The sequence below is a fragment of the Bacteroides timonensis genome, assembly GCF_000513195.1.
Taxonomy (GTDB): domain Bacteria; phylum Bacteroidota; class Bacteroidia; order Bacteroidales; family Bacteroidaceae; genus Bacteroides; species Bacteroides timonensis.
This window is the reverse complement of record NZ_CBVI010000120.1, coordinates 1-57,671: the sequence shown is the minus strand read 5'-3', so window position 1 is coordinate 57,671 and position 57,671 is coordinate 1. Positions and strand designations below refer to the sequence as shown.

The 57,671-nt window shown below is 41.3% G+C and carries 51 protein-coding genes; 31 read left to right on the top strand and 20 right to left on the bottom strand.

Translation table 11 applies throughout. The features are described 5' to 3' along the window. Positions 1-6: 6 nt before the first annotated feature. The 6 genes from BN161_RS22150 to BN161_RS22125 all read left to right on the top strand — a co-directional run bounded on the left by BN161_RS22150 (position 7) and on the right by BN161_RS22125 (position 5,835). Complete coding sequence (locus BN161_RS22150) at positions 7-288, top strand: helix-turn-helix domain-containing protein (RefSeq protein WP_044270322.1); 282 nt, start codon at positions 7-9, stop codon at positions 286-288. A 4-nt stretch (positions 289-292) separates the two neighbouring features. After that, a complete protein-coding gene (locus BN161_RS22145) occupies positions 293-1,141 on the top strand; it encodes a DUF6371 domain-containing protein (RefSeq protein ID WP_044270321.1) in 849 nt (282 codons plus the stop codon). Positions 1,142-1,306: 165 nt separating this feature from the next. Then, positions 1,307-2,359, top strand: coding sequence for a hypothetical protein (locus BN161_RS22140; protein ID WP_044270320.1), 1,053 nt, complete (start codon positions 1,307-1,309; stop codon positions 2,357-2,359). Positions 2,360-2,562: 203 nt separating this feature from the next. After that, entirely contained in the window at positions 2,563-3,906 is a 1,344-nt protein-coding gene (locus BN161_RS22135) for a tyrosine-type recombinase/integrase (protein ID WP_044270319.1), read from the top strand. A 17-nt stretch (positions 3,907-3,923) separates the two neighbouring features. Continuing rightward, positions 3,924-4,928 (top strand): hypothetical protein, encoded by a 1,005-nt coding sequence (locus BN161_RS22130; protein ID WP_044270318.1) that lies wholly within the window; start codon positions 3,924-3,926, stop codon positions 4,926-4,928. A gap of 1 nt (position 4,929) precedes the next feature. After that, complete coding sequence (locus BN161_RS22125) at positions 4,930-5,835, top strand: helix-turn-helix transcriptional regulator (protein ID WP_044270316.1); 906 nt, start codon at positions 4,930-4,932, stop codon at positions 5,833-5,835. Positions 5,836-5,975: 140 nt separating this feature from the next. Here BN161_RS22125 and BN161_RS22120 read toward each other — a convergent pair whose 3' ends face one another. Further along, complete coding sequence (locus tag BN161_RS22120; RefSeq protein WP_008620337.1) at positions 5,976-6,209, bottom strand: helix-turn-helix transcriptional regulator; 234 nt, start codon at positions 6,207-6,209, stop codon at positions 5,976-5,978. An 88-nt stretch (positions 6,210-6,297) separates the two neighbouring features. Here BN161_RS22120 and BN161_RS22115 point away from each other — a divergent pair, with 88 nt between their 5' ends. From BN161_RS22115 to BN161_RS22090, 6 genes are all read left to right on the top strand, one after another. Next, complete coding sequence (locus BN161_RS22115; RefSeq protein WP_044270314.1) at positions 6,298-6,939, top strand: DUF1643 domain-containing protein; 642 nt, start codon at positions 6,298-6,300, stop codon at positions 6,937-6,939. Positions 6,940-6,943: 4 nt separating this feature from the next. After that, positions 6,944-8,215 carry a hypothetical protein gene (locus BN161_RS22110; RefSeq protein WP_044270313.1) on the top strand — a complete coding sequence of 424 codons (1,272 nt, stop codon included), beginning with the start codon at positions 6,944-6,946 and terminating at the stop codon, positions 8,213-8,215. A 3-nt stretch (positions 8,216-8,218) separates the two neighbouring features. Further along, on the top strand, positions 8,219-8,626 hold the full coding sequence (locus BN161_RS22105; protein ID WP_044270311.1) for a pyrophosphohydrolase domain-containing protein: 408 nt from the start codon (positions 8,219-8,221) through the stop codon (positions 8,624-8,626). A gap of 132 nt (positions 8,627-8,758) precedes the next feature. Beyond that, a complete protein-coding gene (locus tag BN161_RS22100) occupies positions 8,759-9,613 on the top strand; it encodes a DnaB-like helicase C-terminal domain-containing protein (protein ID WP_044270309.1) in 855 nt (284 codons plus the stop codon). 118 nt (positions 9,614-9,731) lie between these two features. Then, complete coding sequence (locus BN161_RS22095) at positions 9,732-10,061, top strand: hypothetical protein (RefSeq protein WP_044270307.1); 330 nt, start codon at positions 9,732-9,734, stop codon at positions 10,059-10,061. Then, complete coding sequence (locus tag BN161_RS22090; protein ID WP_044270305.1) at positions 10,058-10,639, top strand: hypothetical protein; 582 nt, start codon at positions 10,058-10,060, stop codon at positions 10,637-10,639. The genes BN161_RS22095 and BN161_RS22090 overlap by 4 nt, the downstream gene beginning before the upstream one ends. Here the strand turns inward: BN161_RS22090 and BN161_RS22085 are convergent. Continuing rightward, positions 10,634-10,954 (bottom strand): HU family DNA-binding protein, encoded by a 321-nt coding sequence (locus BN161_RS22085; protein WP_044270303.1) that lies wholly within the window; start codon positions 10,952-10,954, stop codon positions 10,634-10,636. The genes BN161_RS22090 and BN161_RS22085 overlap by 6 nt on opposite strands. Before the next feature lie 372 nt (positions 10,955-11,326). On the opposite strand from BN161_RS22085, the gene BN161_RS22080 reads away from it, so the two are divergent. Together BN161_RS22080 and BN161_RS22075 are read left to right on the top strand one after the other, a co-directional pair. After that, the gene (locus BN161_RS22080; RefSeq protein ID WP_167332565.1) at positions 11,327-12,691 is read left to right on the top strand and encodes a hypothetical protein; all 1,365 of its coding nucleotides are present in this window, start codon (positions 11,327-11,329) and stop codon (positions 12,689-12,691) included. A gap of 325 nt (positions 12,692-13,016) precedes the next feature. Beyond that, on the top strand, positions 13,017-13,748 hold the full coding sequence (locus BN161_RS22075; RefSeq protein ID WP_044270298.1) for a DUF5036 family protein: 732 nt from the start codon (positions 13,017-13,019) through the stop codon (positions 13,746-13,748). 118 nt (positions 13,749-13,866) lie between these two features. Here the strand turns inward: BN161_RS22075 and BN161_RS22070 are convergent, their stop codons facing one another. The 6 genes from BN161_RS22070 to BN161_RS30700 form a co-directional block, all read right to left on the bottom strand. Further along, the gene (locus tag BN161_RS22070) at positions 13,867-14,187 is read right to left on the bottom strand and encodes a hypothetical protein (RefSeq protein WP_007218240.1); all 321 of its coding nucleotides are present in this window, start codon (positions 14,185-14,187) and stop codon (positions 13,867-13,869) included. A gap of 155 nt (positions 14,188-14,342) precedes the next feature. Continuing rightward, positions 14,343-15,188 carry an alpha/beta hydrolase gene (locus BN161_RS22065; RefSeq protein WP_044270294.1) on the bottom strand — a complete coding sequence of 282 codons (846 nt, stop codon included), beginning with the start codon at positions 15,186-15,188 and terminating at the stop codon, positions 14,343-14,345. 442 nt (positions 15,189-15,630) lie between these two features. After that, complete coding sequence (locus BN161_RS22060; RefSeq protein ID WP_044270292.1) at positions 15,631-17,064, bottom strand: DUF3868 domain-containing protein; 1,434 nt, start codon at positions 17,062-17,064, stop codon at positions 15,631-15,633. A gap of 7 nt (positions 17,065-17,071) precedes the next feature. Continuing rightward, positions 17,072-17,617, bottom strand: coding sequence for a DUF3575 domain-containing protein (locus BN161_RS22055; RefSeq protein ID WP_394332311.1), 546 nt, complete (start codon positions 17,615-17,617; stop codon positions 17,072-17,074). A 413-nt stretch (positions 17,618-18,030) separates the two neighbouring features. Then, positions 18,031-18,270 (bottom strand): hypothetical protein, encoded by a 240-nt coding sequence (locus BN161_RS30705; RefSeq protein ID WP_244436593.1) that lies wholly within the window; start codon positions 18,268-18,270, stop codon positions 18,031-18,033. 52 nt (positions 18,271-18,322) lie between these two features. After that, complete coding sequence (locus BN161_RS30700) at positions 18,323-18,769, bottom strand: hypothetical protein (RefSeq protein WP_244436592.1); 447 nt, start codon at positions 18,767-18,769, stop codon at positions 18,323-18,325. 966 nt (positions 18,770-19,735) lie between these two features. On the opposite strand from BN161_RS30700, the gene BN161_RS22045 reads away from it, so the two are divergent. The 5 genes from BN161_RS22045 (at position 19,736) to BN161_RS22025 (ending at position 24,221) form a co-directional block, all read left to right on the top strand. Beyond that, entirely contained in the window at positions 19,736-20,131 is a 396-nt protein-coding gene (locus BN161_RS22045; RefSeq protein ID WP_044270291.1) for a hypothetical protein, read from the top strand. Position 20,132: 1 nt separating this feature from the next. Continuing rightward, entirely contained in the window at positions 20,133-21,425 is a 1,293-nt protein-coding gene (locus tag BN161_RS22040) for a DUF3440 domain-containing protein (RefSeq protein ID WP_044270289.1), read from the top strand. Next, complete coding sequence (locus BN161_RS22035) at positions 21,422-21,955, top strand: IbrB-like domain-containing protein (protein WP_044270288.1); 534 nt, start codon at positions 21,422-21,424, stop codon at positions 21,953-21,955. Before BN161_RS22040 ends, BN161_RS22035 begins: the two co-directional genes overlap by 4 nt. 163 nt (positions 21,956-22,118) lie before the next feature. Then, positions 22,119-23,057 (top strand): UDP-glucuronic acid decarboxylase family protein, encoded by a 939-nt coding sequence (locus BN161_RS22030; protein ID WP_044270286.1) that lies wholly within the window; start codon positions 22,119-22,121, stop codon positions 23,055-23,057. 36 nt (positions 23,058-23,093) lie between these two features. After that, on the top strand, positions 23,094-24,221 hold the full coding sequence (locus BN161_RS22025; RefSeq protein ID WP_044270284.1) for an ATP-binding response regulator: 1,128 nt from the start codon (positions 23,094-23,096) through the stop codon (positions 24,219-24,221). Between the two features lie 104 nt (positions 24,222-24,325). On the opposite strand, the gene BN161_RS22020 is transcribed toward BN161_RS22025, so the two are convergent. From BN161_RS22020 to uvrB, 8 genes are all read right to left on the bottom strand, one after another. Beyond that, the gene (locus BN161_RS22020) at positions 24,326-27,223 is read right to left on the bottom strand and encodes a PD-(D/E)XK nuclease family protein (RefSeq protein WP_044270281.1); all 2,898 of its coding nucleotides are present in this window, start codon (positions 27,221-27,223) and stop codon (positions 24,326-24,328) included. 22 nt (positions 27,224-27,245) lie between these two features. After that, entirely contained in the window at positions 27,246-28,166 is a 921-nt protein-coding gene (locus tag BN161_RS22015) for a TonB family protein (RefSeq protein ID WP_044270279.1), read from the bottom strand. A 29-nt stretch (positions 28,167-28,195) separates the two neighbouring features. Then, positions 28,196-28,903 carry an energy transducer TonB gene (locus BN161_RS22010; protein WP_044270277.1) on the bottom strand — a complete coding sequence of 236 codons (708 nt, stop codon included), beginning with the start codon at positions 28,901-28,903 and terminating at the stop codon, positions 28,196-28,198. 6 nt (positions 28,904-28,909) lie between these two features. Beyond that, on the bottom strand, positions 28,910-32,161 hold the full coding sequence (locus tag BN161_RS22005; protein ID WP_044270275.1) for a UvrD-helicase domain-containing protein: 3,252 nt from the start codon (positions 32,159-32,161) through the stop codon (positions 28,910-28,912). A gap of 530 nt (positions 32,162-32,691) precedes the next feature. After that, the gene (locus tag BN161_RS22000; RefSeq protein ID WP_044270338.1) at positions 32,692-34,899 is read right to left on the bottom strand and encodes an alpha-galactosidase; all 2,208 of its coding nucleotides are present in this window, start codon (positions 34,897-34,899) and stop codon (positions 32,692-32,694) included. Positions 34,900-35,071: 172 nt separating this feature from the next. After that, positions 35,072-35,209: a 5' nucleotidase, NT5C type gene (locus tag BN161_RS21995; protein WP_244436591.1), complete on the bottom strand. Its 138-nt coding sequence runs from the start codon at positions 35,207-35,209 to the stop codon at positions 35,072-35,074. Positions 35,210-35,450: 241 nt separating this feature from the next. Continuing rightward, positions 35,451-36,827: a rhamnogalacturonan acetylesterase gene (locus BN161_RS21990; protein ID WP_052356392.1), complete on the bottom strand. Its 1,377-nt coding sequence runs from the start codon at positions 36,825-36,827 to the stop codon at positions 35,451-35,453. A 325-nt stretch (positions 36,828-37,152) separates the two neighbouring features. Further along, positions 37,153-39,204 carry an excinuclease ABC subunit UvrB gene (gene uvrB / locus BN161_RS21985; RefSeq protein WP_044270273.1) on the bottom strand — a complete coding sequence of 684 codons (2,052 nt, stop codon included), beginning with the start codon at positions 39,202-39,204 and terminating at the stop codon, positions 37,153-37,155. 115 nt (positions 39,205-39,319) lie between these two features. Here uvrB and BN161_RS21980 point away from each other — a divergent pair, with 115 nt between their 5' ends. The 5 genes from BN161_RS21980 (at position 39,320) to BN161_RS21960 (ending at position 43,010) form a co-directional block, all read left to right on the top strand. Then, on the top strand, positions 39,320-40,618 hold the full coding sequence (locus tag BN161_RS21980; RefSeq protein ID WP_044270272.1) for a phenylacetate--CoA ligase family protein: 1,299 nt from the start codon (positions 39,320-39,322) through the stop codon (positions 40,616-40,618). A gap of 96 nt (positions 40,619-40,714) precedes the next feature. Further along, a complete protein-coding gene (locus BN161_RS21975; RefSeq protein ID WP_044270270.1) occupies positions 40,715-41,140 on the top strand; it encodes an amino acid-binding protein in 426 nt (141 codons plus the stop codon). Between the two features lie 151 nt (positions 41,141-41,291). Beyond that, positions 41,292-42,107 (top strand): outer membrane protein assembly factor BamD, encoded by an 816-nt coding sequence (locus BN161_RS21970; protein ID WP_007213881.1) that lies wholly within the window; start codon positions 41,292-41,294, stop codon positions 42,105-42,107. A 22-nt stretch (positions 42,108-42,129) separates the two neighbouring features. Further along, positions 42,130-42,465, top strand: coding sequence for a DNA-directed RNA polymerase subunit omega (locus BN161_RS21965; protein WP_007213882.1), 336 nt, complete (start codon positions 42,130-42,132; stop codon positions 42,463-42,465). Positions 42,466-42,542: 77 nt separating this feature from the next. Then, positions 42,543-43,010: a DUF4293 domain-containing protein gene (locus BN161_RS21960; protein ID WP_044270268.1), complete on the top strand. Its 468-nt coding sequence runs from the start codon at positions 42,543-42,545 to the stop codon at positions 43,008-43,010. Between the two features lie 119 nt (positions 43,011-43,129). On the opposite strand, the gene BN161_RS21955 is transcribed toward BN161_RS21960, so the two are convergent. Beyond that, positions 43,130-43,813, bottom strand: a complete 684-nt coding sequence (locus BN161_RS21955) for a porin family protein (protein WP_044270335.1) — start codon at positions 43,811-43,813, stop codon at positions 43,130-43,132. 26 nt (positions 43,814-43,839) lie between these two features. Beyond that, the gene (locus BN161_RS21950) at positions 43,840-45,618 is read right to left on the bottom strand and encodes a LysM peptidoglycan-binding domain-containing protein (RefSeq protein ID WP_044270266.1); all 1,779 of its coding nucleotides are present in this window, start codon (positions 45,616-45,618) and stop codon (positions 43,840-43,842) included. A 56-nt stretch (positions 45,619-45,674) separates the two neighbouring features. On the opposite strand from BN161_RS21950, the gene BN161_RS21945 reads away from it, so the two are divergent. The 4 genes from BN161_RS21945 (at position 45,675) to BN161_RS21930 (ending at position 51,476) form a co-directional block, all read left to right on the top strand. Beyond that, a complete protein-coding gene (locus BN161_RS21945) occupies positions 45,675-46,508 on the top strand; it encodes a gliding motility-associated C-terminal domain-containing protein (RefSeq protein WP_081743772.1) in 834 nt (277 codons plus the stop codon). Next, a complete protein-coding gene (gene uvrA, locus BN161_RS21940; protein ID WP_044270264.1) occupies positions 46,509-49,337 on the top strand; it encodes an excinuclease ABC subunit UvrA in 2,829 nt (942 codons plus the stop codon). It abuts the gene before it with no gap. 3 nt (positions 49,338-49,340) lie between these two features. Further along, positions 49,341-49,820 (top strand): Cys-tRNA(Pro) deacylase, encoded by a 480-nt coding sequence (gene ybaK, locus BN161_RS21935; RefSeq protein WP_044270263.1) that lies wholly within the window; start codon positions 49,341-49,343, stop codon positions 49,818-49,820. A 93-nt stretch (positions 49,821-49,913) separates the two neighbouring features. Then, positions 49,914-51,476, top strand: a complete 1,563-nt coding sequence (locus tag BN161_RS21930; RefSeq protein ID WP_044270261.1) for a peptide MFS transporter — start codon at positions 49,914-49,916, stop codon at positions 51,474-51,476. 81 nt (positions 51,477-51,557) lie between these two features. Here BN161_RS21930 and BN161_RS21925 read toward each other — a convergent pair whose 3' ends face one another. Next, on the bottom strand, positions 51,558-52,058 hold the full coding sequence (locus tag BN161_RS21925; protein ID WP_044270259.1) for a GNAT family N-acetyltransferase: 501 nt from the start codon (positions 52,056-52,058) through the stop codon (positions 51,558-51,560). 246 nt (positions 52,059-52,304) lie between these two features. Between BN161_RS21925 and BN161_RS21920 the strand changes: the two genes are divergently transcribed. Continuing rightward, positions 52,305-52,631: a PadR family transcriptional regulator gene (locus BN161_RS21920; RefSeq protein ID WP_044270256.1), complete on the top strand. Its 327-nt coding sequence runs from the start codon at positions 52,305-52,307 to the stop codon at positions 52,629-52,631. A 52-nt stretch (positions 52,632-52,683) separates the two neighbouring features. Next, positions 52,684-53,805 (top strand): PspC domain-containing protein, encoded by a 1,122-nt coding sequence (locus BN161_RS21915; RefSeq protein WP_044270253.1) that lies wholly within the window; start codon positions 52,684-52,686, stop codon positions 53,803-53,805. Between the two features lie 57 nt (positions 53,806-53,862). Here the strand turns inward: BN161_RS21915 and BN161_RS21910 are convergent, their stop codons facing one another. Continuing rightward, on the bottom strand, positions 53,863-54,657 hold the full coding sequence (locus BN161_RS21910; RefSeq protein WP_167332564.1) for a DUF4238 domain-containing protein: 795 nt from the start codon (positions 54,655-54,657) through the stop codon (positions 53,863-53,865). A 643-nt stretch (positions 54,658-55,300) separates the two neighbouring features. On the opposite strand from BN161_RS21910, the gene BN161_RS28280 reads away from it, so the two are divergent. Continuing rightward, positions 55,301-57,463, top strand: a complete 2,163-nt coding sequence (locus BN161_RS28280; RefSeq protein WP_052356391.1) for a helix-turn-helix domain-containing protein — start codon at positions 55,301-55,303, stop codon at positions 57,461-57,463. Positions 57,464-57,671 lie beyond the last annotated feature (208 nt).

Here is a 57,671-nt window from a genome sequence, read left to right as displayed (position 1 = left end):
TTTAATATGTTAAAAGAAACATATTTAATTAAAGAAATGGAGCTGCAAGACCTGATAAGGCTGTTGCAGGAAATCCGAGTGGAAATCTCTTCCTTGAAAGGAGAGGTAAAGAAAAAAGCCTCTGAACGCTACTTTACAGTTGCAGAGACTTGTGAACTTCTCAAGGTATCTCGTTCAACACTGTATCGGATGACAGTCAATAACGATTTGCCTGCAAAACGAGTCTATCGCCGATTATTATTTGCGGAAAAAGACATTAACCAATTATTAATCACTAAAAACGAATAAAAATATGAAAAAAAAACAGATGCGGGTTATGGACTTCATAACCAGAGAGCGAGTATATCGCTTTCCAAACGAGTGCGGTAAAAGTACGTTGGCAAAATTCCTGCATTCTTATTTTCCTGAAAAGGTGGTTGATTCTCTTTTGGCTTCATTTGAAGTCAGAATTGATACGAGGTGCTGCTATAAAGGTGATTATGCAGCAATCTTGGCATTCAAAAGCAAAAACGAAAAAATTCGTGATGTTAGGATGGCACTCTTTAACCCCGACACAGGAATGATTGTCCGTGACGGAGACGGGGATGCGCTTATCCAACATACCAAAAAACAGAACTCCCATGTGGAATACGAATCTGTTCCGTGTGGTGACAAGTATTATTCTCTTGCGTGTGAATTAATCGAGGGGTACGCCCTAACATTTCTACCCACTCTCTTTGGTATGCAGAGAATCAATGGGGCAAAACATATTGGCGTGGTAACATCTCCTGTTGATGCGTTGGTTATGTCAATCATAGATCCACATCGTACGTGGCTGGCTACCGGGCATGAGGGTAAGTTTGGTATTGCATTATATCATCCTAACGTGATACAGGATTTGCGTGAAACGGGTGTACGGGTTACGCTTTATCCTGAATTTGACGGAGAGGCAGAAGCCGAACAAATAAAGTTCCACTTGTTGCAAAACAGGATACCAGCCGATGTCTATCCACATCTTGATTATCTTAAGAATTGTGAGTTTGTGGGACATCGTAAGAGCATTGCCACCATTGCCTTAAAAATGATTGACATGCAGTTCTCTTACAGCGATATTATGCACGCTCTACGGTTGGTTGACGAACAGGATATATTTCATTATTAAGCACAGGAGCACGGGGCAATTAATATCAAGGTGGTTGCCCCGTGTCTATGAAACCTACCAAGTCGGTTCTTTGTATCCACCTTGATAACGTGATTAGCACAATAAAATATTAACCCGATTGCAAATGATGTTCTGATTATCTGCAATCTAAAAACAGAACAAAAAATGAGAAAAACAATTAATAGCAATAAACTGCAGTTTGATACAGTAAGATTCTGTACAAGTAGTGATAACATTTCATTGATTGAGGGTAAAGAGCATATTTTCAAGCATATACTTGATATGGAGACGGGAGAATTTTCAATTATAGAGTTTAACTCACAAGCCAATCACAACAATCGTGGGCTTGTGCCATTCTCCCTCTATATCCATGCCAACAGACAGTCTAAGAGAATGACCATAGAGTTCTCCTCTAAATTGCTGTTGGAAGATTATCCCCTACTTATATCAGAGGACACCTTTCCACAAGCATTACGGAACATAGAGAGGTTGGGTATCTGCAAACTTAATGTGGAAGCCATTATTGAGGATTGCTCTTTCAATAAACTCCATGCTACAAAAGATGTGGATATGGAACTCACAGAATCCATACTGAATACACTGAATCTATGCACAGGCGACTATCGCAGATATAACTGGAAGCGTTATATGGGGGAAAGTATCTGTTTCAAGAAAGATGTAAAGACAAGAGATTGTCAAGAGGAACTGAACATCTACAACAAAGAAATGGAAATCCTCACAGGCAAGAACAAACCATTTCTAAAAATGGTGAGCAACCCGACAGAAATTATGGCGCATTATGAAAAGAAGACAAGGTTTGAACTGAAAATGGAAACAAAAAGGATGATTATGAAAAAGCTGAAAATATCCGATACATCATACTACAATGTCATGCGTGGCAATCCGAATATCCTATTGGAACAGTTTGATTGCATATTTACTCCCTCTGCCAATAGCAAGGCTGCTGATACATCACTTATTAATGGTTTTACCGACTATACCTTGTTCTGTACACTCTGTTTTCATAAATTCAACTTAAAGACAATAGAGCAGGATATAAAAGACAGGAGACTGTATGGACCAAATTCACGATGTGCGTTGGGACGGGCAATGAACAAAGTAAAATCAATGGCTCATGCTTGGAAAAAACAGTCCACGAATGCCAATAGCATTATTGAGGAAATCAGGGAAAAACTGGAAAGCAAAAGCATGAACTAAGGCTAAAGATATGGTATTGGGAGTGTGTGGTAATTAACCAAATGATTGACACTCACTATAAATGAAAGCCTTGTTACAAAATATGACAAGCCGTCATATTATGCGATTCCAATCAGTACCAAATCACTTGAAAACAGTAAATGTACATGATATTGAGAGGAACGATTCTTGAAAGAAAAATGATAGAATAAAAAAGTATTGATATGTCTAAGAAAGATTTTTTCTATTGTAAAGATGTAATCAGATTCTCCTTGAAAAATGCCACGAAGCCGATTTCCACAATCAGGCTTCGGGTGAATCTGCATGGTGAAAGACTGACATTCTATCTGCCTGTCGAGTACAAGATACAACCCAGACATTGGGACAAGGAAATGGGGTGTGCCATAGAGGACAGCAAACGGAATCCCGACTTGAAAGGGAATATACGGCTGCAACTGATATTACGCAATATCAACAAAGAGATTGAGAAAACCACCAATGCCCTAATCAAGGTGTTGGAGGAAATGAAATTACACGAAATCTATCCTAGCGTGGATACAGTGCGGACAAAGTTGCGTGAAGAATTGAACCAAGCTACAAAGGAAAAGCGGATGTTTGCAGACTTCATCAGCTTCATGGAATATTACATTTCCCTCTGTAAAGACGGAACTATACTGAACAGCAAAGGGGGAAGACTGGCAGCAGGTACAATACAGAGCTATGCTTCAACTCTGAAAATCGTAAAGCAGTATTGCGCCAATAGGCGAGTAAAGTTGAGATTGGACGGTGTAACCGTGAACTTCTACAATGACTTTGTGAAATTTATGAATGAAGCCAGCCATTCCCGTGGAAAATACAAGCCGAATGCGATAGGAAAATTCGTCAAGAGCATAAAGGCTATGTTACGGTATGCCTACGAGAACAACTATACCGCCAATGACGACTTTAAGCGCAGAGAGTTCAAAGTGTATAAGGAAAATGTGGAAACGGTCTATCTGACGGAGAAAGAATTGGATAACCTCTACAACCTTGAACTCAACGAGGGAGAATCTTGTGTAAGGGACAGCTTTATTGTATCAAGCTATACAGGGTTGCGCTATTCTGATATAGCACGCTTACAGCAGAAACACTTGGACTTTGACAACAAACTGCTGACGATTGTAACCCAAAAGACCAATACGCTTGTGGTAATCCCCATGCACCCTAAAGTGGAAGCCATTTTCCGCAAGTATGGAAACCAACCGCCTGCCGTGCAGTCTAACCAAAGTACAAACAGAGTATTAAAAAAATTGTGCCGTAAGGCGGGAATCACTAACTTTGTCTCCGTGGTCGAGACATCGGGTGGAATCAAGCATGAGATTACCCATGAGAAGTGCGACATGGTAACCAGCCATACAGCCCGAAGAAGTTTTGCTACCAATGCTTATAGGGCAGGAATACCGAGCTTGTCTATCATGCAGATAACGGGACACAGCACGGAAACCAGTTTTATGAAGTATATCCGAATATCCAAGGAAGAGAATGCGATTGCGTTAAGCAGGCATACATTCTTTCAACCAAATGTATAATACAAAAAAGTAAAACAATGAACGATAAAGAATTGAAATACAGAAAGAGTATAGAGGAGTTTATCTTTGTTGCAGAATCCTCTACTGAAATAATATGCGATATTATTACAAACGAATTGTCCCTAAATGAGCATTATAAGGAAAAGACGGAGGTTAGGTTGAGGAATGCATTAGAGGTGTTCTTTAAGAATAATCGTATATATTATCCCGACAATAATATGTTTGAAGGGAAAATCGTGTTTAATCCTGAAATGATGCACGACTTGACTGCAAATGAGTTTACTTATAACGGGGTAACGTATAAGGAAGATTTCTCCGACTATGACGAGACACCAACCGATACGTATTGGTTGGCGCATGAACAGTATCTAAGGGAAAAGTATCATACAGACAGGTTTGACTACATGAAATCGGAAACAAACATAGTGGAACTATTCCAAGATGAGCAGTTTTTTAAGAAATTATACACCGAAATTAATGGAGAGGGCAAGAAGCGAAACAAAGACTTAGATTGTATAAAAATATCATCCTTAAAGAAATATACAATACAACTTGAAACGGTTGTTTCCCGTTTGGACTCCCTTTCCGATAAAATAAATGTAAAGTGTGCCTTTGATATTAAACGCTGGGAAGAGTGTGTCCGAGACTATTCTTATAATCTTTTGATACTGCTGTCCAAGGTTGGTTATCCTGACTTCAACACCATAGACGGAGTGTTTATATTGAAAACCTTACTTGATGCTGTTGGCATTGATATGTCAATGGATGATACAGATAAGTTTATTGCTGCGGTAATAGGCTGTCCGATAAGTACGGTAACCACCTATCGGAACAAGTTTAATGAATGGGGGCGTAAAGCTGATGAAGCACGATTAAGTAAGTTGCAAACCATACAGGGGTTATCCGAAGCGTTGCTTAATCCTGACGGTAAAAATGAACAAAACCAAGTAGTAAAGAAATTCTTATCTTCTATTGGAAAAACTGTAAGAGACGCAAAAGAAGCAAGCAAGAAAAAGAAATAGTATGCCTACAAAGAACACCATACGCAGACATTATCTGATAATCCGCAGAATATTGCGGAATGATTATCCGAGCAAACATATCCTGCTTGAATATATGAAGCAATATGACGTGGAAGTTGGAGAAAGGACTTTCCAAAGGGACTTGGCAGAGATACGCAGCAACTTCGACATTGAAATCATATATGATGAAAAGAAGAACGGCTACTTTGCACAGACTGACAGTACATTGGAATTAGACAAGTTGCTGTATTTTATAGGATTGGCGGAAAGCTCGGATATTGCCCTCTCTACCATGAGGGACAAAAACAGGCTGCTGCAATATCTTGCTGTCAGCCCCGATCCCCGTGCAAAAGGAGTGGAACATATCGGGTGGCTGTTGAGGGCTATCCAAAATCAGACGGTTGTCCGCTTTTCCCATTATAATTACCAGTCGGGAGAAACCAAAGACTATACCGTCTGTCCCTACTTGCTGAAAGAGTTTGAGGGTATGTGGTATTTGTTTGCCTTTGTGGATAAGTTGAAATCGTTCCGTACATTCGGGTTGGACAGAATACACAATCTTATAATAACAGACGATGTATTCCAACGAGAACCTGCATTGGAAGAAACTGCCAAACGCTTTGATGATGTGTATGGGCTTGTCTATGAACCCGACAACAATCCGACTGCCCCGATAGAAGAAGTCAGGTTGAAGGTCTCTCCTTCCATGTTGCCCTATCTCCATTCGTTGCCAATCCATTCCTCACAGATAATAGAGGATGATGTTATCACTCTGCATCTGATAATTAATCCCGAATTGGAGAACAGGATAATGAGTTATGGAGAACATATAGAGGTGTTGTCTCCGTTATCATTGAGGGAAAGTATAAAGAACAGAATACAAAAGATGTTATCCAATTATAAATGAATTATTGCCAGATTATTTGCATGAGCCGTTGCAGCAATGTAACGGTATTTTTTTGCCATTTTCTCGTCAGTGATGAAAGATATTAGACCACCGACTTAAACTGACGTACCCCTAATCTTACCTTTGCGGAAAAAACAGGCTTATATGTCAAAATTGATAGGAGGAAAGAAATCGGCAGGGGAACAATCGAAAAATTGTGCGATAAGGAAAACTTGGTGTACGCTGTACTTTATGTCAAATTTATCGCTCTCCACCTGTCCTATGAAACTGGGTGAACATTCCAATATCGCAGCCAGTCCACGCTGCGATATGCCAAGTTCCTTTCGTTTCTCCCGAACCTTATTAATGACGAATAAATCGACCTTTGACTTCATAAAACCCTGTTTTCGAAATTGTAAAGTTGAAAAAAAGATTTATCTTTGTGCTTAGTAATAATAAGCATACATAAAAAGACATAAGATTATGGGTAAGAAAATAGTAAAAGGCGGTTGGGTGTATGACTATGACATTTCAGCTGAATATCGTAGAAAATATGACTGTGAACTTACAGATGTTCGCTACGTGTTAGGGGAGCAATTCGATACGGATAAACGGAATGTATTGATTTGCATCGGTATTAATCCCAGCATGGCAATGCCAAACTTCCTTGACCCGACATTGAGGAGGGTGCAAGACTACGCAAAAAGAAGCGGTGAATATGGAGCATGGTATATGCTGAATGTCTATCCCCAAAGAGCGACCAATCCGAACAACATGGATACGGACGATACTTACAACATGGAGATTCATTTGCGCAATCTTGCAGCCATAGAAGAATTGTTGTCCACCATTGAACGGGCAGATGTGTGGTGCGCTTGGGGTGCGGTCATTAACGATGCAAAACGGACATACTTGTCTGATCTGTTATTCGGAAACGAAGATAAGAACATACAAGGTATAATCAGCCTGTTCAGTGGGAATTATCATTTCAAAGCATACGAAGCTACCACGAAAGGTTATCCTAAACACCCTCTTCTGATTGGGAAAGAAGCTAAGCTGAAAAGCTTAGATGATATAGGATTGAAAGAATTATCAGATAGAATTACTAATAATATTAAAAAATAGCATTATGAAATTGAAGTATTTATTGGCTGCTTGTACAGCCTTTTTTCTTGTATCTTGTAGTAATGATGATGAACTGCCACAACCGCCACAACACGGTGATATTGTGGGGCTGAATATCAAAGATGCAAAGTATATCTATACGAGTGGAACTAATACCCGTTCTTCTGCTGCCCAATATCGACAGATTAAGAAAGACGGTAGAGACATGGAATTATCGTGGATTGACAATAAGGGTGATACGGTTAGAATAAAAGATTTGTCTAAAATATGGGATATTAATGAAACGTATCTGATGATAAACACAGAAAGACCTATAAATTATAAACCCTCATTTGATGAGAATGGGAATATACTTCTTGATCCAATAATAGGTGGAGGACACTCTTACCTCATTAATAAAGAGACAGAAGCGATATATGATTTAGGTATAGGACTAAATGGAGAGAACGCTATAACAGATAAACAAGAAAATATCTATGCAACGCAATATTCTGGTCTTGCCTTGTATAAAATCCATACACAAGATGTTACAAATTTGAGATTGGAAATGTATGCACAGGCTTCAGTACCCCAAGCTCAATTTGTTGTGAATAATAAAGGAATGTGCTTCTACGATTATAGATACATCCGTCCGTCATATGGTATGCAACAATTTATCATTTCTAATTTTATCCCCCAAACAGAATACGGAAACGCTTTTGTTTCTCACGACAACGAGGATTTATATCTCACGGCTGTGAGTGGAGAATATGATTCTTACAAACTTGTAGTTAGCAAGTTGAGTGAGAAACAAGAACTCCAAAGTCAAATTATGGCAGAAACGGAATTTCTTGATTACTGGGGTATATCACAGCCCAACGATATACAAGTGAAATGGAACGAACGTAGGGCTACGATGCTGATAAATGTTTATGGACGCACATACGAATATATACTTGCAACAAGGACATTGACAGAAATTCCTGTTAATCTAAACGGATTCTTCACTAAGGATTATTCCATCTATGTTACAGCAAATGCTTTATATGCACGGAAATCTGTGGATAAATTGGATATTATAGCATTAGAGGACTACAGTATCAAGGAATTGGACTTGTCAAGCAAAGGAATTGATTTTCGTTCCATTTACACAATGGACGGTTGTGATTTATTGTATTTTGCAGGTTTTCAATATAGTACAAGCCAATCTGTTATCGGAACGATTGATATAGACGGTAACGTGGAAATTACGGAATCAACACCTAATCCTATCACTAACATAATACAAATAAATTAGGGTATGAAAAAGCAGCTCAAACAATTAGAAGAATTTCATCGGTCTTTTGGCTTGTATATAAATGAACATCCAACTTTGCGCATTCCCCAAGATTTGCATGAACTTCGTATGCGTGTGATGAAAGAAGAAGTTGATGAATATGCAGAAGAATACGCAATCACAGGAGATACAGAGGATGAACGGCTGCAAGCGGTAGCCAAAGAATTAGCCGATATAGCTTATACCTTGCTGGGAACAGTTGTCTCTCACGGATTGCAGGACGAGTTTGAACGTATATTCGATGCAGTACATGAAAGCAATATGAGCAAGTTGGACGAAAATGGAAAACCGATCTATCGTGAGGACGGTAAGATACTGAAATCAAGCCGTTACCATGAACCCGACTTGAGTTTCTTGAAGAATAAGAAATAATTTCTTTATACCAACCGCTATGATTATGAAAAATTATAGCGGTTGTTTTCGTAAATAAACAAAACCTACGTCAAAAAATGTCGCAGGTCAAGTAATAACTTTGCAATGTATTAATCATAAAAATTAGAAAATATGAAATGCTTTGGAAGAAATGGATTAGAGGGAACTAAAAAACCGAATATAAAATCGGGATTTCCAGAATTGGATAAAATAACAAATGGATGGAACAATGGCGACTTGATTGTTATTGCTGCTCGTCCTGCAATGGGAAAGACAGCCTTTGGAGTGTCTCTATTAAAAGAAATAGCAGTAAAGAACAGAATACCTACTGCTTTCTTTTCTCTTGAAATGTCAAGTAATCAAGCTATAAACAGATTCCGTATGGCATTAAGCAAAGTGGATGGAGCGAAAATAAAGGTTTACGACAATGGTTATACGGATACTTTAAACGAAGAAGAAAAACGCAGACTTAAAGATGCTGAAAAGCAAATGGATATTGCTCCTGTTTACCTTGATGACTCTCCCTCATTGTCCATACACGAATTATACCAAAAAGCAATCCGTTTGGTTAGTGATTTTCAAATAAAACTGATTATTGTTGATTATCTACAATTAATGAACGCAGGACTTCTATTCTCAGATAGAAATGAGGAAATAGCTTATATTATACGTAGATTAAAAGCATTGGCTAAAGACTTGAATATTCCGATTATAGCATTCAGTCAACTGAATCGTGGTGCAGAAGATTGTGATGGAATAGAGGGCAAACGTCCTAAACTAAGAGATTTACGTGGTAATACCATTGAGGAAGATGCAGATGTGATATGTTTTATTCATCGTCCAGAATATTATAGAATTTATAGTGATGAAAATGGTAATGACTTGCATGGTAAGACAGAAATAATTGTTGCCAAAAACAGAAATGGAAATACAGGAATTGCACGTTTAAAATTTAATGGAGAATGTTTTGATAATTTAGATGAATAAGCCATACTAACTCATATCCATAGAGCCATTATTCCAATTACGGAGCAGTGGCTCTTTTTCTGTTACCTACGTCTAATTCTGTCGTAACCACCAACCTACCTTTGTTGCAAAAAATCCCATGCAAAGGAAAATATTCAAATTCAAGATAATAAGCAAGGAGAGTAATTGCATCCTGTCGCTTGATTATACTAATCTGACTAACGAGATTATCCGTTCAATCACGAAAAATCTAATCAAGATAGAACCTAACGAGAAATGCAAATTGCTGTTTGTAGGGAAAGAAGATTGCAGGCTTACATTGGAAGATGTCTATAATCTGTCGAGCCTGTTCCAATCGGTTGTAGGTTCGGGTTTGGTATGGGATATTATAGGAGATTACCTATATACGGACGAGAGCCAAGACTTGGACGGTTACCTGCTTATTAACCTTGACCTTATCAATCAATGAGCAATACACTACCACTATTCCAACAATACACTCCATACGATACGGAGATTGTAAAGACCGCCACCCGATATGGCTTATACCTTATCGGTGGAACGGCAATAGACTTGCTGTGTAGGTATTACTCCATTCCGTTTTGGAGAAACAGATCTGATAATGACCTTGATTTTTGGACTTCATTTGCCAATAAGGAAAGGGACAGGTTCGTCAAACAGGTGGGTAGCAAATTCGGGATTGGCATAGAGGACAGTTCCGACTATATGGTTTCCTTAGAACTGGAGAAAGTCAAGATAGAGACTGACATACTGATAGATTATGATTGCGCCAATACAAAGTTTGCATCTTCTATAAATGGAATTTGTGTAATGTCTCCTATATACCTGTTTTCCTCTAAGTTTGACAGATACATTAATACCGCTAACATTCAGCGCAAGAAGACCGATTTTTATGATTTAAGGACATTGCTGTCTATAATCGAAAAGACAAACGGCTTTGATGAACTTGAAAGCCATTTGTCTAATCGGGATTATGACCAGAGAGCCGAAGATATGCTCAACGATATAATTACAAGTATGTTATAAGCTGATATTATTTTCGCCTTTCCTTTTTCTCCCTCTTTTCTTAACGTTTAAGAGGTGATTCAGATAGATACTGGGCTTAAAGTTTACAACCTTTTTAGCAGGAATATCAATCGGGGCGAAAGAAGTCGGATTCATCCCTTTCCTCGCAGCTTTCTGTTTGACGGAGAACGAACCGAAACCGATAAGGGTGATTCTGCCATTCCGTTTCATTTCATTGGCTATAATTTCAATAACAGCATTAAAGGCTTTTTGAGCTTCTGTTTTAGTCAGCCCTGTTTTCTCTGCAAGAGCATTACACAAATCTTTCTTGTTCATATTCTAATTCTATTGTTCGACAAGATTTTTTCAAGAATCGTTCCTTTGCATAAAAATATGACGAGCCGTCATATAGTGATTTGATAGAATATGACGTGTGTCTGCCTTGATATGACGAGTAGTCATATTGAAAACACGGGTCTCAATCTGGGTCTCAATTCTGTGGTATATTGTGATATACAATGAAACAGTAGGCAACAAACTTCCTTGCATCACAAGACAATCAATGTACCTGTATGTATCACTATGTGTCAGTAAGTATATATGTTACTGCCCCGTACGCACCGCAAAGGAGAATGATGAAAGTCGTTCTCTTTTTTTGTATTCTTTTCTTGGCTGAATTTATTTTAGACAACTTTTACATCTACTATTATGAGAAATTATATTCATCAACAAGGATTACAACGGCGTACTATTGACTCTAATCCTAGGTCTTTCAAACAGATGCCGTTGAATGAGGCTTTACAAATGCATTTTGGACGCCCCTCTGGTTTTCCCATTCAAAAGTATACTGAATTTAGCGATAAAGGAAAAGCTAAAAAGGCATTTGCAACTTTCGTAACAGAGAGACATTTTGAAGCAATAAATGAAAGAGCTGGATCAGGTAATTACGTCTTAGCCATTCGGGAAACAGGGCAAAACTCAATAGATAGAATTAATGAAGGAAAAGCATTACCAAAGCCTCATTCTGTTTTGGATAAAAGTATAAAATCAAAAGAAGATGAAACAGAATTAAAGAAAATGGGTATTTCATTAGAAAGTGTTAAAGGCTATGTTGGGTACAGAGGAGATAATGGGAAAAAGCCACTGAATGCATTAGTGACTAATATTGAAATAGGTAAAGAAGATGACGCAATAAAGAAGATTGCGGATGAAGAGTTCGAAATTGCAGAAGCAAGGGTAAGAACGGAGGAAAGTCGAGAAGAGACTATGGATGAATGTTGTGGTATGCAAAGAACTGATAGGTTGAGAGAAATAAATGACCTAAAGAAGAAATCATCTGATTTAAGTGATAACTACAAACAGCCCTTTAAAGATAGATCTTTGGAACCCTACAAAATAAATGTTTGTTCTGGGGATATAGAACATGTATGTATTCCCCTTAAATCTGTACCTGTTTATCAAGAATATGCTCCTGATACGTGGGAAAAGCTTCTTTATACTGGTGATTATGATATAAATGAAGTTTATGACAATGGTAGAAAGTTAATTACGGATGGAGAAGGACAGGCTAAAATGCTTAATATAATGAATGGGATAACTGATCCGAGTAAGCAGATTAAAACTAAAGAAGGAAGCGCTCTTTTGGAAAATGTCCCTCAAGATGCAATATTTCAGCATGGGGATCAAGCTACGTATCCTGAATATTTTGAGGCTGAAAAGAAAGAAGATAAAGATATAGCGGCTAAGGAGTTGTCTTCGGCTACTTCGACAATGTCGGAAGAGATGAAGCCGGGAGTTGATTTGAATTCTTCTAAATTTGCTAAAGTTTTAGCAGAAACTATAGCTAAAAAGGTAAAGCATAATACTGTAGAAAAAAGACGGCCTAATGCAAGTTTGTTAAAATCAGATCCAGGTAAATTAGCTTGGTTTGATAAGGGAAAAGGATGGTTGACGAGTAACGATTGGAATGATCACATTGACGTACGTAAATATTTAAAGCTTAATCCTCCTTCTAGGGATACGTGGAGGCGATTTTTTGGACATTATAGTTTAGAACAAACCTATTCAGTTTAGAGTGTTATCTTCGTGTTTTTCATATTGTCACAGTGATGAAATGAGAAATATGCAATGTTTGCGAACAAACGATATCTGCAAGAAGTTTGCTTGTGATTTAGTCAGCTAAAAGGAAAAAGTATTTGCTCTTGATAGGTTAGCGTGTTAATTATCATGTATATTTGCAATCCTATCTATTAAAGTAGTACTTTTACCGCAAAGCAAAAGACAAAATCCGCCTGTGATATTCAGATTCTAAAATCGGTTACTATTGGTGGTTTAGAGCACTTAACGGAAGTGCTGAATTAGACGAAACTTAAACTATATAATTAAATTTTAGTCAGTTATGAAAACAAAACAATTATTCGGAATACTACTATTCCTCTGTTCAATCGGCTTTGTAAGCTGTGGCGATGATGATGACAACAAAGACCCGGAAGGAAGCGTTACACTAAACATGATGAATGAAGGAAACGGGAAAACCTTGTTAGGAAAATCGGATGTATATATCAATAACTCAAATAATTTTAAAACCTCTACTTGTTATATTGCCGATATGGGAGAAGCTTCCGGTCTTGGAACACCCGTAAAACCTTCATTGGATAACCTTGCTAATGAAATGGCTGTCGTTCCCGGACATTTATATCATATCTATGATAGAGATGTTCTCCTGGATTTCCCTTCGGGAAAAAGAGCTGTAATAATTGAATCTGGTTATTATAAAGCCTATGTTATATCTCCCATAACAGTGGATGGCACTACAACGGGAGCGACACTGAAATTTGTGTTGGCATATCCGGAAAAAAATGGCTTACCCGAATATGAAACCGTTATAGGAAATGTGGATGATGTTGGAGATGAGATATATACATTACCGAAAGATGCAGAATTACGCTTTAGCGATTATTTGGATAGTGATAGCAATTCTTTTGATATACAATTCGTAAATGGGAAATTAAAGGTTAAATTGCTGGAAAGCATCAATCATATCTCCGGGCCTTATGGAGATTATGGGATATTTGTCCGTTCGGGAGATGCATATACTTATGTAATGTTTAAGGCGGGCCTGAAGAAATAAGATTATGCGTTTGGTGACGGATATTAGCCAATAGATATATATAGAAATAAAGCTCTGCAAATCAGTTTGCAGAGCTTTATTTCCATATCATTTAAAATGCTTGTTTCAGTGTTATGCCCTATATATTCTTTTTCCAGTGGATAAATGAATTTTTATCGACTTTATTTGTCCCTACCAATTGCAGGTTATAGGAATTCAGACCGGCGTAGCGGTATTCACCATAGTTAATGCCCCCCAATAAGTCTATATTCAGAAATGCGCGGACAAGCATTAATCCGCATTTCTCTATTTTTTCGACGATACATTTTCCTCCTAAAAGGTTCATTAGCAGATAAGCTGATACTTCGTAGGCACACCAGCCACATTCTTCCAGATACAGATTAATACAGCAATCATTAGATTGCTCTTTTGCAAATACTTCAGAAACTTCTTTTCTCATGATAATCAATTTTACTCGGTTTTAGGATTCGGGCAAAACTTATTCCCCCATTATTGAAACAAAAAAATCGGCGTTACGGTTTTTGGTAGTGGTTAAACAATTCGGATTATTAACAGTATAAAAGAGATCGTAACAAAGAGTACTCACTTGTGGAGTTAGTGCCGGAATAAAGACTTTATTCCATCAAATATTCCCGGAAGTGCAACGGTTCCGTGCATCTCTTTCGGAAACTTTTTATAAATAACATGCAAATGCTGATTTTCCATATCTGGGATGATATTTACTTTCAGACTGTCCGCTAATGAGAATTGATTCAGTTTCACATTGGGGCGTTGCTGGGTGGCAAACGCAACATATAACTGTTTGCCGGTGAAATCCTTTTTATGCGCTTCTCGTTTTGCCTGCTTCAGGTAGATCCCTTGATCCCACCATAAACTGGGATCTATTGCCATAAAGGTATCAAACGACTCAGGATAGTCGAGTAGGACCTGTAGGGTAAATAAACCTGCGTATGAATGTCCTACTAAGAAGTTACGGCCGTTGGCAGAAACTTTTTTTTCTATTTCCGGGCGCAGCTCTTCAGTTAAGAAACGATAGAAAGCCTTCATTCCTCCACCTTTTGGAGTGTCTCCGGGCTGAATACTGCCATCCCTTCGTGCAGCCGAACTGGTAGGGGTGAAATCTCTGGTACGGTCTGTATTCAAAACAGCGACTACAACACAAGGGGGTAATGAAGAAACCCTTGAAGAAGTAAAGAAACGGGTAAAACCTACTACGGAATGGAAAAATACATCTCCATCCAATAAGTAGAGAACTGGGTAGTCTTTTTCTTCTTCACCCGGTTGTTTTTTCGGTTCATAAATCCAGTACATCCTTTCTTCATTCAGTATGTTGGAGAATAAAGAATGGCGGGTTCCTATATTAATAGAGTCCTGTCCTTGTACCGGTAGAGCAGACGTCCAAGCTATCGTAATAAGCAATACTATATAAAGACTTTTCATTTTATCTGATTCTTGTTACAAAGTTGAAAGAAAATATTGGTTTTATCAATCCCTACTTGTGGGTATTTTGGGTAGGATTATTCGCCAAAGTTGGTCATAAATCCCTATCTCTTTCTTCTTTTGTTACACGCTTCTGCCATTACCCCAATTCTGGCTTTTCCTTTTTGACGAATAAATCGTTTGTAATCGGTTCTATATCAATCGTATAATAAGGCTACACCCTTTGTCCGGAATGGCTACACCCTTTTGTGCTTAGGGCTACACCATCCGGACCAAAGGGTGTAGCTATCCTGATGTTTGGCTAATGAGACAAAATCATAGCTTCTCTTTGAAGTAAACCGTGTGTGATTTACTTTTACATCGTAATTGAGTGAGATACATAAAAATAGAAAATCCCCGGAATTTTAATCAGTTCCGGGGATTCTCTATTCTATTCTCTCTGTTACTTCTTTATCACTTTTTCTATTTCTTCCAAATTATACCGGGCTGCTTCGTTGCCATTCCGGGCTGCTTTGGTAAATTCAACAATAGCTTGATCCTTATTGCCACTCAACAGGTAGTAGATGCCGTTATTATTTGCATATTCGGCTGTCTGTTTATTGGATTTATCCAGATACTTCCGGGCATCAGGCAAATCTTTTTTAGACAAGGCTACAGCGGCAGCATTCAAGTTGGCTACTTCATCATCAGGATACATACGTATAGCGATGTCGAAAACCTTGATAAAGTCGTCACCACCTTTGGGATAGCTGTTGGCCACCAGATACATCTCGTTCAAACTGAGATACTGGGGCTGTGTCTTGATGATCTCTTTTCCTTCGTCTACTTTGAAATTGGCAATCGTATAGTCTATGCGGCAATTCACTTTACGGAGTGCCGGGTATAGTTCCTTTAGCATTGTACGATAGGGAGCGCCACCACCTACACGTTTTATTTCCTCTTTTCGGCGGGCTATATCGCTGGTGTTTCGGATGATATTGAGGAATTTGGTTTTCTCTTTCATGTTAGAGGCTTCCAGAGCTTTTACCAGTCCTTCCCAATTTTCACCGCCAAAGGAGACATTGTAGAGATTGGCAGGAATCTGTTCGTGTACGGACAGGTATTTCTTCAACGCTTCAGCACGGCTCTTAGAGAGTTGCTCATTGAGTTTAAGCGGTCCTTCGGGGGAGGCAAATCCTTCAATGTAAACACCGGTAATGGTCAACTTCTTGTCATTCTGTACCTTATTGAACATTTCCCGAATATTCCGCAACTCCGTCTGGTTGCTCATGAAATCCGGCAGAATAACGGACTTGCCTACGGGGAAATCGAGATGAGCTTCATATTGTTCGCTACGTGCGTTTACTACTTCTGCTTTCGGCTGAATGTAAGACGGGACAGGTTGCAGTGCAGCCAGACGTTTGGTTTCCGTAGAAACTCCGTTCATAATCATTTCCTGTGTCAGTACCTCCTGGTGTCCTCCGCATCCGCATAAATCTTCTTCCAGATTCAGATAAGCATTTTCCATCCATGGTTCGTAAGGTATGACCTGTGTGTAGTTCAGAACTTCCTGAGTATTGTAAGGTATCTCCATAGTAGTTGCCTTATCCAAAGCTATGGCACGGAGATAGGCCTTTTGCCTTCTGCGTCCGTTGATAACGATTTCCGGCAATACGATATTATTGTCCGGACCTGTCAGTACGGGAGTTAATGTCAGGGTGCGGTCATTGCTGACTTTCAGGTTCCGCATGTCAATCTGCATATTTATATAGAGTGACTCTCCTTGTTGCCACAAGGAAGCATTGGTGATGCTGATGGCATCTTTATAGAATTTCTGTGCACCGACCGGCAGTGTGGCGACGAGGCACAAGACGAAGTATATCAGTTTCTTTTTCATGACTATATTATTTTATGACGTATATGATGTTTAATGCTACCTTAGTAGGGCCAAAGTAGTTCTTGTGTCCGCTGTCGAGCTTGGTTCCGCATTTGCCGCAGTTGTACTTATCATAATCTATGCGGGCATAGCCTACACCGATTTCGGCTTCCATACTCCAACGCTTGTTGAGTATCCATTGGTAACCGTAAGAGATGCCGGCTCCGTAGATGTTGCCCTGATAGCGTTCGTGTCCCAGTCCTAATATATTCAGATTGCTGACATTGGCCTCTGCATAATGGGCATGCAGGCCGAAGAAGTGTCCGTAGAAGCGTTCGCAGAGCCAGTAGCGAAGTTCCGGTTGAACCAACCAATGTTTAATCTGCTTGTGGTCTGAGAATTTCCAGGGATTATAGTTGCCGGACACGTCGAGGGTCAGTTTTTTGGAGAGACCGACTTCGAAACCGAGGTTAAGGGTAGTGGTAGCCCAATAGAGTGCATTGGTCTTTATGGCAAATTGGGGCATATAGTGGCTCTTATCCTGCCCATACGTACCTATGGTGTATGTGAGCATCAAGGTTGACAATAGGAAAAATTTAATCGCTTTCATATTCATTCATTAATTTGTTATTGTAAAACAATTGCCGGACTCTTCAGTAACTCTTCTACCTTATATGTGGCGGAATAGTTATAATTCTTCAGAGTGAAAGTAACCACATCATTCAATTTGGCTCCGGCGTATATAGTAGTTGAGTAAGTGCTGGTGCGGCTGGTAGTAAAACCAGATGCAATGCCGGTATCTGATGAGGTTACCGTATAGCGGGGGATATTGAGTAAGCCGTTATTCTGATAAACCTGTATCGTATTGCTGGCAGTTACTGACTGCGCCAGAATATTCTCAAAGCCAATGGTCGTAGGACTAAATCCGGGAGCGGATATTATCAGCTTTTCACTGCTTATGGCTTTTTTAGAGGTAAACGTGACGGTTTATCCTCCTGAAAGCTGCGAAGCGTAAGTCCGTTGATAACCATCTGCAACTGCTGTCCAACCGCTTTGGGTGGTTTGCAGATTTGGGGTTGCAATAAACACCGTTAACGGGTATGTGGGCGGATTATCCGGGTATGCTGGAATAGTAAACATAAAACTGGCTGTATTGTTCACGCCATAATTTACCGTATTGTTTCCATTGACTGAAACATTGGTAAAGTGGCGCGATTTTACTTCCACGCTCTTTGTCTGGAAGATTTCATTGGCTATCAGAACGGTTTCATCGCTGTTTTCAAGACTGGTACGGAAGTTTAATACTTTGGTTCCGGGACCGGTGGTCCAATAGGCATACTGATACCTTCAAGGTTCCTGCCTGGGTGAACAGGAAGCGTAATATGTTTACTGTCAGCATATTATTGTTATTGTCGGAGATAGAAGGAGATTCCTTGAATATCTCGGCATAGATATTATTGGAAGGTTCTGAAGTTTTAGCATCGGCAAATTCAGTACTTCCGTTTGCACTCTCGCTGAAGGATTTTATCACAATTTTGTAGTGGTAATTCCTCATGACGGGATAGGCCTTCTTATTCGTATCAAGAAGCTGTATCTTGTAATAAAGCTCTTCGGTTTTTCCTGTCAACTTTCCCTTAATGATGATATAGGTCTGATCATTGGAATTGTTCTCATTCTCGAACATATATTTGGCTGTTTGAGAAATAGGCTCTAAACTTGATTTCATGAAATGGAATATGAAGCAATGTTATGTCGCATATAAAGCAATGCTTTTGAATAGAACATTGCTTCTTTCAGGACAGAACATTGCTTCTTATAATACTATTGATATAGTATTGGAAATATGTTTACTAAATCAATCCTAATCGGCAAGGTTCTGGCGAGCAAATAGGGGTCATTTTGGTGTCAGGGTCACCTATACACACATTTTGGAGCGTGTGTGGCTTGAATCTATTGGCAACTTGTTGATTAATAGTGTATTATTTTTTATTTGTATTTTGTGCTTATACTTTTATGTCTTTTCGCATGTTCTTCAATTCTCTCTTTTCTGCACTGTAAGAGTAGATACTTAGATTGTGAAATATGTATACATATACCGTCTATGCGGAATTTTTTGTCGTAAATTGAGCTTGTTCTCTTTTTATCTTAAATATAAACATATCGATATTTCCTTTTTCTGTTTTTTGCCTCCAAATGCGTGTATAGGTGACCCTGACCCTAAAATGACCCCAAAATGATATTTCTCCTCTTGCTTAATGTGTTGAGTATCAGTAGGTAATGATTGCTTTAATCCTTTCATTCAGGATTTGTCAGTAAATGGTTTTATGTCAGAAACAGAACTGAATATTTCTATGCTAATGTTATGAAAATACATTACTTCTATTTACTTTTTTTCGATAATCGGTTGAAAATGAAATTTTCTATTTTCATATAATTGATACGGAGCGAAGCGGCACAGATGTGAACCACGGTATCGCCGGGCAATGCGTTAGGTTGTGACAACGACCTTACCGGCTAACTCAATAAGCAATTTTATAGAAATATACTGTAGTTTAAGATTCATATGTTTAATAAATATAATTTTATTAATTTTCTCCATTCTTTATTGTCTCTATTCTTTTTTTATTTAATTTTGTCTGCACTATTTTATGTGGGAATGTAAGCTCAAACCATAATAAATAACAAATCGATAATGACACAAATAGTTGAATTAAAAGGCACGGAGAAACGGTTGTATCAACTGGTCGCTCCATTGGTTATGAATCCTGTAGTATTGAAACAGAACTATAATTATCCTTTTCGCACTTCGGAAAACTTTATATGGTTTGTTGCGGTGGAAGGAAAAGAAATAGTTGGCTTTATACCGCTGGAACATAAGAAATCGGAAGCAATTATTAATAACTATTATATAAAGGAGAATAATGCGGAAGTATTAAAAGCTCTTTTGGAGAAAGTTATAGACAGCACAGATGAAGATAAGCGTTTGAGCTCAGTTACATTTATTGAGCATCAAAGAGTATTCCAGGAATTAGGCTTTTCTGTGGAGAAAGAATGGAAACGCTATGTAAAAATGAATAAGGAGAAATAGAATGGGGGAGGCTCAGAAGAATGTATATGAATTAGCACAGGAACGGCTGCATATTATATTTAAAGAATTTGATAATATCTGTGTATCCTTTTCAGGAGGAAAAGACAGTGGTGTGTTATTGAATTTATGTATTGATTACATCCGGCGCAATAATCTGAAGCGTAAACTTTGTGTTTACCACATGGATTATGAAATCCAGTATAGCATGACTATCGATTACGTGGACCGTATTCTGGAAGCCAATAAGGATATTTTGGATGTATATCGTGTGTGCGTACCTTTCAAGGTAACCACCTGTACATCTATGTATCAGAATTATTGGCGTCCTTGGGATCCGGAGCAGCGGGATATATGGGTACGGAAAATGCCGGAAGGCAGTATGACTGTAGAGGACTTCCCTTTTTATACGGATGCAATGTGGGACTACGAGTTTCAGATGCATTTTGCCAAATGGTTGCATACAAGAAAAGATGCGATACGATCCTGCTTCCTCATAGGTATTCGTACGCAGGAAAGTTTCAATCGCTGGCGCAGCATTCACCTCGCCCGGAAATATCAGATGTATCATAATTACCGGTGGACTTCTAAAATCGGAAATGATATCTTCAATGCTTATCCTGTTTTCGACTGGAAAACGACAGATATCTGGGTAGCCAATGGAAGGTTTGGCTGGGACTATAATCATTTATATGATTTATATTATAAAGCAGGTGTAAACATTGAGCGCCAGCGTGTAGCAAGCCCCTTCCTTTGTGAGGCTCAGGAAAGTCTTCGCCTTTATAAAGTGATTGATCCCAGTACATGGGGCAAGATGGTAGGCCGTGTTAATGGGGTGAACTTTACCGGAATTTATGGTGGAACACATGCTATGGGCTGGCAAAGCGTCCGCCTGCCGAAGGGGTATACCTGGAAAGAGTTCATGCGATTTCTGCTCTCTACCTTACCCGAAACTACCCGGCGCAATTATTTGAAGAAACTGACTGTCAGTATTGAGTTTTGGCGTACAAAAGGCGGGTGTCTTGCTGAGGAGACCATTGAGAAACTAAGAAAAGCCGGCGTGTCATTGGAAGTGGTGAATACTACTAATTATAAGACGCATAAGAAGCCTGTTAAAATGGACTATCTGGATGATATAGACATTTCTGAATTTCGTGAAATCCCCACGTATAAGAGAATGTGTGTATGTATTCTGAAGAATGATCATGCTTGCAAATATATGGGTTTTGCCTTAAATAAGGAGGAAGCATACAAACGAGATAAAATAATGGAACAATTCAAAAATATGATGTTATGAGTGTAGATCAAAGTCCGGTATATGCCGTAAAAGCTGTGCCGGTAGAGAAAATAGTGGCGAATGATTATAATCCCAACATAGTGGCGCCACCTGAAATGAAATTGCTGGAACTTTCTATTTGGGAAGATGGGTTTACGATGCCTTGCGTATGTTACTATGATAGCGAAACCGACCGTTATATACTGGTAGACGGGTATCATCGTTATAGTGTGTTGAGAAGCTCCAAGCGAATTTATCAGCGGGAAAACGGTTTGTTGCCTGTAGTGGTGATTGATAAAGAATTATCCAATCGAATGGCATCTACCATCCGGCATAACCGTGCACGAGGCTCGCACAATATCGAACTGATGTGCCATATTGTGGCCGAACTGGATAAAGCGGGTATGTCCGACCAATGGATTATGAAAAATATAGGCATGGATCGTGATGAACTTCTTCGTCTGAAGCAGATTTCCGGCTTGGCGGATTTGTTCTCGGACAAAAGTTTTAGTATTCCAAATCCGATTGAAACGCCGGTTCCCGAAGAATAAAATGCCCGTTTTGGGCATTTTTGTTTCTATTATGTTCTTTTGTTATCATTAACAAGTGAAATATCTTGTTACAAACTTGCATAAGTTAACCAAATCTCCTACTTTTGCCATCATAAACAAATGAACAGGTTTCATAAGTCTTTGGACATTATAAAAAACATACATGAAAAATATATTGGTTAGCGGTGGTGCTGGTTTTATAGGGTCGCACTTATGCACACGGTTGATAAATGAAGGACATCATGTGATATGTCTTGACAATCTATTTACCGGCGTGAAAGCGAATATCGAGCATCTGAAAAGCAATCCTCTTTTTGAGTTTGTGCATCATGATGTAGAATTCCCCTATCATACCGAGACTCTTGATGAAATATACAATTTAGCTTGCCCGGCATCGCCGATACATTACCAATATGATGCAATCAAAACGATTAAGACTTCTGTATTGGGAGCCATTAATATGTTAGGGTTGGCAAAGAAGACGAATGCCAAGATTTTACAGGCATCTACCAGTGAAATATATGGTGATCCGGTAGTGCATCCTCAGGTGGAAAGTTATTGGGGAAATGTAAATCCAATAGGCATCCGTTCTTGTTATGATGAAGGGAAGCGCTGTTCTGAAACTTTGTTTATGGATTATCACCGGCAAAACAACATTCGTATTAAAATTATTCGTATCTTTAACACGTATGGCCCACGAATGCTGCCGAATGATGGAAGAGTGGTTTCCAATTTTGTGGTTCAGGCATTGCAGGATCATGATATAACTATCTATGGAACAGGAGATCAGACGCGAAGCTTTCAATATATTGATGACCTCATAGAGGGAATGGTGAGAATGATGAACACGGAGGATGAATTTATTGGTCCGGTGAACCTTGGAAATCCGAATGAATTTTCCATCCTCGAATTAGCGGAAAAAGTGATTCAGTTGACAGGGTCGAAGTCGAAGTTGGTATTCAAGCCACTTCCGCATGATGATCCTAAAAAACGTCAGCCGGATATTACGCTGGCAAAAGAGAAGCTGAACTGGAAGCCTACCATTGAACTGGAAGACGGTTTGAAGCGGATAGTGGAATATTTTAGGGAATATCGTAAATAGATTATATAGATAAACGGGAAAACAATATTGTATAAGATGAATATGGAAATTAATCCTTCTGAGTACAAAATTCTCATCGTCGACGATGTGATGTCCAACGTATTATTGTTGAAGGTACTCTTGACAAATGAAAAATTTGCAATCGCTACGGCAAGTAACGGTCGGCAAGCATTAGAGCAGGTAGATAAGGAAAACCCGGATTTGGTGTTGCTGGACGTGATGATGCCGGATATGAGTGGTTTTGAGGTAGCGCAACATTTGAAAGCAAATCCCAAAACCGCAGATATTCCTATCATCTTCCTGACTGCACTGAACAGCACGACGGATATTGTAAAAGGTTTCCAGGTGGGAGCAAATGACTTTATCTCCAAACCTTTTAACAAGGAAGAGCTGATTATCCGTGTAACCCACCAGATTTCGTTGGTAGCTGCCAAACGTATTATTTTGAATAAGACCGAAGAACTGCAACGTACCATTGCCGGACGTGACAAACTTTATTCGGTGATTGCTCATGATTTACGTTCTCCTATGGGCTCCATCAAGATGGTGCTGAATATGTTGATACTGAATCTGCCGTCCGAGAAAATCGGTGCCGAGATGTATGAACTGCTGACAATGGCAAACCAGACGACAGAAGATGTATTCTCTCTGCTGGATAACTTGCTGAAGTGGACCAAGAGCCAGATTGGTAAGTTGAATGTAGTATATCAGGACATTGATGTAGTAGAAGTTGTGGATGGAGTGATCGACATCTTCAATATGGTAGCCGGTATGAAGAAGATTACAATCCGTGAAGAGAAACCGGAGAAGTTAGCTGTATCTGCCGACATTGATATGCTGAAGACTGTAATACGCAATCTGATAAGCAATGCTATTAAGTTCAGTAACGAAAACTCTGAGGTGCTGGTGAAGCTGGAAGCGAAAGATGGCATGGCGGTAGTCAGCGTACAAGACCACGGTTGCGGTATTGACGAGGAAGGACAAAAGAAATTGCTGCATACAGATACTCACTTCAGCACATTCGGTACTAACAATGAAGAAGGTTCCGGTTTGGGATTGTTGTTGTGCCAGGATTTTGTGGTGAAGAATGGTGGTAAGTTGTGGTTTACCTCGAAGAAGGGTGAAGGTTCTATATTCAGTTTCTCTGTTCCGTTGAAAAAATAAATGATACAATAAAGAAAAACAGACCGTCTGTTGGGTTGAAACAGATGGTCTGTCCGAGTCATATAGACCGTCTGTTCCAGGTGAACGGACGGTCTGTTTTTTTATTAGCGCCTGCACAGGTCTCTGAAATCACAGAACTCACATTTCCTTTTATCTTCAGTTTGTGTAAAGGGCTCTTCCGGATTGTATATTTCTTGTAATAGGTTTTGCAGGCGTTCGCGAAACTCATCTTCATAGAAAGCGAAGTTGTTGACCGGTATTTTAGGTTGGCGGGCTTCCCCCATTTCAATTACAGGAGAATAAGTTTCTGATGCTGCACGGTGAATGTAGAGCAGGGAAGGGGCAACCTTCAACGATTGTTTGCGGCACATGATGGAAGCGTACAGGAAAGTTTGGAAAATATAGTTTGGACGTCCGTCGGCAGGAGTGAACAGTTGCTCTATATTCTCGGGAGTTTTGGGGCTGCCACCGGTTTTATAGTCTACAATACGTAAGGTATCGCCCTTACTGTCCATGCGGTCGATGGTACCACCGATGTTCAGGGACAGTTTTCCTTGTGGAGTTTCTATTTCCATGATTTCGTTTACCGGTTCTTCCATACCTTCCATGGCGAAAGGAGCATATTGCAGGTCGTTACGCAGCAATTGGCGGAGATAGGATGCAATCACTTTGGCATTAATAAGTTGCGTACCATTATATTCAGGTCTTTCTGTGGGGAGAACGTGGAAGAACTCTTCTTTGAAAGCTGTATCTACATAATTCTGTAATTTTACGTCATTACGTAACAGTTGCTCCAGGTCTTCCTTCCGTATTTCTTTTCCATTCGCAGTCAGATCTTTATATGCCAATTCGGCTGAACGGTGGAAAATAGTACCGAACAGTGCGGAATCTATTTCAGCACTCACTTCATCGGGAGCTTTTAATCCGGCCACATAACGATAGTAGAATTTCAAACGGCAATCCAGATAAGCATTGAGTGCAGAAGGAGAGAAAAGTGCTTTGGGATGGCGGACGAGATTGTATTTCTCACACATTCTCGCAATGATTTCCGGTGTTTTCTCTATACGGATTTCTCTGCCACTTTGAGGAGATTGTCCGGCTTCCAGGTATTCGCGTGAAATATCGTGCGGCGATTCAACAAGAAATTGCAGCATGAAACGGGACATTTCTCCACGGTTCAGTCCATCAGAAGATGTATTATATAATAAGGTGATATTTTCAGCGCGTTGTATCAGTCGGTAAAAGTAGTATGCATAGACCGCATTCTTATGTTCGATAGTGGTCATGCCGAAAGCTTTCCGCAGATTGTAAGGGATGAAGGATGATTCTCCACCGGCTTTGGGCAGCTGACCTTCGTTGAGGGAGAGCATGATGAGGTTTCGGAAATCGAGGTTACGTGTTTCCAGCACTCCCATTACTTGCATACCGATGGCAGGTTCACCGTGGAACGGAATATTTGAGGTTGCAAGCAAGCGGCAAAGAAGGCGTTTCAAAGTGTCGGTTTGCAGATTTAGTTCACCACTGTCAATAAGACTGAGCAGACGGTTGATGAGGGTATAGCTCTTGAATAAGGACTCCCGGTAAAGCTGATTGAAAATATCATCTGTTTCCTGTTCTTGCCGGTAGAGGATGGAGACTTCGCGAAGTGTATCCGTCAGGTATTGGCAGAGGGCTGAAATGCCGGTCTGCGGAGTGAATACCTGTTCCAGAAACTCATCTTGCTTTAATTCGGAAGGCAGAGGGTAGAAGCGATTGTCTTTCGTAAGCTGTTTCTCCAGTTTTTCTGCGGAGGGTGACAATTGGCGTGTATAGGGATGCTTCAATACAGCCTGGACGGCTTCGTATGAATAACGTCCTGTATCTCTGCGATAACCACTGGTTTGCAGTTCTATGAGTGCGCTGATGAAACTGTATACAGGGGTCTGTGCCAGCGGAAATCCCATCGTGATATTGACATTCTTTACTTCCGATGGTATGGAGTGGAGTACGGGTAATAAAAGAGATTCATTACAAAGTACCACAGCATTCTCTTTTTCCTGGGTTGGTGTACCTGATGGATCGTTTTTCATTACGGAACGTACCCATTCCGGCAAATAGCGTGCCTGTGCATTTTCGGTAGGAGCGGAGATGAAACGTACATTTTTAGGATGTCTTAATACATCGAATGCGGTTTCGGGTAGTTCGTTGGGGAAGATTTTCAGGTTGCGGAGAATGAATTCGCCGGCTTCATGCGTGTAAGGCGGAGTCTTCTTACGAGGCAGACGGGTGTAAAACAAGTCATAATCCCAATAGAACAATGCTTTGCCGGCATCACGCAGACGCTCAAAAAAACGGGTTTCCACTTTATTCAATACATTGAAACCAACGAAAACATACCGGTCATACTTCAGCTTTTCCGGTTGCAGTTCTTCCATGACGTAGCGATACATCATACCCTCATAAGCAATGCCGAGTTCTGCGAGATTGTCGCGGTAGCCGTGATAGATATCGCCTAATTTATCCCACAAGGAGATGAACTTCTCTTTCAGTTGCGTGCGTCGCTCGATGGAGAAGTTTTGAAAGAACTGACGGATGGCTTCTTCCTGTTCGGAGTCAAGGAAGTCGTAATCATCCATGATATTTTTCAGGTCTTGCAGATTGGAGAATAGACGGTCGGCATCAACAAGATTTTTATCGACATCATCGAAATCGCTGATAAGAAGTTCTCCCCAGAAATAGAAATCATCAAGAGTTTCTTCACTATGGGTTTCTTCACGAAATACTTTATAGAGTTCACAAACTAGGCGGATGGGGTCGCCCAGTTTCCATGGAGAAAGCTGTCGGAACAGTTCACTGATGCTGACGTAAGCGGGAGACCATAAAGGGCGGTCACTTTGTGTCGCCAAATGCTCGTTGAAGAAAAGGCTGGCACGTTTGTTCGGAAAAACAATGGCGATCCGTGAAAGATCGTTTCCTATCTTTTGGTGTAAGTCTTGGGCAACTAATTGAAGAAAAGTTTGCATCTTAATCTTTTGTTTTTGATAACTATTCTGCACTGAACATTATGGGCACGGTGTACTCTGTATCCGCCACTTCCCCTTGTTTGGTACCAGGTTTCCATTTGGGCATCATATTAATCACCCGCAGAGCCTCTTTGTCAAAATCCGGATGGATGCCACGGATTACTCGGGCATTTGCGATGCTACCGTCTTCTTTGACAGTGAACTGTGCTACAATGCGCCCTGTCACGCATATATCGTTATTAGGATATTGCAGATTCTCACGTATGAAATTGAATAAAGCTTGTGTGCCTCCGGGAAATTCCGGTGGTGTTGTTTCTATTGTTTCGTAATCAACATCTCCTTCCAGTATCTCTCCGGATATTATTGTTGATTCTCCCATTGTCATATTGCTTTCACGCAGTGCGACCTGAATGTAAGTTGCTCCCTTCTTATTTATTTCAATTTCCTGCGTTTCCATTCCAACGTATTGGATGATTAGCGGATATTTACCGGAAACTTTTAGTGTAAACTCACCATTCGCATCTGTTAGAGTACCATTTGTAGTTTCTTTTTCAGAGACATTGGCTCCGACAATTGGTTTTTGAGTCAGACTGTCTGTAACCGTACCTTTGATTAAAAAGAGTGAGTCCTTATCCGTCGGCACGCTCTGACACTCAAGTTTGATCTCTGAGGTGTTCTTTGCTGACTGGCCAGGTGAGTTGGCGCAGGCATTCATTGCGATAATCCCTGCGGACAATCCTAATAGAGTGATCGCTTTTCCTGCCATGCGTCGTCGTTCCAGTTGATGTTCCAGATATCGTACTTCTGATTCACATTTGGGACATGTACCTGTACAATCTCCTTTGTATTGACATTCGGAAGTGATATATTCGATATCATTTGCTTCGGCAATTTGCCGGCGAATGTCTTTTAATATCTTGCATGTTTGCTTTCCTCGTACCATGATTATTCTGATTTATAATTGCCTTATATCTACTGCAATCGAAACATGACCGGGACGGTATATTCCACACGTACAGGTTGTCCCGCTACCGTACCGGGTTTCCATTTGGGGAATTCTCTGACTACGCGCAGAGCCTCTTTATCTAAATACGGATCAACGCCTCTGAGGATTCTGGCATTTGTGATACTCCCATCCTTTTCGATGACAAATCTGACTGTAGTTCGTCCTTGAGTTCCGTTACCTTGATAAACGGGGAGTTTCAGGTCTAATTTTTTGCTTATGAATTGCATCATTTCAATCATGCCCCCGGGAAATTCGGGCATTGTATCCGGTGCATCGTACTGATTTGTGCCATATATGGTAGTATCTTGCAGGATAACCTCCTGTACGAGAGAGTCCGGCGGGAGGACTCTTATCACCGGTTTTTCCTGTATTTCCGGAGTTACTATATAATAACCATGCGGAGCTTCGGAATGGATCGGCTCTGCACAGGCAGGCTGTGGTATCATTGTTGCCAATCCTGCGGATATTCCAAGTATGGTAATCGCTTTTCCTGCCATGTGTTTACGTGCCAGTTGTTGCTCCAGATACTGCACTTCTGCCTCGCATTTGGGACATGTACCTGTACAATCTCCTTTGTATTGACATTCGGAAGTGATATATTCGATATCATTTGCTTCGGCAATTTGCCGGCGAATGTCTTTTAATATTTTGCAAGTTTGCTTTCCTCGTATCATGATTCTTTATACTTTTTCTATTAAATCTTCTTCTACGTACCACAGGTATCCTTTTATGTTCTCTTTCGGGTATCCCATGCGTGTGAGCAGTTGCATATATCCCTGTACTTGCTTATTATATTTCTTATTCTGTTTTCCGAATTTGAAGTCCACGACAACAATTTCGTTGTCGCGCATCATGACGCGGTCCGGTCGGCGGGTTCGGAGTTCCCCTTTTTCTTGCCAGATGATGTCGCACTCGTTGAACAATTGCCAGTCTCCCGAATACCAATCCTGCACTTGGGGGGTGGAAAAGGCATGCCGGGTCAGTTCCCGGATTTCATCTTCTGTTTCCGTTTTGCCGATGATGCCTTCGAATATAAGTTGGTCGATGGCATTGTCGATGTCCTCTTCTGTTTCAATGGCTGAGAAAAGAGTATGCAGCAAGCGTCCTCGGTTTATGAAGCGATTGTCTGATTCATCTTCGTCAACTCCCTGAATGAAGTCGGCTGAACGGTTTGATTGCCGGAATTCGATCTCATGCCTCATGCTCTCCATGTGTACCGGGAGTTTGTCAGGCTTTTGAGCAAGGCGGTTGACTGAGGTTTTGGCGGTCGTCGTCGGCTTGGTATCTTCCGATGGGCAGAGCATTCCGGTTTCGTAAGGTTCTTCCTCGTCCCAATTTTCATTACCTTCCTGGGCGGCTACGTGTGGCAGTGCATTGGCAAGCAGTTCGGACATTGTTCCTTTCTGGCCTTTTTTACTCCAAAGGATGAGATTCTTTCCGGCACGGGTAAATGCTACATAGAGCAGATTCAGGTTATCCACCCAAAGTTGCAGACGCTCGTTAAGATACTCTTGCCTGTATACTGATTCTGCCATGGTAGAGGAATAATTGACCGGAACAATGTCGAGTGCGCTGAAAGGTGATTCGGAAGGTGAGCACCATATTAATTGATTATTGGTCTCATTCTCTAACTTCCAGTCGCAGAAGGGGATTAAGACGGTATGGAATTCCAATCCTTTTGACTTGTGAATGGAAAGGATACGAATACCATCCATTTCTCCGCTGGGGATTGTTTTGTTGCATAAGGTTTCGTCCCAATAGCGGATAAATACATCCAGATCCGATGAGTTGTTTTGCAGGTACTCCGTTACGGCATCGAAAAAAGAAAAGAGATACGCATCCTGTTCTTTGATCCGGTTCATCTCAAACAGACTGAACAATTCTTCCAGTAATTCGTATAGCGGCATTAGACGAAGAGGCTCTATGCGGTTGACAAATGCCTCGGGCAATACATCCTCAGGTCGGGAAGTTAGTATATCGTCCCATTTCGTTTCAGGCGCATTTGCTCCTTCCTTCTCCATTCGCCCTTCTTTGTTTTCGTTTGTAATCTGTAATTCGTAATTTATAATTAATGAGGCTCTTGCCACTTTATCATCAGGATTGGAAAGGTAACGTAAAGCATCCATCAACATGCACAATGCTTGTGAAGCATTCAGTCGGAAAGCTTCGTCTGAAACAATAGGCAGATGCATTGTTTTGTCGAAGTAATCGGCAATGGGAGGAATGTTTTTATTCTTGCGAACGAGGATGGTGATATCGTTTAATTTTACACCGGCAGCCAGTAGTCTCTGTACTTCTTCGCCTAAAGAGATGATGGTCAGTTCCGTATAATCGTGTTCTTCGTCCGGTTCCAGGAAAGTCGCCTTGATGTATCCTTTGGCTTCGGTTCGTGGAGATTCCTGTGCCACGTCGGCATAGGCTTGCTGCAACGGGCGGCAATCTTCCTGTAATTCTTTCAGGTGAAGCATATTCAGGTACTCCACTGCGGCCGTAAACAAACTGTTGTTAAAACGGATGATATTTGTTTCGCTTCGACGGTTTGTTTTTAAAGTTTCTACACGTACAGGGTAGGGAATAGGCGTTTCTTTGGTACCCAGCGCATTCAATATTCCCCAGTCTCCATTTCGCCAACGGTAAATGGATTGTTTCACGTCACCTACAATCAAGCTGTCGGCTCCTTGTGAAAGACCTTCGAGCAATAAGATTTTGAAGTTATCCCATTGCATACGGCTGGTGTCCTGGAATTCATCGATCATTACGTTCCGGATATTGGCACCGATTTTCTCGAATACGAATGAAGAGTCTCCATCCCGTACCAGGTTATGGAGCAAGGCGTTGGTGTCTGACAACAGGAAACGGTTATGTTCGCGGTTCAGCTCCCGTACTTCTTCGTCAATATGGGCAAGCAATTGCAATTTGTTCAGGTGTTGCAGTGATAACCGGCAACTGTTTACGGTCTTGTTGTTGCGGGGTCTGAATGTTTCTGCATCCTGCAATAAAGGGAGCAGACTTGTTTCTGCCAGATGGATGATATCGTTCTTTCGGGGCGAAGTCTTGGTGGCCCAATTCTTTGCGTCATCTAAGCTATTCTTCAGAGTGGCGTTCAGCACATCTTTGTCTGATAACCGTCCGTCACGCAATTTACGGAAATAACTGCCTATGCCTCGCGTTCCGCCTTTCAGCTCTTCGGCGGTGAGTGCATGTGATTCCAATTCTCCGATGAACTGGTCGTAGAAGCTTTTCATTTGTTCCAGAGCCTCAGTCTCCATTTCCCGCAACACATTACGGTACAGTTTGATTATATCCGGTTCTTTCAGTTGTTGCCGGAGTCCTTCACCGCGTTCTATGTAACCTTCGTCGAAGATGTTCCAGCCGAATCGCTTGATCTCATCGGATACATTCCAACGTTTGTCATCGGCAATGCGTTCGTTGATATAATCCAGCAACCAAGCCAGGACAGGGGAGGAAGGTGTCAGTTTTTCAATGAGGCTGTCTACGGCATCGCTCAGTACGTCGGCGTTGTTCAGTTCTATATTCAGGTTCGGACTCAGTTCCAGTTCCCGTGCCAGATTGCGCATTACGGACTGGAAGAAGGAGTCGATGGTTTCTACGCGAAAACGGCTGTAATCATGCAGCATGTATTGCAATGCTGTTCCTGCTGCCCGACGAATGTCGGAGTCGGATAAGTTTTTCTGTCGTAAATCTTCCCGGATGCGGTTCAGGTAGGGCTCTGATGCCGGATCACTTAACCAGATGCCGTAAAGTTGTTGCAGAATACGTTCTTTCATTTCTGCCGTAGCTTTATTGGTAAAAGTTACGGCCAGTATTTGCCGATAGGCCCTTGGATTCAGTATCAGGTGCTTGATATACTCTACAGCAAGGGTGAATGTCTTTCCTGAGCCGGCTGAGGCTTTATATACTAATAATTCCATGTAGATTTGCTGGATTGAACTTTTGTACAAACATACGCAAAAATGTGAAATTATTGGGGATTGGTGGGGGAATTAATTTGTTTCTGTAGGGTTATGAATTAAATGGACTATCTCAATTCCCCTCCTCCAGTTGGAGGAGGGGTGCCCGAAGGGCGGGGTGGTAGGTGAGAAATAGTTCCTTAATATTCTTATTAATAGGTATTTATTATTTTACCTACCACCTCCCCCCCGTTGGGGTACTCCTCCTCCCGAGAGGAGGAGAACGTACCTTAATGAGATAAATCAGATAATATGTCAGCGAAGCTAATTGAGATAGTACAGGTTATCATTTCATTCATTACTGTAGGGTATTATATAGGAGTGAACTGAAGAATATAACTTCTTGTGTGATAGTGTACTTAGTGTTCCACTAAGATTAGTCGTAGTGGAACACTAGTTCAGTCGTAGTGGGAAGTGGCTTCAGTCGTAGTGGGAAGTATGTTCAGTCCTAATGGGAATATAGCTCATTACCGCACCATAATGGATAAATACTATTTCACCTCTTCCAGATAAAGCACTCTACTTGAATAATCATTCTGCTTATGGTAATCTACCTTATGGTTATAAGGTATCTCCAAACCATTCGCCATCAGATAAGCACCACTAAATGTCTTTCCCTCAAAACTCAGCGGATCATTATCTATCCGGTTCAGTTCATGCACTTTGTAAAGTTTATTGGGAGAGAGTCCTGCCATTTTCACTCGTGGCAGATGCTGGTTGACAAAGTGTTCTGTCTTCCACCAATAGAACACCGACTTATCCTTTTCAGGCGTTACGTACATCATAGAAGCTACTCCCAACTTATCATACGGAGACATTAAACGATAGATATCACCCAGTTGCACCACCGGACGGATCGTTTTATATTCAGCGATGGCATTCTTGCAAAGTGTCTTCTCTTCCTCTGTCATATTCTTTGGTTGTATTTCCATACCCAGGCGACCACTCATCGCTACGTCAATGCGATATTTTAAAGGAATGGTGCGGAAAGTCTGGTGGTTGGGAGCGGCACTGATATGCGATGCCATGGCAATGGCAGGGAAGAAATACGAAGTTCCCCATTGCATATAGATACGTTGCAGAGCATCCGTATTATCACTTACCCAAAACTCATCGAAGTAGGGCAGGATGCCATAGTTGACACGACCGCCGCCGCTGGCGCAAGCCTGTATGGTAAGGTCCGGATATTTAGCGCGTATTCGCTGGCATATTTTCTCAAAGCCACGGTGGAATTCAATATACATGTGGCTTTGATTGTCTTTCGTCAGATAATTGGAACCATGATTTAAGATGGACATATTGGCATCCCATTTGATGTAGTCGATTTCCGGGTAGTTACTCATAAGATCATCTACAATCTTGAAGATAAATTCCTGTACCTGCGGATTGGCAAGATCCAGCACTACTTGTGTACCACCACGTCCCTGCACCACGTCACGTTCGGGAGCCTTAATCACCCAGTCCGGATGTTTCTCATAAAATTCACTGGTCGTATTGGCCATTTCCGGCTCTATCCAGATGCCAAACTTGACACCGTTCTTTTGTGCATCTTTCAGCAGACCTTCAATGCCATTGGGTAACTTATTCTTATCCACTACCCAGTCTCCAAGAGAAGAACTGTCGTTTTTACGCGGATATTTGTCGCCAAACCAACCGTCATCCATCACGAACAGTTCACCACCCATGGAAGCGATATCACTCATCATCTGATCCATACCCGCTTGGTTAACGTCGAAGTAGACACCTTCCCAGCTATTCAGCAAAATCTTGCGGGGAACAGTGCCATGAGCAAGCTTGTGCAGGCGCGCCCAGCGATGGAAGTTCCGGCTGCTTCCGCTTAATCCTTCATTACTGTAAGTTAAAGCAAGTTCGGGAGTACGGAAAATCTCATCTTTCTTTAATGAGTAAGCTGAATTTTCCTCATTGATTCCGGCAAAGAACCGATGATATTCATCGTCGTGCGTATCAATGCGCAGTTTGTAGTTACCACTGTAACAGAGGGCGGCGCCAATGACACAACCCGCATTTTCCTGTGGCTTTCCATCCAGTGAGAACATGACTTCGGCATGTGAGGTGTGCGAGTTTCGTACCCCATCCTTATTCTTTATTACCTTCATGCCGGGTTCCAATGCCTCTTGACACAAACGTCCTTCGTTCGCCCATGATCCGTAAAGATGAGATAGCCAGACATCGCCCCGACGAATAGGTAAGAAAGCAGAGGCAAACTGATTGAGTATAACCGGTTTCTTTTCCTGATGTCGGATTTCTGTCCATGTCTCGATGACATCTGCATCCTGATAGGCTTTATAATACACGTTTACATAGAAAGGATATACCTTGTCTTTCAGTTCGATGGCAGTGATTTCCGCATTTCCTTCCTTGCTCGTTTTTACCTGTATGATTTCCATCTGCAAAGTCATGTTTCCGTCGGCATGTTTTACGGCTAAAGCGGATTCTCCGGGACAGTTAAGTCCATACACAGGATAAGCAGGCATGTCCGGAGTTCCTGTAAGATTTATATTCTGCAAATCTACCTCCGAGAGTTTATCTCCATAGTATACATGTTTCAGCTCACCACCGACAGGTGCCGAGAGTACCAGGGAGGTTTCAGGGGTAGATACGCATACATTTTGTGAAAACAGACTGCCGGTCAGCAGTAACGTTCCAAACAATACATTCATTCGTTTTCTGATGCTCATGTTTTTCTTCTTTTTAGATTTCTGAATATTGATAAGTGCGGCAAAGATAGGCAATTCCGATAAGATGAATTGATAGTGTTTTATCATATACTGATAGTCTGCCTACACAATATTGCGATACTTCAATCTCATAAACTCTACGAAAAAGATTCACTCTCTATTATGATTGTCCTTATAACAGCCTGATAATATCTTGCCAGCCCGATACTCTGTGATAGTTACGGTCCGGTACACGCATATTATGTGGTTGTGCAAATAAATACCGTTCTCCATCGAAGGTAGAAAGATTCTTGGGATGATCATCGATCATGATATTTCCTCTGATGCTATCCTTGCGGCCGCAAAATATCATTTGTTTCGGCCGAAATTTCCTATCAGGTACTTTGAGTATCTGATATTATCCAATGAAGCCTTATTCTATTTCCATTCCCTCAAACCGGCAATCTTTTATTCTAAAATATAATTCTTTACTCTGCCGTGTGCTCCATGGGAAAAGTCGGATATGGAGGCGTTTATGAGGCTTTAACGTTACATTGACAGGGAATATCTGTTTACCGGGAGTTTTTTGGGGCATGTGGCTGTTCTGCCAGATCGGTACGTGGATAAAAGTCTTTTCCGTGTGCATAGGCGAGGCGATAAGAAATTTCCCCTTCCAGAGTGAAAGAGATCCGGCGGATTATAAGTGACTTTTCATTGCTTTGTATGATGACTTCTGCATAACGTTTGCCGTCCTCATCAATATCGGCAGGCCATTTACCGGTTTCTATCGTGATACCTTTTTCTGTTTGTATCAGGCTTTTTACGGCAATGTCGGGACATTCCCGGATTACAGGGCTTTGGTGACTGATCTTTTTGCTGATAGCCGTCACCGGAAGAAACCGCTTATTGTTTCCATATATAATAGGTATAACAGTAGAAACTTTTTCCGCATGTTTAGGAGAGAAGTGAAGATAAAAACATTGATTCCATAATCTACCATTTGAATAGGGTAGTTCGATAACCGTTTTAGGTGAAGATTGGGGAGCATCGGAAAGTGTCATGCCTTGTGGAGCTTCCAAACATAAAATACCACTGGAGGGAGTTAGTTTTAACCCGGTGAGGTCAAAACACAAAGTTGCTTTATCTCCTATATAGATAGTTTGAAAATCAAGTGAGGTGGGATTTAGAATAAGTGGTGCATCTTCCTGGATATAATCGGAAAGTATGCCTTGTTGTTTCAATTCCTGAGCGACCAGTCCGGCATAACATGCAGCACCTGTAGCCTGTGTATGCGTGCCGTCTGTTGGTACGTATATGCATTTTATGGTAGTTTCTTCTCCCAGTTGCTCTGCAAAATTCTTGGTCAGTGTGGTCATGTCTACCAAGGGGACTCGTTTCTCACGCGCCACGTGTTTCATAACTCGTACATAGTTTAAGGTTGAGTCATCAGGGGCAATGCCAATGTCATGACAGCCTTTCGGACTGATCGTTCCCGCTTTGGTGAAATAACGTCTCACGATTGGAGTGATGAAAACCGGATTAGCACCCAGTGCTTCAGTTTCGTCTACATACTGTTCAAGAAAAGTCTTGTAAGTGGTCCATGGAGCCGTACCCCGTCCGTCTGCTCCATCTTTTCCCTGTTCTTTTTCGTCATTATGTGCAAACTGGATGAATACGTAATCTCCTGGATTCAGATTACTTTTTACTTTATCCCACAGTCCTTCTTCTGTGAATGAACGTGAGCTTCTTCCTCCACGGGCATAATTGATGACCCGTACATCCGAAGTAAAGAATTCTTGCAGCATTTCTCCCCATCCGCGCGTACGGGTGGTATTTTCCACATAGTCGGCCATTGTGGAATCTCCGATGGTATGTACTGTTAGTTTCTGGGCATGGATGTGTGCTGTACTGATAAGAGTTGTAGCAAGTATTAGTATTATCTTTTTCATGGCATTTTTAGAGTTTCATATGAATGCCTGCAAAAATAAATATATGTTTTGTTGGGAACAACAGGGGTAACAAATAGTACACTAAATGTGGCAAATACTCCACTAATTTAATGTCGGTTTCTCTTCTTTTACTGATGTATGGGCATAAAAAAGGAGTACCGCTGTACTCCAACCTTTGTTAACCTTAAATCTAATACTATGAAAAACACAGTGCAAAGATACGTACTTTCAGGATAACTGCAAATTATCCAAGAAAAAAAGCATGTTTAATAACATTTATTAGTGAAAATCCGCTCTTCTTCTATGTATTTTAAGAAAAGTAGTATTAGGCTTTTTCTTTCAGCATATCTTCCATTTTCAGTAATTCGTCACGATATTGTGCCGCTTCAATGAAGTCAAGTTTCTTGGCAGCTTCCTGCATAAGCTTTCTGGTACGTTCGATGCTCTTTTCCAATTGCGGGCGAGACATGTATTGTACAATCGGATCGGCGGCAATATGGGCAGAGCTTTCTTGTTCGATGTAGGGGCGGGGAGTGATCGTCGCTTCTTTTTCGATATAACTGTCTTCTGTTGGAGCATTTGATGCAAATACATTCAGATTCTTCCCTTTCTTGATTTGTTGAGGCGTGATGCCATGCTCTTCATTGTATTTCAATTGCTTTTCGCGGCGACGGTTCGTTTCATCAATCGTCAGTCGCATACTATCGGTGATACGGTCGGCATACATGATGACCATTCCGTTTACATTTCGGGCGGCACGTCCGGCAGTCTGAGTCAGCGAGCGGTGAGAACGTAGGAAACCTTCCTTATCTGCATCAAGAATGGCTACAAGTGACACTTCCGGTAAATCCAGCCCTTCACGCAGCAGGTTGACACCGATAAGGACGTCATAGATGCCTTCACGCAAATCACTCATAATCTTTACGCGCTCCAAGGTATCTACATCACTGTGGATGTAGTTACACTTCACATCGTTATTCAGTAAGAATTCTGTTAACTCTTCCGCCATTCTCTTGGTAAGCGTTGTTACCAGTGTGCGTTCGTTCTTCTCGATCCGTATCTGGATTTCCTCCATGAGATCATCTATCTGGTTATGGCTGGGACGTACTTCGATTATAGGATCTAACAATCCGGTAGGACGAATTACTTGTTCCACAACTATACCTTCCGACTGGATAAGTTCATAGTCGGCAGGTGTCGCACTCACATAAATCACTTGTTTTGCCATTTCCGCAAATTCTTCGAACTTCAACGGACGATTGTCCATGGCGGCCGGAAGACGGAAACCATATTCCACAAGGTTTATTTTACGTGCGCGGTCGCCCCCATACATGGCTCGAATCTGCGGTACACTTACATGGCTTTCATCAATGACAATCAGAAAATCTTCCGGGAAGAAATCCAATAAACAGTAAGGACGACTACCGGCCTTACGCCCGTCGAAATAGCGCGAATAGTTTTCTATGCCTGAACAGTGCCCTAATTCGCGTATCATTTCCATATCATAGGTAACCCGCTCCTGAAGACGTTTCGCTTCAAAGGGACGTCCCTCATTTTCAAACCATTGCACTTGCTTGCGCAAGTCGTCTTCAATTTCATGAATGGCTCGCAGAGTGGCTTCCTTAGTGGTCATGAACAGATTAGCGGGATATATCTTATATGCATCAAAGCGGGCGATGGTAACACCGCTTATCGGATCGACTTCTTCGATGCTGTCTACGTCATCCCCCCAGAAAATGATACGCAGCAGATTATCGGCATACGCCAGATAAATGTCTACCGTATCTCCTTTCACACGGAAGTTACCACGATTCAGGTCAATGTCATTGCGTACATAAAGACTGTCCACCAAACGACGTAGAAAAACGTTCCGACTGAATGCTTTTCCTTGCTGTACTTCTATCACATTGTTATAGAAGTCGGACGGATTTCCCATACCATAAATGCAGGATACAGAAGACACGACCACTACGTCTTTCCGGCCCGAGAGTAGGGAAGAAGTAGCGGCAAGGCGCAGTTTATCTATTTCATCATTGATGGCAAGGTCCTTTTCTATATATGTATCAGAAGACGGAAGATAAGCTTCCGGCTGATAATAATCATAATAAGAAACGTAGTATTCTACGGCATTATTGGGGAAGAAAGACTTAAATTCACTGTAAAGTTGTGCGGCCAACGTTTTATTATGGCTTAATATTAACGTTGGTTTATTGATGTTAGCAATAACATTAGCTATGGTGAACGTTTTTCCCGAACCGGTGACACCAAGTAAAGTTTGTGCCGGAACTCCCTGAAGTACGCCCTCAGTGAGCTCTGCAATAGCTTCCGGCTGATCACCGGTGGGCTTATAGGCGGATGTTAATTCAAATTTATTCATTTTCTCTCCTTATGGCCGGCAATATTCGGGAAAATACTTGAGATAAACAAAATTTTTTTATTCCTTTGCAGGAAATAAGAATTAATAATAACCATCAATGTAATACAACAAAGACATGATTTGGAATGAAAGCATCGAATGTATGGATCGTGAAAGCCTCCGTAAAATCCAAAGCATTCGCCTCAAAAAGATTGTGGAGCATGTTTATCACAACACTCCTTTCTACCGTAAGAAAATGCAGGAACTGGGGATTACCCCGGACGATATTAATAGCATAGATGATATAGTAAAACTTCCTTTTACTACCAAATATGACTTGCGCGATAATTATCCTTTCGGACTTTGTGCCGTACCTATGAGCCAGATCGTACGTATCCATGCCTCGTCCGGTACTACAGGTAAGCCCACCGTAGTGGGATACACCCGCAAGGACCTTTCGTCTTGGGCAGAATGTCTTTCGCGTGCTTTTACGGCTTATGGTGCGGATAGTTCCGACTTTTTTCATGTAGCCTACGGGTATGGCCTGTTTACAGGCGGGCTGGGTGCTCATGCAGGCGCTGAGAATATAGGCGCTTCCGTAATTCCGATGTCAAGCGGAAACACGGAAAAGCAAATTACTTTAATGCATGATTTTGGTTCTACGGTACTTTGTTGTACGCCATCTTATGCTCTCTATCTGGCGGATGCCATTAAAGATTCCGGTTTGCCCCGCGAAGAATTCAAACTGAAAATAGGGGCTTTCGGCGCGGAACCCTGGACAGAGAATATGCGTAATGAGATTGAAGAAAAACTGGGCATTAAAGCCTATGACATCTATGGATTGAGTGAGATCGCTGGTCCCGGCGTGGGGTATGAGTGTGAATGCCAGCATGGCACTCACCTTAACGAAGACCATTACTTCCCCGAAATCATCAATCCGAATACCTTGGAACCGGCTGCTCCCGGTGAGACAGGCGAACTTGTATTCACCCATCTGACCAAAGAAGGTATGCCCCTGTTGCGTTACCGTACCAAAGATCTTACCGCCCTGCATTATGACAAATGTGCTTGTGGGCGTACGCTGGTTCGTATGGATCGTATTCTGGGTCGTAGTGACGATATGCTCATTATCCGTGGTGTCAATGTATTCCCGACTCAGATAGAGTCTGTCATCCTTGAAATGGAGGAATTTGAACCGCATTATCTTTTGATAGTGGACCGTAAGAATAATACCGATACCATGGAATTACAGGTTGAAGTGCGTCCGGAATATTATTCAGATGAAATCAACAAGATGCTGGCGTTAAAGAAAAAATTGGCCAGTCGTCTTCAAAGTGTCCTGGGCTTGGGTGTGGATGTCCGTTTGGTAGAACCTCGTAGCATCGAACGTAGTGTGGGTAAAGCTAAACGTGTGATTGATAATCGGAAACTTTAATTAATTATAAATTATGAATTATAAATTATTAATTTCCTGTGGGATGTCCGTAATTTATCATTCATCATTCATCATTCATCATTAATAATTAAGATTATGGTAGCAAAACAACTTTCTATTTTCCTTGAGAATAAGTCCGGTCGTCTGACGGAAGTGACTGAAGTGCTTGCGAAAGAAGGTGTCAATCTTTCCGCTCTCTGTATTGCCGAGAATGCTGATTTTGGTATTCTTCGTGGCATTGTATCTGAACCGGATAAAGCATATAAAGCTTTAAAAGATAATCATTTTGCCGTGAATGTGACGGATGTGGTGGGCATTAATTGTCCTAATATTCCGGGTTCGCTGTCAAAAGTCCTGCGTTTTTTGTCCGATGAGGGTGTTTTCATTGAATATATGTATTCATTTGCCAATGGTGAAACGGCGAATGTCATTATTCGTCCCAACGATATGGAAAACTGTATTCGTGTGCTGACTGAAAGGAAAGTAGATTTGCTTGCGGCGAGCGATTTGTATAAATTATAATGACTGTTATTTTAGACTGTTTATTATCCCGGTTCGTCGTGAATTGATTGGCGTTTGTCGGTCATTTCCTGGTTTTTGAAAAATTAAGGTTCGTATCATTGGTTTATTCGGTGCGAACCTTTATCTTTGCACATTATTTGAAAAGCTAAGAATGAAGAAGAATATCTTAATAACTTTGCTTGCGGCAGTGTTGCTCTCCTCGTGTGGAGAATACAATAAGCTGTTAAAGAGCACCGACTATGAGTATAAGTATGAGGCGGCAAAGAACTACTTCGCAAAAGGACAGTATAATCGTGCTGCAACATTGCTTAATGAGTTAATTGCTATCCTTAAGGGTACGGACAAGGCAGAGGAATCCCTCTATATGCTGGGTATGAGCTATTATAATCAGAAAGACTATCAGACAGCCGCCCAAACATTCGTTCAATATTTTAATGTATATCCTCGCGGTACGTTTACCGAACTGGCACGTTTCCATGCAGGAAAAGCATTGTATCTGGATACCCCTGAACCCCGTCTTGACCAGTCTGGTACTTATGCCGCTATTCAGCAATTACAAATGTTCATGGAGTACTTCCCGCAAAGTTCAAAGAAGGAAGAAGCTCAGGATATGATATTTAAGTTGCAGGATAAATTGGTGATGAAAGAATATCTTTCAGCCAAATTGTACTATAACTTGGGTAATTACCTAGGAAACAATTATCAGTCTTGTGTAATTACTGCGCAAAACGCTTTGAAGGACTATCCTTATACAAACCTTCGCGAAGACCTGTCTATTCTTATTTTGCGTGCCAAATATGAAATGGCCATATATAGTGTGGAAGATAAGAGGGCAGAGCGTTATCGTGAAACGGTGGATGAATATTACGCTTTCAAGAACGAGTTTCCTGAAAGTAAATATATGAAGGAAGCCGATAGAATCTTTAAAGATTCAGAGAAGATATTGAATGAAGATAAACAGAGTTAGGATAATATTAATTTAGATATTTATGGATTACAAGAAAACTAATGCTCCCAGCAGCACGGTTACCCGTGACATGATGGAGTTGTGTGCAGATACCGGTAACGTGTACGAAACCGTATCTATTATAGGTAAGCGTGCAAATCAGATCAGTGTGGAAATCAAAAGTGATCTTTCCAAGAAGCTGTCAGAGTTTGCTTCCTATAATGACAACCTGGAAGAGGTATTCGAAAATCGGGAGCAGATTGAAATTTCACGCTATTATGAGAAATTGCCGAAGCCGACATTGATTGCAACGCAAGAGTACGTTGAAGGTAAGATCTACTATCGTAACCCGGCTAAAGAAAAAGAAAAATTACAGTAAATGAAATTACTGCAAAGGTGTGCCCGAGTAAAGTTTGCTTAGGCACACCTTTGTTGCTTTAACAAAGAAAAAGAACTATGATACAACGAATTCAATCTGTCTATTTATTGATTGTGACAGGCTTGCTGATAGCGGCTATGTGTTTGCCGGTAGGGCAATTTATAGCTTCGGATGGAGTTACTGCATTTGTTTTTAAGCCATTGGGTGTGACGTTGGCAAGTGATGCCTTTCAATCTACATGGGGATTATTTGGAATTTTGTTTTTGAGTACTGTTGTGGCATTCTGTACTATTTTCCTGTTTCGTAACCGGATGTTGCAAGTTCGTATGACGGTATTCAACAGTATTTTATTGATTGGATACTATGCGGCATTTTTCGTATTTATGTTTATGTTGAAAGATGATTTGGATGCGATGTCTTTCCAATTAGGTTGGGCACTTTGTCTCCCCGCAATTTCTATTGTTTTGAATTATTTGTCTTTCCGCGCTATTTATCGTGATGAAGTAATGGTGAAAGCAGCGGATAGTTTCAGATTGAGAAAATAAGAGAAAGCAGATAAAAGAGAAACGTCCCGGGATTTCGTACAGAAGTCTCGGGACGCTTATTTTGTATTGGGGAATTTCTTTTTCTGTATCGAGTGATTTATTCTTCCGTATTAGGGGATTTATTTTTTGAGATCAAACAGATAGGTTATTTTCGCTACTATAGTGCCGTGTGCTGAACGGGAGAAATAGTCTTTCTTGGTGCTTTTGTAGAAGTCGGACAGGGCATAGTAGTACCTGCCCTCTACAAGGAAATTACCGGCTTTGGTACGTAGTTCCAATCCGGCACCACCGGTAATACCATAATCGAATTTGTTTTCTACATTCTTATCGTGTTGCTCAGGAGTAGAGGTATAGTTGTTCCATGCGTCATTCTTCTTCCTGGTATCACTGATAAAAAAGCCTATTTGCGGACCTGCATGAACGAAAAATTGCACTCCACGGTCTCTGCCGAATGCCAGATGTGCCAGAAGCGGTATCTCTACGTAATTCATCTTGCGTATATATTCCAGTTCGGGGTGATCTTCATCGAATTCACTCCAACCATGTTGAGAAAAGTTCAGTTCGACTTGTGCGCCACAAATCATGCTGAAGTATTTCTCGGAGATATAGCGTGCTGTTAAGCCTCCGTTGATACCCATCAGGCTTTTTTGCCGGACCGTAGGAGAGAAGCTGACGCTATTGATATTGATACCACCGTTGAAACCTACTGCAAAATTCTGGCGTTGTTCGCCAATCTGTGCATGACTGGGCAAAGCCCATGCGGCAAGCAACAAGACAGCCCCTATACTATTTTTCATCTTCATTGTCTTTGGATTTAAAACTTCTGTAATCAATCATAATCCAGTTTTACCAACTCATAATTCTTGGTGAAACGTACAAAGAATACTTTCTTGTTGATGAATCCACCCCAATTGTTTACACGTTGGAATTTGAATCCGGTCTGGATAGGCACCAGATCCATGCGTTGCATGTTCTTTTCTAATTCAGAACCATAACGCGACAGACCTTTCAGGAAGAAATAGCCAGTATCGAAGCCCAACATTCCGAATTTGGGATAGCGTTCGTCCATTTCCTTACCGTACCATCTGCGATAACTCTTCGTGAAATTGATGGCGGCAGGTAACAGGTTGTTGGTATAGAATGATGAATAGAAGTAAGTATCCAGTTCGAAGAATGCTTCCAAGTGATCTTTTGTATAAGTTTGCCATTCCGGATAACCGAACAAATGAATATTGCTTTCCGGATTATCGCGAACCAACAAAGTCAATTGGGGAAGTATCTTTATCAAAGTCATATTGTTTCCCGAAGTGGGAATGAATATATTTTCCCGGTCGGTACGTAATACTGTTTTCAGAGATTCTACCGTTGCATCCTCTTTCAATGATTTCATAGGAATGGAGCGATTTTTCAGTTCGTCTTTCAGACCTTTGATAAATTCTACTTTATCTTTTGTGCCCGTGCTGGCTTCTATAAAGATTACGTTAGCATTCGGGAACTGACGTACAAAGTGATCGTACACTTCAGAATAAAGGTATGATTGAGGAGTATTAATCTGATAAATGGATGGATTGCGGAATACGTTATTGTCTTTGGAGGTAAACGGTACTACCAGGCGAATATCATTCTTCTGTGCAAAATCTGCCAAAGGCTTGACTTGCTGCTGGTGTAACGGACCAAAGATAATATCCATATCTTTCATTTCTTTTTTGGAAAGAATAGAGTTCAGAGACGCATTCTCAGGTCCTGAGTTGTAAGTGTATAGATCAATGGAAACTCCACTGCGTTTCAAACTGTCTACGGCCATAAGGAATCCTTCGTAGTACTCTATCATGCGTGCCGCTTCACTTTTGGAAACATCCAGGAAAGGAAGGATAAGGGCGGCTTTGATAGTGCTGAAGCGTTCTGTTTCTTTTTTATTTTCGCTGAATAATTCACTGTTGCTGGGTGCTACCTGTGGTTGCGCAGGTTTCTCTACTTGTGCGGTAGGATAAGGAATACATAGGAAAGTACCTTTTTTAATCTTATCTTCACCTTGCAATTCAGGGTTGGCAGCTATTAATTCTGCCTCTGAGATGCCATATTCACGACTGATGCTGTATACGGTTTCTTTCCGTTTTACCTTATGCATATCCCGGCAACGTGATTGTACGGGGCCTTGGATAGTGGGGATGGCAACCTCTGTAACATTTTCAGTGGTGACCACATCGGTTTCGCTGGCAGAAGGTATGCGTATTACCTGCCCGATGCGGAAGTTTTCCGCACTCAGTCCGGGATTGGCATCACAAATGGCTTTGGCAGACACACCGTACTTGACGGTTAGCCGATAGAGCGTCTCGCCTTGTGCTATGGTGTGAAAGGTCTCTGTCTGAGTATTGGCAGCTGTCCGTGGAATACGGAGAGTGCGTCCTACAAATATTTTTTCATCGCTTCCTGGATTCAACTTCACGATGTCCGACTGTGTGACACCATACATACTGGATATGGAATAAAGGCTTTGCCCTTTTTCAATGGTATGCAGAAAATATGACTGGTTCTCTTGTGCAATTGCTCCGAGACTGCATGCGCCGGCAAGCAGCAAAGAGCAGAAAATTCGGTTAATCGTTCTCATTCGATATCGTTGGTTTACGTTTACAATTTCCCAAAGTAGCTGCAAAGGTAAGAATTTTGCCTAAAATTAACGAAAGGAATGCGTTAAGAAATAATATTGTGCATTTTAAAACTGAAAAATCCTATGTATCCGCTGATATTCGTTTGGAAACCGTTATTTTTGCAGGTATTATGCGATGCGGATTGTTTTCATATATCGTTTGTGCGGCAATGTTGCTGCTTGGACATTTACCGGTGTGGGCTGACGGGGGAAAGACAGAACTGTTGGATATGTCTCCCGTGGCAATCTTGCTTTCTGAAAACGGAGCAATTCCTGAAGAGAAAGTTACCATTTCGCCAGATGATACATATACCGGCGCTGCTCCTCTTGAATTCCGATTCGTGTGGAGAGACGAAGATTCCGGAGGAGAATCGGACGAAACGGTAAATCTGCGTTATGAGTGGAATTTTTCTCGCGACGCTGCTTTCAACGATATCTTTCTGACACGTTTTGATGCTGAAACTATTTATAGTTTTCAGGAGTCAGGCATGTTTTATGTCCGTCTGATTATAACGGATATTGAGACGGAAGAAACGAATATTTCCGGTACTTTTATGATCCGCATTACTGAATCGGAGCTTAAAGTGCCGAATGCTTTTTCTCCTAATGGCGACGGAGTAAATGATGTGTTTCGTGTAAAGCACAAGTCGCTGGTTCGCTTCAATGCGTATGTTTTCAACCGCTGGGGACAGGAACTTTACCGCTGGGGATTGCAGAATATAGATGCAGGATGGGACGGTACTGCGCATGGAAAGAATGTTCCTGAAGGTGTTTATTTTATAGTGGTAGAAGCGGAGGGAGCAGATGGAGTTAACTACAAGATTAAAAGTGATATTAATATATTAAGATAAATGACAGAAGAAACAGAATACATCAATGTATATGGTGCGCGCGTGCACAATCTAAAAAATATCGATGCGGAAATTCCCCGTAACAGTCTTACCGTTATTACGGGACTGAGCGGAAGCGGTAAGTCGTCCTTGGCATTCGACACGATTTTTGCCGAAGGACAACGCCGGTATATCGAAACATTTTCTGCGTATGCCCGCAATTTCCTGGGAAATCTGGAACGTCCCGATGTCGATAAGATTATGGGATTGAGCCCGGTTATTTCTATTGAACAAAAAACTACGAATAAGAATCCCCGTTCTACAGTAGGTACTACGACGGAGATTTATGATTATTTGCGTTTGCTTTATGCACGTGCCGGTATAGCCTATTCCTATCTTTCAGGTGAAAGAATGGTAAAATACACTGAAGAGCAAATCCTTGATTTGATCCTGAATGATTATAAAGGCAAGAAAATTTATATTCTGGCTCCATTAGTCCGTACTCGTAAGGGACATTATAAGGAACTGTTCGAACAGGTGCGTAAGAAAGGGTATCTCTATGTTCGTGTAGACGGTGAAATCAGGGAGGCATTACCCGGCATGAAGCTGGATCGCTATAAGAATCATGATATAGAAGTGGTTATTGATAAGCTGGTTGTGACGGATAAAGATGATGTTCGTCTGAAAAACAGTGTGGCTACCGCGATGCAGCAAGGTGACGGCTTGTTGATGATACTTGATTTGCAATCTGAAAATGTTCGTCACTATAGTAAACGGTTAATGTGTCCTGTTACCGGGTTGTCCTACCGTGAGCCGGCACCCCACAATTTTTCATTCAACTCTCCGCAAGGTGCTTGCCCTAAATGTAAGGGATTGGGAGTTGTGAATCAGATTGATGTGGAAAAAGTGATTCCGGACCGGGAACTTTCTATATACGAAGGAGCTGTCATTCCATTAGGTAAGTACAAGAATAGCATGATTTTCTGGCAGATTGCCGCTTTATTGGAGAAATATGAAGCTACCCTGAAGACTCCTGTTAAGGAATTGCCGGATGAAGCCATTGATGAAATTCTCTACGGTTCGGATGAGCGTATTAAGATTAAAAGCTCTCTTATCGGCACTTCCTCCGATTACTTTGTAACGTTTGAGGGTGTGGTGAAGTATATTCAGATGTTACAGGAAAAGGATGCTTCCGCCACTGCGCAAAAGTGGGCGGAACAGTTTGCTAAGACTACTGTATGCCCTGAATGTAAAGGGGCGAGATTGAATAAAGAAGCCCTTCATTTCCGTATCCATGATAAGAATATCTATGAACTGTCTTGTATGGATATCAATGAGCTTTACGACTGGTTGATGAATGTTGATCAGTATCTGGATAATAAGCAGAAACAAATTGCTGTTGAAATATTGAAAGAAATCCGCACCCGTTTGAAATTCCTGTTGGATGTAGGGCTGGATTACCTTGCTCTTGACCGTGGTTCTGTAACCCTTTCCGGTGGTGAGAGCCAGCGTATCCGTTTGGCTACCCAAATCGGTTCGCAATTGGTGAATGTGCTTTATATCCTTGATGAGCCTAGTATTGGCTTGCATCAGCGGGATAATCAGCGGCTTATTCATTCTCTGAAGGAGCTGAGGGATATCGGTAACTCCGTCATTGTTGTGGAGCATGATAAGGATATGATGATGGCTGCCGATTATGTGATTGATATGGGTCCGAAAGCCGGACGCTTGGGTGGTGAGGTTGTTTTTGCAGGAACTCCGAAGGAAATGTTGGAGACACATACGCTGACATCACAATATCTCAATGGTGAACGTGAGATAGAAATGCCCAAAAAACGTCGTGAAGGTAATGGACATAGCCTTTGGCTGCGTGGTGCACGGGGGAATAACCTGAAAGGGGTGGATGTGGAATTTCCTCTTGGTAAGTTGATTTGTGTCACCGGTGTATCCGGTAGCGGAAAATCTACGCTTATCAACGAAACATTGCAACCTATTCTTTCGCAGAAGTTCTATCGCTCGCTTCAGGATCCCTTGGAATACGATAGCATCGAAGGATTGGAAAACATCGATAAGGTGGTAAATGTGGATCAGTCTCCGTTGGGACGTACGCCGCGTTCTAATCCGGCCACTTATACGGGAGTCTTTTCTGATATTCGTAATTTGTTTGTAGGATTACCGGAAGCCAAGATACGTGGTTATAAACCGGGGCGCTTCTCCTTTAATGTGAGTGGCGGACGTTGTGAAGCGTGCCAGGGAAATGGTTACAAAACAATTGAAATGAACTTCCTGCCCGATGTATATGTACCCTGTGAAGTTTGTCATGGCAAACGCTATAATCGTGAGACATTGGAAGTGCGCTTCAAGGGAAAATCTATTGCTGATGTACTGGATATGACCATTAACCGTGCGGTGGAGTTCTTTGAAAATGTGCCGCAGATTCTGAATAAGATTAAGGTGATACAGGAAGTCGGTCTGGGATATATAAAGTTAGGACAATCTTCCACTACACTTTCCGGTGGTGAAAGCCAACGTGTGAAATTGGCTACGGAACTTTCCAAGCGAGATACGGGAAAAACCCTTTATATCCTTGATGAGCCTACTACCGGACTTCACTTCGAGGACATTCGTGTACTGATGAATGTGCTTAATAAATTAGTGGACAAAGGTAACACAGTGATTGTCATCGAGCACAATCTGGATGTTATTAAGATGGCTGATTATATCATCGATATGGGCCCTGACGGTGGTAAGGGTGGGGGGCAACTCCTCAGCTGCGGCACACCGGAAGAAGTGGCGAAAAGTAAGAAGGGATATACTCCTAAATTCCTGAAAGAAGAATTGAAAGGATAAGTTATGAAAATCAATAAGACGAATGCGGCGAGGCTTTTGGATAAAGCCAAAATACCGTACGAACTCATTCCCTATGAAGTGGATGAAAACGATTTAAGCGCTATTCATGTGGCGGACAGTTTGGGGGAGAATATCGAACAGGTATTCAAAACCCTTGTCCTGCATGGTGATAAGAATGGCTATTTCGTATGTGTCATCCCCGGTGAGCATGAGGTAGATTTAAAATTGGCTGCTAAGGCTTCCGGTAATAAGAAGTGTGATCTTATTCCGATGAAAGAATTACTTCCTTTGACGGGATATATTCGTGGTGGATGTACTCCTATCGGCATGAAGAAACCTTTTCCTACATATATTCATGAATCTTGTCTCAATTATCCTTATATCTACATAAGTGCAGGTCAGCGTGGCCTGCAGCTTAAACTTGATCCAAATGATTTAATTAAAGAGGTGCATGCTGAAGTTTGCATCCTTTTTCATGACTAATTTCACTTTTTTACAGGTTATTTCAGCAAAATGTATATATTTGCATTTAATAAACGAAAGTCAATCTAATTACTAATTTAAAAACTTATATCTATGTTCAAGAATCATCCTAAAGGTCTGTTGGCAGCTGCTATCTCCAATATGGGCGAAAGGTTCGGCTACTACATCATGAATGCCGTACTGGTACTGTTCCTCTGCTCCAAATTCGGCCTGAGTGACGAAACCAGTTCCATTATCTACTCGGTCTTTTATTGTGGTATCTATGTACTGAGTTTGGTAGGCGGTATTATTGCCGATAGGACGCAAAACTATAAAGGAACAATCATGTCAGGATTGATAGTGATGTCATTGGGTTATGTCATTCTATCTATTCCTGTACTGTCTACTACTGAAAATATTGGTTGGTTGCTTCCTTTGACTTGTGTTTCTTTGTTTTTCATTGCTTTCGGTAACGGACTTTTTAAAGGAAACTTACAGGCTATCGTAGGTCAGATGTACGACAACCTTGAAAAAGAAGCTGAGAAAAAAGGACCTGAAGCCTTGAAGCTGGCTAAGAGCCGTCGTGATTCTGGTTTTCAGATATTCTATGTATTCATCAATATTGGTGGTTTGATTGCACCTTTTGTTGCTCCCCTGCTTAGAGAATGGTGGCTGAAGGTTCATAGCATGATGTATAATGCTGATCTGCCTGCATTGTGCCATCAATATATTAAGGAAGGTGCCAATATGGCTTCCGATAATCTCTCTAACCTAAATGAACTGGTTGTCAAAGTAGGAGGTACGGTAACAACTGATTTGAGCGTTTTCTGTACCCAATATCTTGACGTATTTAATACAGGTATCCACTATTCGTTCATAGCTTCAGTAGTAGCTATGCTTATTTCTCTTTTCATTTTCATTGCGTGCCGGAAGGTGTTCCCTACACCGGGCAAGAAGGAAAAACTGGAATCGGTGACTTATACACCTGCCGAGAAAGCAGCCATGGCAAAGGAGATAAAGCAACGTCTGTATGCACTGTTTGCTGTATTAGGTATCGTGATTTTCTTCTGGTTCTCATTCCACCAGAACGGACAGTCGCTTTCACTTTTTGCCCGCGACTTCGTAGTGACCGATAGTATTGCACCCGAAATTTGGCAGGCTGTGAATCCATTCTTTGTGATAGTACTTACTCCGCTCATCATGCTCTTCTTTGGTGCGCTTTCCCGTCGTGGTCAGCAAATTTCTACTCCTAAGAAGATTGCCATTGGTATGGGTATTGCAGGACTTGCCTTCTTATTCCTTACTATTTATTCGGCAATGCAAGGTTATCCTTCAGGCACTGAGTTTAAGGCGATGGCTGACTCTGCCAAAGCAGGGTTGAAGGCTGGTCCGTGGGTGCTGATTGTGGTTTATTTCTTCTTGACTGTAGCTGAGCTTTTCATTTCGCCGCTTGGTCTTTCATTTGTTTCTAAGGTAGCTCCCAAGCATATTCAGGGCTTGTGTCAAGGCTTGTGGCTTGGTGCAACAGCGATAGGAAATCTCTTTTTATTCCTTGGTCCTATGATGTATAATAAGATTCCTATCTGGCAGTGCTGGACTGTATTCTTTGTTATTTGTCTTGTGTCAATGGGTGTTATGTTTGCCATGGTAAAATGGTTGGAACGAGTAACGGAATAATTAGAAATTGAAAATTAAAAATTAAAGGCTGCGCAAGATTCTCTTTGAACTGCGCAGCCTTTAATTTTTAATTATTAATTTCTAATTGATCTCCAGCCCCATTATGAAGTCATTCATATAATATCCGTTTCCTATCGAAAAATCCCCTTCCCTCAATTTCCTCATTCCCATACGTTCATAGAAATTCAGTGCTTTGTTGTTGCGGTTTACATTTAATTCCATCAAGCATGGGCCGGGATGTACTTCCTTGATATATTTGACGGCTTCATGGAATAAGAAGCTACCGCAATGTAATCCTTGAAAGGAGGGGAGTACATATATTTTCTGTAAATGGAAGAGGTCTTCACCTTGTTGTTGCACAGATACATAACCACACACTTCGTTGTCCTTGTATCCAATGAAATATACATGCCCTTCTTCTTCCATTTGCTTGCGGATGTTCTCTATGGAGTACATCCATTCCATCATATAATCGTTTTGCTCCGGTGAAAGTATGTCCTTGTAAGTCTCCGGAAATATCTGCCATGCGAGTTTATGAATCAACTCACAATCGGCTGTAGTTGCTTTTCTGATAGTTAACATAGTTCGTTGTATTTATATCTTTTCCGCAAAGATACATTTTTCTCTTATATGTTATTCTCTCCCTTGGTGCTTTATTAATAAGGTGTGAATAGATAATAGTGTTAATTAAATAAAATATAAGGTACTTTGTATTGCATAGTACTAATATAATGCATATATTTGTGTCATACAAAGAAAAGCTCTATTTCAATCAGTTGCTATCTTTGCTGTAAAATAGAAAATTGTCGAATCGTAAACCAATAAGAGATGGACGTAAATAATGTAAAGTCGCAAATGCGTAAAGGCATGTTAGAGTATTGCATCATGCTACTGCTTCGCAAAGAACCGGCCTACGCTTCGGATATTATCCAGAAACTTAAAGAAGCCAAGCTAATCGTAGTGGAAGGAACGCTTTACCCCCTGCTCACTCGTCTGAAGAATGACGATCTATTAAGTTACGAATGGATAGAGTCCACACAAGGACCGCCACGTAAATATTACAAGCTCACCCCAAAAGGGGAAGTTTTTCTTGGAGAGTTGGAAGTCTCCTGGCGTGAGTTGAATGAAACAGTGAATCATATAGCCAACTATTAGATTCAGGATATTAAAAACCTCGTATCAGTATAAATTTAAAAAACGAATAGCAATGAAAAAGACATTAACAGTAAATTTGGGCGGAACTGTTTTCCACATTGATGAAGACGCCTATCGCCTTTTGGATAACTATCTATGCAATCTGAAACTGCACTTTAGAAGACAAGCCGGTGCTGACGAGATTGTAAATGACATTGAACTCCGCATCTCTGAACTTTTTTCAGAGAAGCTGACTGCTGGCTCTCAAGTGATCACTATAACCGATGCAGAAGAAGTAATCAATCGGATGGGTAAACCTGAAGAGATGGAAACAGGTACGGAAGAGAATGCTGCTTCCGGTTCCGGAAATACGAAGGGTGCTTCCGGTGAAGGTTATGGTTCCGGTTCTTGGAATAGTGATACTAATTCTTCTTACACTTCGACCCGTCGCCGTTTATATCGCAATCCGGATGATAAAATGTTGGGTGGCGTGATAGGGGGACTTAGTGTTTATTTAGGCTGGGATTCTACCTGGTTCCGTTTGATTCTTGTTTTTTGTGCAATCTTTGGTTTCAAGTTCTTGATCCCTATCTATATCATTTGCTGGATAGTGATTCCCGAAGCTCGTACGGCGGCTGAAAAGCTGAATATGCGCGGCGAAGCTGTTACGGTAGAGAACATTGGAAAGACTGTAACTGATGGTTTTGAGAGAGTTTCAAATAATGTAAACGATTATATGAAGTCTGATAAACCTCGTACTTCTATGCAAAGGACCGGTGATACGTTGTTAATGATTGTCGGTTGGTTCCTGAAGATCTGTCTGGTTATTGTGGCTATCATTTGCAGTCCGGTACTGTTTGTTTTCGGTATTGTATTTGTGGCTTTGCTCTTTGCCGCTATTGCAGTTGCTATTGGTGGTGGTGCAGCGTTGATGTCCTGGTTCCCGGCTATTGATTTTGTATTACCTACATCTCCTTTGTCAGCCATCGTACTATATATTGCAGGTATCCTCGTAGTGGGTATTCCTCTGGTCAGCCTTATTTTCGCAATCTTCCGTCCGGTATTCAATTGGCAACCCATGGTTTCCGGGTTGAAATGGACATTGCTTATTCTGTGGATTGTTAGTGCTACCATCTTCTTTATCTGCTATACCATGCAAGGATTTACATTCCCGGAATTGCTGATGCGAGGGTAACAGATTGTTATTTTAGTTTTTCTGGGGGAGGTTGTGTCAGCGTTTTGACACAACCTCTTAATGTTTTGGTTTTAGAAAAAGTGAAAAATCATTTTTAGGAGAGAAAATAAATCTTTCAGCGTTAATATATTGATATTTATTCACTTGATTCTCGTATGCGCTATCCACGATGGAAATAGTCTTATCCATCATAATGGCATCAGGGAAAAACGAAGGATTATAGTACTCAAGAATTAGATTTGGAGTCAAAGGGAAAAACAAAGAAAATTCATCTTGATAAAAATTGACATCAAAAACAGCTTTGCCTTTGGCTCCAAGTTTGTGAATGACGACCGGGTTATCAGACGTGAATAAATTCCCGTTGGTAGAAACCCGTATGAGTATGCAGTACGATGATATTTTAGCATAAAACATCCGCCATAAATATGTATTTAGGTATGTTTTATCTGCGTGAGTGAATGCAACATCTAAGCCTTTAATATCTTCAGAATCATCTAATCCCTTCTCTTTACGTTCCGATTTAAGAACATATCTTATTAAAGAATTCACGCTTTCTATGGAATGTCTTTGACGAGGAGATCTATGATATTGAACAAATGAGCTAAACGCCAAATCATATAATTGCTCGTTGGAAAATCTGATGGAGGCAATAAGAGTATTGTCTTTGAGAACAGAATCCACTAAAGACTCTATAGTTTGAATTATAGATGACAGTTTGGGCTCTACGTAGTTCTGAAAAAAATCTTTTTCTAAAGCCATTGACTTTAGACCTCTATTGTTATGTTGGTTGGCTTCATCAATAGTATAAAAATTTTGTCCAACGCAAACATCACTAATAGAAATATCTTTCACATAGTCTCCCCAATTTTCAGGACCGATAACGGACGGCGTATCTTTATTCGAGAAAGATAATAGGTTTGCTGTAAGTAGCTTGTAATCAAGCTGGAATGAAGAGGTAACAGAGTTGTAGGTAACGAGTTGGTAACGGTGCGAGGTGCTTTGCGTTTCTTCGTTCTGCTCTGATAACTTGATGCAAATGTACAAAATTGGACTGAAAACAGGAAATAAATAGGAGTTTTTTTTATTGGGGAGGGACTTTGATAGGGGGAGAAAAGACTGGAAATGAGAGGTGCAAAAAAATGGGTTGCACTGGGTAATTTTTTGGTTTTGTAAATTTCTGATTATCAGGGTGCATTTTACTGGTGCAAGGTGCAGCTATATATATAGATATAGCTGCACCTTGCACCAGCCCCGTGAATTGGCTAAAATAGACTTGTTGAATTTCTCTTTTGAGGTAGTTGGCGATAGGAAATGTGGGGACTTGCATACGGCTCGGTGAATTGAGCTATGTGGGGGCTTGCATACGGCTTGGGGAGTGGAGATATGAGGGTACAATGTGTCATATATTGAAATCAATATGTTTGGATGTTGCGATAATCGTGGATTTTATGTTACTTTTGCAAACGATTGTCAATGAACGCAAAACGATTGAATTATGAAGAGCCTTTATCACATACGTTTGTATATCCGGATGATTATAATTGTCTGCATGGCGGGGACGAATGCTTTTGCAGGGAATAAATCTTTGACGGAGAACAAATCTCTTTCTGAGAACGAATCTTTGACGGAGAATCATTCTCTTCCCGACAGCCTGATAACGGATGACTGTGTATATGAATATACCTTTTCGGACTTTGACAAGGCGGAACGCATCATGAAGGAACTACGGAAGCGGAAGAGCCTGCCGGACTACCGGCTGGACGTAACGGAAGGCGACCTGTATTACAACAGAGGGTACTTCCACCGTGCGCTGAAATATTATAAACGTGCGCTGGATAATGATTCCGTCCGGCTGAATGACGAACGCTACATGGAGCAGATTCACCGTATGATTTCTCTGTATGATTACCTGCACAATGATGTGGCGAAGGCTAAATATATTGATACGCTACTAAAGAAAGCCGAACAGTGCGGCAATGCGCCCATGAAAGCCGTAGGGCTATTCAATATGGGAAAGATGCTCTATTATCAGGGAAACAAAGATAAAGGTTACGAACTGATGAACGAGGCTGCCGCGCAGATGGAGCAGACTGACTACCGGCTGAAGTATGACAACCTGCGCTATCACTACAATACCCTGTTCGCATTCCTGTTACGGGACTGCCGGTATGAGGAAGCCCTCGCCACCCTCGAAACTCTGAAAAAAGTAGTGACCAGCCAAACGGGTGCCGAGATTCCGATGGAAGGACTTGCCGACAAAGAAAAGAAGACACTGTATGCCCAATACGCCAAAGTGCTGGTGTCGCTTAAACGTACAGAGGAGGCTGACGACTACTACCGGCGCTTTCTCGCTCTTGCCAAAGAGAACGACTACGACAACCATGTCATCATGACTTATCTCTTCAACCGCAAGATGTATGATGAACTCATCAGCATGAGCACCAAGCGAGAGAAAAAACTCGCTGCCGAAGGAGACACGGTGACGTATCACATGACTACCGTAAAGAAATTCCTCGGCAGGGCATACGAAGAAAAAGGGAATTATCGTGCCGCTACACGCTACTACAAAGAACTTGCGGTGCTGCGCGACAGCATCAAGAACCGGGAGCAGAAAAGCACGGCACTGGAACTGGCTGCACTGTATGAGACGCACGAGAAGGATCTGATTATCCAACAGCAGGATTCCGATGCGCAGATTCGTAACTTCTGGCTGGCGCTGGCAGTGTGCGTTACCGTTCTACTGAGCATTATTCTGTGCCTTGGCATACGTTACTACCGGAAGATACAGTTCAAGAACAATGCCTTGGTAAAGAATATAAATGAACTATTGCACTATAAGGATGAAATTGATCAGGCAAAAGATGCCAACCTTGCATTGAAGCGACAAGTCACACTATTAAATAACGCTTTGGAAACTTTGCAAGCGAAACAAAAAGAACCGCTCCGGGGTGATAAAGAACTAAAAGTCAATGAAATTGCTACTGCAACGACAGACAGGGCTGCAACGGTATACAGGGCTGTGAAAACAGAAATGGCTGTAAAGGTTGACAAGGCTGTAACGGCACAAAGGGAAACGGATACAACGGGAACAAATATATTTGCAGAAACGGAAGAGTATTTGGAAAGGGAAACAAATGCAGAAGCGGATGCGAAGGAATGTTTGGAAAAGGCGGTATGTGGTGATACGATAGATGGTGATAAGATGGATGGTGATACGATAGATAGTAATGGTGATGGTGAAAATGAGAATGCAGAACCGAGGGATGGTTGCATGGATGCGGAACTCGGTGCAGAAGCCGGGGATGAACGCTACGGCAAAGAACTGTATGAGCAAATGGAACATCTTATCATCAGCGGGCAACTATACCTTGACCCTTCGTTCAGTGGTGAAAAGGCACGAAAACTTGTCGGGATTCCTCGCAACCGGTTTGTTCCCTTCATTAAACAGTATACAGGCGACCGTTTTCTTAAATATCTGAACAGACTGAGGATATACCATGCCGCCCGATTGTTGCAAGAAAATCCGGACTGCGGGATAGAAACCGTTGCCCGGGAAAGCGGCATTCCTGCCCTGCGCTCCTTTCATCGACTGTTTTTGGAGGAATTTGAGGTTACACCGACGGAATACCGAAAGAAGAGCAAACTCTCTGATAATTAACCGAATATCGCTAAAATGATACCAAAGCGGTGCAAATTTGGCACAACAAGGTGCAGAATTGGCACAACAAGTCCCTTGAAAACCATTGCGTTGCCATTTATTTTATCTACTTTTGGAGCACGAGAACGATTAAAAAATGTGTGTACCAATGAAAACAAATTGCATTGACATATTTAACTCTATTTGTTTGGAGATTAGAAATAATTTC

Excerpts from the sequence above, each read along its gene's own strand:
- BN161_RS22105 (WP_044270311.1), top strand. The coding sequence starts at position 8,219 with ATGAAAAAGCAGCTCAAACAATTAGAAGAATTTCATCGGTCTTTTGGC.
- ybaK (WP_044270263.1), top strand. The coding sequence starts at position 49,341 with ATGAAAATCAATAAGACGAATGCGGCGAGGCTTTTGGATAAAGCCAAA.
- BN161_RS21995 (WP_244436591.1), bottom strand. The coding sequence starts at position 35,209 with ATGATCGATGATCATCCCAAGAATCTTTCTACCTTCGATGGAGAACGG.
- BN161_RS22075 (WP_044270298.1), top strand. The coding sequence starts at position 13,017 with ATGAAAACAAAACAATTATTCGGAATACTACTATTCCTCTGTTCAATC.
- BN161_RS22140 (WP_044270320.1), top strand. The coding sequence starts at position 1,307 with ATGAGAAAAACAATTAATAGCAATAAACTGCAGTTTGATACAGTAAGA.
- BN161_RS21920 (WP_044270256.1), top strand. The coding sequence starts at position 52,305 with ATGGACGTAAATAATGTAAAGTCGCAAATGCGTAAAGGCATGTTAGAG.
- BN161_RS22120 (WP_008620337.1), bottom strand. The coding sequence starts at position 6,209 with ATGAAGTCAAAGGTCGATTTATTCGTCATTAATAAGGTTCGGGAGAAA.
- BN161_RS22010 (WP_044270277.1), bottom strand. The coding sequence starts at position 28,903 with ATGATACGAGGAAAGCAAACTTGCAAAATATTAAAAGACATTCGCCGG.
- BN161_RS22090 (WP_044270305.1), top strand. The coding sequence starts at position 10,058 with ATGAGCAATACACTACCACTATTCCAACAATACACTCCATACGATACG.
- BN161_RS22100 (WP_044270309.1), top strand. The coding sequence starts at position 8,759 with ATGAAATGCTTTGGAAGAAATGGATTAGAGGGAACTAAAAAACCGAAT.
- BN161_RS22110 (WP_044270313.1), top strand. The coding sequence starts at position 6,944 with ATGAAATTGAAGTATTTATTGGCTGCTTGTACAGCCTTTTTTCTTGTA.
- BN161_RS21990 (WP_052356392.1), bottom strand. The coding sequence starts at position 36,827 with ATGAAAAAGATAATACTAATACTTGCTACAACTCTTATCAGTACAGCA.
- BN161_RS22000 (WP_044270338.1), bottom strand. The coding sequence starts at position 34,899 with ATGAGCATCAGAAAACGAATGAATGTATTGTTTGGAACGTTACTGCTG.
- BN161_RS22095 (WP_044270307.1), top strand. The coding sequence starts at position 9,732 with ATGCAAAGGAAAATATTCAAATTCAAGATAATAAGCAAGGAGAGTAAT.
- BN161_RS22025 (WP_044270284.1), top strand. The coding sequence starts at position 23,094 with ATGAATATGGAAATTAATCCTTCTGAGTACAAAATTCTCATCGTCGAC.
- BN161_RS22015 (WP_044270279.1), bottom strand. The coding sequence starts at position 28,166 with ATGGTACGAGGAAAGCAAACATGCAAGATATTAAAAGACATTCGCCGG.
- BN161_RS21970 (WP_007213881.1), top strand. The coding sequence starts at position 41,292 with ATGAAGAAGAATATCTTAATAACTTTGCTTGCGGCAGTGTTGCTCTCC.
- BN161_RS22145 (WP_044270321.1), top strand. The coding sequence starts at position 293 with ATGAAAAAAAAACAGATGCGGGTTATGGACTTCATAACCAGAGAGCGA.
- BN161_RS21960 (WP_044270268.1), top strand. The coding sequence starts at position 42,543 with ATGATACAACGAATTCAATCTGTCTATTTATTGATTGTGACAGGCTTG.
- BN161_RS22130 (WP_044270318.1), top strand. The coding sequence starts at position 3,924 with ATGAACGATAAAGAATTGAAATACAGAAAGAGTATAGAGGAGTTTATC.
- BN161_RS22035 (WP_044270288.1), top strand. The coding sequence starts at position 21,422 with ATGAGTGTAGATCAAAGTCCGGTATATGCCGTAAAAGCTGTGCCGGTA.
- BN161_RS22080 (WP_167332565.1), top strand. The coding sequence starts at position 11,327 with ATGAGAAATTATATTCATCAACAAGGATTACAACGGCGTACTATTGAC.
- BN161_RS21955 (WP_044270335.1), bottom strand. The coding sequence starts at position 43,813 with ATGAAGATGAAAAATAGTATAGGGGCTGTCTTGTTGCTTGCCGCATGG.
- BN161_RS22115 (WP_044270314.1), top strand. The coding sequence starts at position 6,298 with ATGGGTAAGAAAATAGTAAAAGGCGGTTGGGTGTATGACTATGACATT.
- BN161_RS22065 (WP_044270294.1), bottom strand. The coding sequence starts at position 15,188 with ATGAAAAGTCTTTATATAGTATTGCTTATTACGATAGCTTGGACGTCT.
- BN161_RS28280 (WP_052356391.1), top strand. The coding sequence starts at position 55,301 with ATGAAGAGCCTTTATCACATACGTTTGTATATCCGGATGATTATAATT.
- uvrB (WP_044270273.1), bottom strand. The coding sequence starts at position 39,204 with ATGAATAAATTTGAATTAACATCCGCCTATAAGCCCACCGGTGATCAG.
- BN161_RS21925 (WP_044270259.1), bottom strand. The coding sequence starts at position 52,058 with ATGTTAACTATCAGAAAAGCAACTACAGCCGATTGTGAGTTGATTCAT.
- BN161_RS21930 (WP_044270261.1), top strand. The coding sequence starts at position 49,914 with ATGTTCAAGAATCATCCTAAAGGTCTGTTGGCAGCTGCTATCTCCAAT.
- BN161_RS21975 (WP_044270270.1), top strand. The coding sequence starts at position 40,715 with ATGGTAGCAAAACAACTTTCTATTTTCCTTGAGAATAAGTCCGGTCGT.
- BN161_RS22040 (WP_044270289.1), top strand. The coding sequence starts at position 20,133 with ATGGGGGAGGCTCAGAAGAATGTATATGAATTAGCACAGGAACGGCTG.
- BN161_RS22085 (WP_044270303.1), bottom strand. The coding sequence starts at position 10,954 with ATGAACAAGAAAGATTTGTGTAATGCTCTTGCAGAGAAAACAGGGCTG.
- BN161_RS21950 (WP_044270266.1), bottom strand. The coding sequence starts at position 45,618 with ATGAGAACGATTAACCGAATTTTCTGCTCTTTGCTGCTTGCCGGCGCA.
- BN161_RS22055 (WP_394332311.1), bottom strand. The coding sequence starts at position 17,617 with ATGCTCACATACACCATAGGTACGTATGGGCAGGATAAGAGCCACTAT.
- BN161_RS22135 (WP_044270319.1), top strand. The coding sequence starts at position 2,563 with ATGTCTAAGAAAGATTTTTTCTATTGTAAAGATGTAATCAGATTCTCC.
- BN161_RS22070 (WP_007218240.1), bottom strand. The coding sequence starts at position 14,187 with ATGAGAAAAGAAGTTTCTGAAGTATTTGCAAAAGAGCAATCTAATGAT.
- BN161_RS22020 (WP_044270281.1), bottom strand. The coding sequence starts at position 27,223 with ATGCAAACTTTTCTTCAATTAGTTGCCCAAGACTTACACCAAAAGATA.
- BN161_RS21915 (WP_044270253.1), top strand. The coding sequence starts at position 52,684 with ATGAAAAAGACATTAACAGTAAATTTGGGCGGAACTGTTTTCCACATT.
- BN161_RS22045 (WP_044270291.1), top strand. The coding sequence starts at position 19,736 with ATGACACAAATAGTTGAATTAAAAGGCACGGAGAAACGGTTGTATCAA.
- BN161_RS21980 (WP_044270272.1), top strand. The coding sequence starts at position 39,320 with ATGATTTGGAATGAAAGCATCGAATGTATGGATCGTGAAAGCCTCCGT.
- uvrA (WP_044270264.1), top strand. The coding sequence starts at position 46,509 with ATGACAGAAGAAACAGAATACATCAATGTATATGGTGCGCGCGTGCAC.
- BN161_RS22005 (WP_044270275.1), bottom strand. The coding sequence starts at position 32,161 with ATGGAATTATTAGTATATAAAGCCTCAGCCGGCTCAGGAAAGACATTC.
- BN161_RS21965 (WP_007213882.1), top strand. The coding sequence starts at position 42,130 with ATGGATTACAAGAAAACTAATGCTCCCAGCAGCACGGTTACCCGTGAC.
- BN161_RS30700 (WP_244436592.1), bottom strand. The coding sequence starts at position 18,769 with ATGAAATCAAGTTTAGAGCCTATTTCTCAAACAGCCAAATATATGTTC.
- BN161_RS22125 (WP_044270316.1), top strand. The coding sequence starts at position 4,930 with ATGCCTACAAAGAACACCATACGCAGACATTATCTGATAATCCGCAGA.
- BN161_RS22150 (WP_044270322.1), top strand. The coding sequence starts at position 7 with ATGTTAAAAGAAACATATTTAATTAAAGAAATGGAGCTGCAAGACCTG.
- BN161_RS22030 (WP_044270286.1), top strand. The coding sequence starts at position 22,119 with ATGAAAAATATATTGGTTAGCGGTGGTGCTGGTTTTATAGGGTCGCAC.
- BN161_RS22060 (WP_044270292.1), bottom strand. The coding sequence starts at position 17,064 with ATGAAAAAGAAACTGATATACTTCGTCTTGTGCCTCGTCGCCACACTG.